The organism is Clostridium sp. Marseille-QA1073 (genome assembly GCF_054863625.1).
The window spans coordinates 115,343-173,013 of sequence record NZ_JBSVQM010000007.1 but is presented as its reverse complement, the minus strand read 5'-3'; the positions used below and the strand labels follow the sequence as shown (position 1 = coordinate 173,013).

Annotated in this window: 50 protein-coding genes, 2 tRNA genes, 3 rRNA genes and 1 other annotated feature (1 of these 56 cut by a window edge); of the genes, 34 read left to right on the top strand and 21 right to left on the bottom strand. The window is 29.8% G+C overall.

The genetic code is table 11. From position 1 onward, the window contains the following. Positions 1-281: 281 nt before the first annotated feature. The 7 genes from serS to hutG form a co-directional block, all read right to left on the bottom strand. Entirely contained in the window at positions 282-1,559 is a 1,278-nt protein-coding gene (serS, locus tag ACY1IQ_RS08740; protein WP_461613580.1) for a serine--tRNA ligase, read from the bottom strand. Positions 1,560-1,637: 78 nt separating this feature from the next. Beyond that, positions 1,638-1,845, bottom strand: a binding site (T-box leader). A gap of 58 nt (positions 1,846-1,903) precedes the next feature. Further along, positions 1,904-2,140, bottom strand: coding sequence for a DUF1667 domain-containing protein (locus tag ACY1IQ_RS08735; RefSeq protein WP_461613579.1), 237 nt, complete (start codon positions 2,138-2,140; stop codon positions 1,904-1,906). A 12-nt stretch (positions 2,141-2,152) separates the two neighbouring features. Continuing rightward, positions 2,153-3,547: an FAD-dependent oxidoreductase gene (locus tag ACY1IQ_RS08730; RefSeq protein ID WP_461613578.1), complete on the bottom strand. Its 1,395-nt coding sequence runs from the start codon at positions 3,545-3,547 to the stop codon at positions 2,153-2,155. Positions 3,548-3,571: 24 nt separating this feature from the next. Further along, positions 3,572-6,280: a UPF0182 family protein gene (locus ACY1IQ_RS08725; RefSeq protein WP_461613577.1), complete on the bottom strand. Its 2,709-nt coding sequence runs from the start codon at positions 6,278-6,280 to the stop codon at positions 3,572-3,574. A 235-nt stretch (positions 6,281-6,515) separates the two neighbouring features. After that, the gene (locus ACY1IQ_RS08720) at positions 6,516-7,034 is read right to left on the bottom strand and encodes a 3H domain-containing protein (protein WP_461613576.1); all 519 of its coding nucleotides are present in this window, start codon (positions 7,032-7,034) and stop codon (positions 6,516-6,518) included. A 952-nt stretch (positions 7,035-7,986) separates the two neighbouring features. Then, positions 7,987-8,310, bottom strand: a complete 324-nt coding sequence (locus tag ACY1IQ_RS08715) for a hypothetical protein (RefSeq protein WP_461613575.1) — start codon at positions 8,308-8,310, stop codon at positions 7,987-7,989. A gap of 144 nt (positions 8,311-8,454) precedes the next feature. Next, positions 8,455-9,471: a formimidoylglutamase gene (gene hutG, locus ACY1IQ_RS08710; protein ID WP_461613574.1), complete on the bottom strand. Its 1,017-nt coding sequence runs from the start codon at positions 9,469-9,471 to the stop codon at positions 8,455-8,457. A gap of 57 nt (positions 9,472-9,528) precedes the next feature. Here hutG and ACY1IQ_RS08705 point away from each other — a divergent pair, with 57 nt between their 5' ends. Beyond that, positions 9,529-9,816, top strand: a complete 288-nt coding sequence (locus ACY1IQ_RS08705) for a hypothetical protein (protein WP_461613573.1) — start codon at positions 9,529-9,531, stop codon at positions 9,814-9,816. A gap of 312 nt (positions 9,817-10,128) precedes the next feature. Here the strand turns inward: ACY1IQ_RS08705 and ACY1IQ_RS08700 are convergent. From ACY1IQ_RS08700 to dnaA, 12 genes are all read right to left on the bottom strand, one after another. Continuing rightward, positions 10,129-10,204 (bottom strand) — tRNA-Ala (locus ACY1IQ_RS08700). A gap of 5 nt (positions 10,205-10,209) precedes the next feature. Beyond that, positions 10,210-10,286: transfer RNA gene (locus ACY1IQ_RS08695), tRNA-Ile, on the bottom strand. Positions 10,287-10,318: 32 nt separating this feature from the next. Continuing rightward, a 5S ribosomal RNA gene (gene rrf, locus ACY1IQ_RS08690) occupies positions 10,319-10,436 on the bottom strand. Between the two features lie 120 nt (positions 10,437-10,556). Beyond that, positions 10,557-13,462 (bottom strand): 23S ribosomal RNA (locus tag ACY1IQ_RS08685). Between the two features lie 378 nt (positions 13,463-13,840). Continuing rightward, a 16S ribosomal RNA gene (locus ACY1IQ_RS08680) occupies positions 13,841-15,351 on the bottom strand. Together the 16S, 23S and 5S rRNA genes with 2 tRNA genes alongside form the textbook arrangement of a ribosomal RNA operon. A 646-nt stretch (positions 15,352-15,997) precedes the next feature. After that, positions 15,998-18,505, bottom strand: a complete 2,508-nt coding sequence (gyrA, locus tag ACY1IQ_RS08675) for a DNA gyrase subunit A (protein ID WP_461613572.1) — start codon at positions 18,503-18,505, stop codon at positions 15,998-16,000. A gap of 31 nt (positions 18,506-18,536) precedes the next feature. Beyond that, complete coding sequence (gene gyrB, locus ACY1IQ_RS08670; protein ID WP_461613571.1) at positions 18,537-20,444, bottom strand: DNA topoisomerase (ATP-hydrolyzing) subunit B; 1,908 nt, start codon at positions 20,442-20,444, stop codon at positions 18,537-18,539. A gap of 18 nt (positions 20,445-20,462) precedes the next feature. Continuing rightward, complete coding sequence (gene remB / locus ACY1IQ_RS08665) at positions 20,463-20,726, bottom strand: extracellular matrix regulator RemB (protein WP_039634431.1); 264 nt, start codon at positions 20,724-20,726, stop codon at positions 20,463-20,465. Between the two features lie 19 nt (positions 20,727-20,745). Continuing rightward, positions 20,746-21,837 carry a DNA replication/repair protein RecF gene (gene recF / locus ACY1IQ_RS08660; RefSeq protein WP_461613570.1) on the bottom strand — a complete coding sequence of 364 codons (1,092 nt, stop codon included), beginning with the start codon at positions 21,835-21,837 and terminating at the stop codon, positions 20,746-20,748. 111 nt (positions 21,838-21,948) lie between these two features. Beyond that, a complete protein-coding gene (gene yaaA, locus ACY1IQ_RS08655; protein ID WP_461613569.1) occupies positions 21,949-22,155 on the bottom strand; it encodes a S4 domain-containing protein YaaA in 207 nt (68 codons plus the stop codon). 17 nt (positions 22,156-22,172) lie between these two features. Continuing rightward, positions 22,173-23,273 (bottom strand): DNA polymerase III subunit beta, encoded by a 1,101-nt coding sequence (gene dnaN / locus ACY1IQ_RS08650; protein WP_461613568.1) that lies wholly within the window; start codon positions 23,271-23,273, stop codon positions 22,173-22,175. Positions 23,274-23,532: 259 nt separating this feature from the next. Beyond that, complete coding sequence (dnaA, locus tag ACY1IQ_RS08645; RefSeq protein ID WP_461613567.1) at positions 23,533-24,882, bottom strand: chromosomal replication initiator protein DnaA; 1,350 nt, start codon at positions 24,880-24,882, stop codon at positions 23,533-23,535. Between the two features lie 611 nt (positions 24,883-25,493). Between dnaA and rpmH the strand changes: the two genes are divergently transcribed. From rpmH to ACY1IQ_RS08585, 12 genes are all read left to right on the top strand, one after another. Next, positions 25,494-25,628 carry a 50S ribosomal protein L34 gene (gene rpmH, locus ACY1IQ_RS08640; RefSeq protein ID WP_039634440.1) on the top strand — a complete coding sequence of 45 codons (135 nt, stop codon included), beginning with the start codon at positions 25,494-25,496 and terminating at the stop codon, positions 25,626-25,628. A gap of 54 nt (positions 25,629-25,682) precedes the next feature. Continuing rightward, complete coding sequence (gene rnpA, locus ACY1IQ_RS08635; RefSeq protein WP_461613566.1) at positions 25,683-26,048, top strand: ribonuclease P protein component; 366 nt, start codon at positions 25,683-25,685, stop codon at positions 26,046-26,048. Continuing rightward, a complete protein-coding gene (yidD, locus tag ACY1IQ_RS08630) occupies positions 26,017-26,229 on the top strand; it encodes a membrane protein insertion efficiency factor YidD (protein ID WP_461613565.1) in 213 nt (70 codons plus the stop codon). The genes rnpA and yidD overlap by 32 nt, the downstream gene beginning before the upstream one ends. A 30-nt stretch (positions 26,230-26,259) precedes the next feature. Further along, positions 26,260-26,910, top strand: a complete 651-nt coding sequence (gene yidC, locus ACY1IQ_RS08625) for a membrane protein insertase YidC (RefSeq protein WP_461613564.1) — start codon at positions 26,260-26,262, stop codon at positions 26,908-26,910. Between the two features lie 67 nt (positions 26,911-26,977). After that, positions 26,978-27,604, top strand: a complete 627-nt coding sequence (jag, locus tag ACY1IQ_RS08620; protein ID WP_461613563.1) for an RNA-binding cell elongation regulator Jag/EloR — start codon at positions 26,978-26,980, stop codon at positions 27,602-27,604. Between the two features lie 358 nt (positions 27,605-27,962). Next, positions 27,963-29,339, top strand: a complete 1,377-nt coding sequence (gene mnmE, locus ACY1IQ_RS08615) for a tRNA uridine-5-carboxymethylaminomethyl(34) synthesis GTPase MnmE (protein WP_461613562.1) — start codon at positions 27,963-27,965, stop codon at positions 29,337-29,339. Between the two features lie 8 nt (positions 29,340-29,347). Continuing rightward, a complete protein-coding gene (gene mnmG, locus ACY1IQ_RS08610; RefSeq protein ID WP_461613561.1) occupies positions 29,348-31,249 on the top strand; it encodes a tRNA uridine-5-carboxymethylaminomethyl(34) synthesis enzyme MnmG in 1,902 nt (633 codons plus the stop codon). A gap of 20 nt (positions 31,250-31,269) precedes the next feature. Continuing rightward, the gene (rsmG, locus tag ACY1IQ_RS08605; protein WP_461613560.1) at positions 31,270-31,989 is read left to right on the top strand and encodes a 16S rRNA (guanine(527)-N(7))-methyltransferase RsmG; all 720 of its coding nucleotides are present in this window, start codon (positions 31,270-31,272) and stop codon (positions 31,987-31,989) included. 111 nt (positions 31,990-32,100) lie between these two features. After that, positions 32,101-32,880, top strand: a complete 780-nt coding sequence (locus ACY1IQ_RS08600; RefSeq protein WP_461613559.1) for a ParB/RepB/Spo0J family partition protein — start codon at positions 32,101-32,103, stop codon at positions 32,878-32,880. Between the two features lie 335 nt (positions 32,881-33,215). Beyond that, entirely contained in the window at positions 33,216-33,989 is a 774-nt protein-coding gene (locus ACY1IQ_RS08595) for a ParA family protein (RefSeq protein WP_461613558.1), read from the top strand. Then, entirely contained in the window at positions 33,989-34,840 is an 852-nt protein-coding gene (locus tag ACY1IQ_RS08590) for a ParB/RepB/Spo0J family partition protein (RefSeq protein WP_461613557.1), read from the top strand. Before ACY1IQ_RS08595 ends, ACY1IQ_RS08590 begins: the two co-directional genes overlap by 1 nt. A gap of 36 nt (positions 34,841-34,876) precedes the next feature. Beyond that, positions 34,877-35,380: a DUF4446 family protein gene (locus ACY1IQ_RS08585; RefSeq protein WP_461613556.1), complete on the top strand. Its 504-nt coding sequence runs from the start codon at positions 34,877-34,879 to the stop codon at positions 35,378-35,380. Positions 35,381-36,227: 847 nt separating this feature from the next. On the opposite strand, the gene yyaC is transcribed toward ACY1IQ_RS08585, so the two are convergent. Both yyaC and ACY1IQ_RS08575 read right to left on the bottom strand, forming a co-directional pair. After that, a complete protein-coding gene (gene yyaC / locus ACY1IQ_RS08580; protein WP_461613555.1) occupies positions 36,228-36,842 on the bottom strand; it encodes a spore protease YyaC in 615 nt (204 codons plus the stop codon). A gap of 217 nt (positions 36,843-37,059) precedes the next feature. Beyond that, positions 37,060-38,208, bottom strand: a complete 1,149-nt coding sequence (locus ACY1IQ_RS08575; protein WP_461613554.1) for an aminotransferase class V-fold PLP-dependent enzyme — start codon at positions 38,206-38,208, stop codon at positions 37,060-37,062. A gap of 232 nt (positions 38,209-38,440) precedes the next feature. Between ACY1IQ_RS08575 and yedF the strand changes: the two genes are divergently transcribed. The 21 genes from yedF to ACY1IQ_RS08470 all read left to right on the top strand — a co-directional run. Then, the gene (gene yedF, locus ACY1IQ_RS08570) at positions 38,441-39,034 is read left to right on the top strand and encodes a sulfurtransferase-like selenium metabolism protein YedF (RefSeq protein WP_461613553.1); all 594 of its coding nucleotides are present in this window, start codon (positions 38,441-38,443) and stop codon (positions 39,032-39,034) included. Positions 39,035-39,051: 17 nt separating this feature from the next. Then, positions 39,052-39,303: a DUF3343 domain-containing protein gene (locus ACY1IQ_RS08565; RefSeq protein WP_461613552.1), complete on the top strand. Its 252-nt coding sequence runs from the start codon at positions 39,052-39,054 to the stop codon at positions 39,301-39,303. Between the two features lie 291 nt (positions 39,304-39,594). Then, positions 39,595-40,200, top strand: a complete 606-nt coding sequence (locus ACY1IQ_RS08560) for a TraX family protein (RefSeq protein WP_461613551.1) — start codon at positions 39,595-39,597, stop codon at positions 40,198-40,200. Beyond that, complete coding sequence (locus tag ACY1IQ_RS08555; RefSeq protein ID WP_461613607.1) at positions 40,181-40,291, top strand: TraX family protein; 111 nt, start codon at positions 40,181-40,183, stop codon at positions 40,289-40,291. Before ACY1IQ_RS08560 ends, ACY1IQ_RS08555 begins: the two co-directional genes overlap by 20 nt. Positions 40,292-40,567: 276 nt before the next feature. Further along, positions 40,568-40,759, top strand: coding sequence for a DUF951 domain-containing protein (locus ACY1IQ_RS08550; RefSeq protein ID WP_291569096.1), 192 nt, complete (start codon positions 40,568-40,570; stop codon positions 40,757-40,759). Positions 40,760-40,936: 177 nt separating this feature from the next. Further along, positions 40,937-41,224, top strand: a complete 288-nt coding sequence (rpsF, locus tag ACY1IQ_RS08545) for a 30S ribosomal protein S6 (protein ID WP_039634468.1) — start codon at positions 40,937-40,939, stop codon at positions 41,222-41,224. A 14-nt stretch (positions 41,225-41,238) separates the two neighbouring features. Next, positions 41,239-41,673, top strand: a complete 435-nt coding sequence (locus ACY1IQ_RS08540) for a single-stranded DNA-binding protein (RefSeq protein ID WP_461613550.1) — start codon at positions 41,239-41,241, stop codon at positions 41,671-41,673. A gap of 20 nt (positions 41,674-41,693) precedes the next feature. Continuing rightward, positions 41,694-41,939, top strand: a complete 246-nt coding sequence (gene rpsR, locus ACY1IQ_RS08535) for a 30S ribosomal protein S18 (RefSeq protein WP_461613549.1) — start codon at positions 41,694-41,696, stop codon at positions 41,937-41,939. A gap of 277 nt (positions 41,940-42,216) precedes the next feature. Next, positions 42,217-42,534, top strand: a complete 318-nt coding sequence (locus ACY1IQ_RS08530; RefSeq protein ID WP_039634480.1) for a MazG-like family protein — start codon at positions 42,217-42,219, stop codon at positions 42,532-42,534. An 11-nt stretch (positions 42,535-42,545) separates the two neighbouring features. Beyond that, the gene (locus ACY1IQ_RS08525) at positions 42,546-43,544 is read left to right on the top strand and encodes a DUF2232 domain-containing protein (RefSeq protein ID WP_461613548.1); all 999 of its coding nucleotides are present in this window, start codon (positions 42,546-42,548) and stop codon (positions 43,542-43,544) included. Positions 43,545-43,555: 11 nt separating this feature from the next. Next, positions 43,556-45,556, top strand: a complete 2,001-nt coding sequence (locus ACY1IQ_RS08520; protein WP_461613547.1) for a DHH family phosphoesterase — start codon at positions 43,556-43,558, stop codon at positions 45,554-45,556. Continuing rightward, the gene (gene rplI / locus ACY1IQ_RS08515; protein ID WP_461613546.1) at positions 45,556-45,999 is read left to right on the top strand and encodes a 50S ribosomal protein L9; all 444 of its coding nucleotides are present in this window, start codon (positions 45,556-45,558) and stop codon (positions 45,997-45,999) included. Before ACY1IQ_RS08520 ends, rplI begins: the two co-directional genes overlap by 1 nt. 113 nt (positions 46,000-46,112) lie before the next feature. Further along, positions 46,113-47,969 carry a Lon family ATP-dependent protease gene (gene lonC, locus ACY1IQ_RS08510; protein ID WP_461613606.1) on the top strand — a complete coding sequence of 619 codons (1,857 nt, stop codon included), beginning with the start codon at positions 46,113-46,115 and terminating at the stop codon, positions 47,967-47,969. Positions 47,970-48,073: 104 nt separating this feature from the next. Continuing rightward, entirely contained in the window at positions 48,074-49,405 is a 1,332-nt protein-coding gene (locus tag ACY1IQ_RS08505) for a replicative DNA helicase (RefSeq protein ID WP_461613545.1), read from the top strand. A gap of 361 nt (positions 49,406-49,766) precedes the next feature. After that, the gene (locus ACY1IQ_RS08500; protein WP_461613544.1) at positions 49,767-50,681 is read left to right on the top strand and encodes a CAP domain-containing protein; all 915 of its coding nucleotides are present in this window, start codon (positions 49,767-49,769) and stop codon (positions 50,679-50,681) included. A gap of 290 nt (positions 50,682-50,971) precedes the next feature. Then, positions 50,972-51,304 carry a TM2 domain-containing protein gene (locus ACY1IQ_RS08495; RefSeq protein WP_461613543.1) on the top strand — a complete coding sequence of 111 codons (333 nt, stop codon included), beginning with the start codon at positions 50,972-50,974 and terminating at the stop codon, positions 51,302-51,304. 261 nt (positions 51,305-51,565) lie between these two features. After that, positions 51,566-52,696, top strand: a complete 1,131-nt coding sequence (locus ACY1IQ_RS08490; protein WP_461613542.1) for an SPFH domain-containing protein — start codon at positions 51,566-51,568, stop codon at positions 52,694-52,696. A gap of 16 nt (positions 52,697-52,712) precedes the next feature. Further along, positions 52,713-53,816 (top strand): TFIIB-type zinc ribbon-containing protein, encoded by a 1,104-nt coding sequence (locus tag ACY1IQ_RS08485; protein WP_461613541.1) that lies wholly within the window; start codon positions 52,713-52,715, stop codon positions 53,814-53,816. A gap of 210 nt (positions 53,817-54,026) precedes the next feature. Next, positions 54,027-55,016: a 3'-5' exoribonuclease YhaM family protein gene (locus ACY1IQ_RS08480; protein ID WP_461613540.1), complete on the top strand. Its 990-nt coding sequence runs from the start codon at positions 54,027-54,029 to the stop codon at positions 55,014-55,016. Between the two features lie 281 nt (positions 55,017-55,297). Further along, a complete protein-coding gene (locus tag ACY1IQ_RS08475) occupies positions 55,298-56,584 on the top strand; it encodes an adenylosuccinate synthase (RefSeq protein WP_461613539.1) in 1,287 nt (428 codons plus the stop codon). Between the two features lie 267 nt (positions 56,585-56,851). Beyond that, positions 56,852-57,671 carry the 5' portion of an ABC transporter ATP-binding protein gene (locus ACY1IQ_RS08470; RefSeq protein ID WP_461613538.1) on the top strand. It continues 95 nt past the right edge of the window, so only the first 820 of its 915 coding nucleotides appear in the window; the start codon lies at positions 56,852-56,854; its stop codon lies off the right edge, out of view.

Genomic DNA, 57,671 nt, shown 5'->3' with positions numbered 1-57,671 from the left:
TCAACTTATTTAGAAATATCGCATAGATAACATAGCATCTTAAGATTATAAGAATAATTTTAATTTTATTTTTTCAAATACATGTTTTTTTATTTCTTCTACATCTTCAACTATGTTTAATTTATCTTCTAGCTTAGAAAATTATCTCCTAATAATTTCTTTCATATTCTTCTTGCTTTAAATCTCTTTTTTCTTGCAATTTATAATAGAAATTTTTAAAAAACAAAATAAAGAATTAAAATAAAAGTATCTTAATTCTTTATTTTTAATTTTAAATTGCACTACATAACTTCTCTTCCAGCCATATATGGTCTTAAAACTTCTGGAATTGTAATTGTTCCATCGGCATTTTGATAGTTTTCAAGTATAGCAGCTACTGTTCTTCCTATAGCAACACCTGATCCATTTAATGTATGTACAAAATTAGGTTTACTTTTAGCATCGTCTTTATATTTAATATTTGCACGTCTTGCTTGGAAGTCTTCAAAATTACTACAGCTTGAAATTTCAACATATCTATTATAACTTGGCATCCAAACTTCTAAATCATACTTAAAAGCAGCAGTAAATCCTAAATCACCTTTACATATCTTAACTACTCTATAAGGAAGTCCTAATGCTTTTAAAACGCTTTCTGCATCGTTTACAAGACTTTCAAGTTCCTTATAAGAATCTTCCGGTTTAACAAATTTAACAAGCTCTACTTTATTAAATTGGTGTTGTCTTACAAGTCCTCTTGTATCTCTTCCTGCTGATCCTGCTTCAGATCTAAAACAAGCACTATAAGCAGCATATTTTATTGGAAGTTTATCTCCTTCTATTATTTCATCTCTAAAAAGATTTGTAACAGGTACTTCTGCTGTTGGTATTAAAAAGTAATCTGTATCAGCAACTTTAAAAGCATCTTCTTCAAACTTTGGAAGCTGTCCTGTTCCTGTCATACTATTTCTATTAACTATAAATGGCGGCAGTATTTCTGTATATCCATTTTCATCTATATGCTTATTTAAAAAGAAGTTTATTATAGCTCTTTCTAATCTAGCACCTAATCCTTTATATACTGTAAATCTTGAGCCAGTAACTTTTCCACCTGCTTCAAAATCTAATATTCCTTTTTCTGTTCCTAAAGTCCAATGCTCTTTTGGCTCAAATTCAAATTTTCTTGGTTCACCAAATTTTCTTACTTCCACATTATCTTCATCAGTATCTCCATTAGGAACTTCAGGATTTGGTATATTAGGTATTCTAAGCATTATATATTTTATTCTTTCATCTATTTCTGAAAGTTCTACATCAAAGTTTTTAATTTTATCAGCAAGCTCTTTCATTTGCGCCATTATATCGTCAACAGGTAGCCCTTCCTTTTTAAGTTTCGGAATTTGAGATGATTGAGTATTTCTTTTATTTTTTAATTCTTCAACTTCAACTAATATATCTCTTCTTCTTTTATCTAAATCTACAACCTCATCAATAACACTTATATCAAAATTTTCTCCTCTATCATTAAGTGCTTTTTTTATTTCTTCAACATTGTTACGAATTCTTTTTAAATCTAACATAATAAATTCCTCCTACAAGTTTATTTTTATATTTTATTATTTATAAATTTTTTCAAACAAAAAAGAGCCTTCAATCCCAAAAGGGACGAAAGACTCCGCGTTGCCACCCTAAATTGAATAATATTTTAAAAAATACTATTCCTCTTAATTATAATAACGGTAATTACCGTACTGCTCATCACAGTCCCTTCAAGTTGGATTCACAAAATTTAACATATCAGCTTACACCATGCACTAACTCTCTTTAATGTTAATAAATTGCTACTAGACTCTTCAACGGTTTAATCTAAATATTTATTTTGAAGATAATTCTATATGTTAATATATGTTTTGTCAATATAAAATTAATTATTCTTATATATATTTTTAGTGCATACAATATCTACACCGGTATTTAATATATTTTTGCATACCACATCTCCTATTTTTATAGGAGGTCCAATATGAATTCTACTTAAAGCCTTTGAACATTCAAGCCATAATGCTTTATTTATAGGCCTAGTACTTTTAACAGGAGCTATATCATGCTTATTAGAGCCTTTAACTCTAACAACAGTAGTTAATATTTCTTCATTGCACATATTTATCATTCCTTACATTGTATCAAATTCTTTAATTCTACTTAACACTACTTTAGAGTTTTTTGAGTTTTTAACTATTTCTGTTATATGTTTATCTGTTTCTCTAGCTAATATAGAAATTATAACTTGATTGCAATAAGAACCTCTACAATTTCCAAAACCCGCACCAGTTCTTCTTTTTACCCCTTCTAATGTACGAGCACCTAAAGGTCTCCTTATTGCATCTACAATTTCACCTTCTGTTATATTTTCACATCTACAAACTATTTTACCATATTTCTTATCTAGTTTTATTATTCTTTTTCTATCTTCATTACTTAAATCTCTAAATTTGTAGCATTCTCTTCTTCTATCTATAAAATCTTTTTTTAATATACAATTTAAATCATTAACTACCATTTTACATACCATATCAGCAATAGCTGGTGTCATGGTAACTTTTCCAAAATGCTTAACACTTACATTAATATACCCATTATCATTTAAATTATCATCAATAACTACAGGCTCATCATATAAGCTCCAGTCGAGAACCATTTTGATACTCTTTGCATCAACCTTCCCGGTTAAATGAGACAATTTATCTATAACTATATCATAGTTTACATTTTCATCTGTGCTTAATGCTCCAATTATTTCTCCATTCATTGTTGGACGTATATACCGTCTTTCTTTATTGTCTATATCAAAAATTATGTTTGAGTATAAATTATTATAGCTTTTATCTACTATAAAATATTTTAAATTGTTTTTATAAGGGTCTTTTATTTTATTTTTATTATAATCCCTTCCTAAATCCTTTTGAGAAGTTGTATTTATAACTATTTTACAAGTAAATTTATTTCTATTTGTTTCAACTTTAAATCCCTTTGATGTATTTTCAATATTTAAAACTTCTTCTTCTAATTTAAATTTTACCCCATTATCAAAGGCAATTTCTCCATAAGCTAATGCTAAGTCATAAGAGCATACTACACCTGTATTAGGAATATATAGTGCTTTTTTAAATCCTCTTTGTAAATTAGGCTCTACTTTGTAAATTTCTTCATCACAAAGTAATTTAATCTCTTTTATTTTCTTCTCTAAAGCTATTTTATACATCCTTTCAATTTGTATTTCTTGCTCCTTATTTTTAGCTACATATAATGAACCACATTTTTTAAAAGGGACATTAAATTTACTTACATAACTGTCAATCATTTTATTGCCTTTTCGAATTAATGAAGAGCTAAGTGTATCTTCACACTCAAGCCCATCATAAATTGTTGCTGTATTTATTAGTGCTGCATCTGAACCAATATCATAGTCTTTTTCTATTACAGCTATATTTAAATTATATTTTGATAATTCATAGGCAACTGCACAACCTATCATGCCGCCACCTAATACAAGCACATCGTAGTCCATAATTCCTCCATAAATTAACTTGTACTATTTAGAAACTTTCTCTATTTCTTTACCAAGTGAATTTATATATTCACCATATTTAGCCCAGTCTCCATTTTTTTGAGCTTCTATTGCTTTATCATACAATTCTTTAATCCTTTTAATATCAACCTTATCTGTGGTTGTATTTACTTTATTTTCATCTCCGGCTTTATCCTCATAACTAAACAATTTAGCTAATGCGCTTTCAATGTTATTAGCTAAAACTATTTGATCCCCATATCCTACAATTACATTTTTCATTTCTGGAATACTTTTTTCTCCTGCAGCTCTTAAATAAAGAGGCTCAACATATAGTAAAGATTTTTTTATTGGAATAATTAAAACTTCTCCAAATTGAACTTCTGAGCCTTTCGTATCCCAAAGTGATAATTCTTTAGATATTTCCGGATCTTGATGTAATTTTTGCTTAAATAACATAGGACTATATACAGTACCACCTGTAGGAAATTTATATAGGAACATTTGTCCATAATTTTCTCCATCCATTCTTACTCCATACATCGCTACCATATTATCTCTACCTTTAGTATTAAAATATTCTAATACTACCATTTCATCTTTTGTTTCATTAGGTAATCTCATAATAACATAGGAAGCTTCATTTAATTTTTCTTTTTCATTTTCATCTACTTTTTCTTTATCACTTGCTATGCTCCATACATCATCTCCATTATAAAATACTCCAGGATCTTTTACATGATATTTACCTAAAACTTGACACTGAATATTAAATAAATCTTCAGGGTATTTAAAATGATCTCTTAAAGATTTAGGTACCTCTTCAACATCTTTAAATAGTTGTGGAAATATTTTAGAGTAAGTAACGGCTATAGGATCATTTTTATCTACAACGTAAAAGTTTGTAGTACCATTAAACGCGTCTATTATAACTTTAATAGAGTTTCTCATATAGTTTACGTTATTGTCTAAAGGTTGAGAAAAAGGAAACTTATCTGTCACTGTATACGCATCCATAATCCAATATAATTGACCATTATCTACAACTATATAAGGATCTCTATCATATTGTAAAAATGGTGCTATTTTATTTACTCTTTCTCTTATATTTCTGTGTATAAGTATTTGACTATCTCTATTTATATCTTGAGATAAAATAAACTTAGGATTTTGATATTTAAATGAGAATAAAATTCTATTTAGCATAGACATTCTTATTCCAGCTTCTCCGTCATAGTTATTAGTTACATTTTCTCCGCTCATAGGATAATCAATTTCACCAAGATCAGTATTAACTATACTATAGTCATTTGTACTTTCTCCAAAGTATATTCTTGGATTATCTAGCTTTATATCGGTCTTATTCTCTATAGGTACATTACTAATAACAAAGTTAGGTTGTCCTTCACTTGTTACTGAATTAACTTTACTCATTACAATTCCATATCCATGAGTATAAGATAAATGCCTATTTTGCCATGTATTTGAGTTATCATCTAATTTATTTAAGTCTAACTCCCTAGGTGCAATAAATACTTGGCTGTACTTTCCATTAATATTATATCTATCTATATCAATATCATTAAAGCCATAATAATATCTTATATATTGAAATTGATTATTAAATTCTAACGCTGGTTTATATGCATTTATCTTTATATTATCAATTATATCCTTGTTATCTTTTATATCTTTTGAAGTTAAATTATTAATAACATTATAATTTTCTTCTTTAATTTCATCAATATTAAAAGCTTTCCTTGTATAATCAATATTATATTCAATAAAAGGTTGTTCTAAAGTCTTTTCATTGGATTGTACTATAAACTTTTGAACGAAAGTTGCAGATACCCCTTCCCCTATAATCAGTATAAACATTAAAACAATTGAATAAATTATAGGTTTTACTTTAGATGTAATTATACTAAAGAATACTACTACTGAAGCCACTATTCCTACTATTGAAATAGCTCTATAAAATTTCAAGCTAACTTTCATATCTGTATAACTTGCACCAAAAACTGCCCCCTGTGGTGAATAAACTAAATTCCATGCATTAATCATATATCCGAAAGCTATAAATAGCATAATTAATGCTGAAAGTACAGCTAACTGCTTACCCGCAAAATTTGTTATACCACTTTTAAAGCTTTTAAAACTTTTATTACTTATATTAGCAACTTTGTCCTGTATTTTATCTTTAGCACTAAAAGAAATATAAATTATAAAAGTGATTATTACTAAAATAACTAACAAAGAAATTATGCTGCTATACAATGATTGTATTAAAGGCAGCTTAAATACATAAAAAGAAATATCCTTATTAAATATAGGATCATTTAAATTAAAGGATGTTGAGTTTGTAAACTCTAATATTCTATACCAATAATTTGATGCAAAAATATAGGAAAAAAACATAGAAACTAAAGCATTTATAATTAAAAATACTTTAAATATCTTTTTCTCTTTATCTCTATTTCTTTCTATAACTTTTCTCATCTTCATAATACTAGGTTTTAAACTTATATAATATACTGTTATAGCAGTAAAAATAATAATAAATACAGGTATCATTAACTTTAACGTAGCTACAACTCTCTTAAAATATATAGATAAATAACCTAATTCTTTAAACCATTGATAATCAACTAATATATTTATACTAGAAGCTAAAACCAAAAGTATTAATATTATCATTATTATAAAAGAAAATACTATTCCTCTCTTCTTCACATTATCACCTCTTATCCTTTTTCGAACAAATATATATTAAGTTTTATATCTCCTCTCATAATTTTTTCTTAAAATATGTGAAATTAAATAATTAGTTAAAAATTTTAATTATACTTTCTTTTATATAAATATTGAAGATTTATTTTTTTAAAACACATAAATATCTATAATTATTACATACATCTTAATAATACTATTATTCAAAGATAAATCCTATATAGAATAGTATATTAGCTTATATATTATCTACCAAAAATCCTTTATTTTTTAATTCATTTATAATATTATCCATAACTTCTTCATTTTCTGCACTAATTGTATGAAGATGAATTCCATTGGTTAATAAAAATAATGGTTCTGCTTCATACTTATGAAGATTATCTATGAAATTTTCTACATCATATAAGTTTTTTACCATAAGCATTCCTTTTATTTCTCCATACAAAGGATGCTCAACAATAACATCTTCAATTATTCCGCCATACTTAACGATAGCTTTCATTTCTTCTTCTATATTTTCCTTATTATGTAAAGTAGCAATTACTTTTTTCACCTTCATAGTATCATTATTAGGCACAATATAACCTTCAGGAGTAGCAATTATATTAATACCTTTAGCTCTTAATATAGCTATATCTTTCACTATAATTTGTCTTGTAACACCAAAAATTTCTGCTAATTTTTGGCCTTTATAAGCATCATTACTTTTACATAATACTTCTTTAATTTTTTCTCTACGAATTTGTGAATTCATTTTTTCCTCCATCTTACATATATAAAATATATTTTTAAGGTATAAGTATATTTTAACATTATAAATATCTATTTATAATAAAAATAAATAGATATTTATAAACTATGCCTTTTTCTATAATTACTGTTATGAAATATATATATTATTATAATATTATTACCATTTAATGTAAATGAGTGATATAATATTTTTATATTTATTTTATAGAAATGAGAGGGTATTAAATGCGTATAAGAAATAATTTTATATCATATTGGTACAATTGGAGAAAGAAAGGTCAAATTCTTTACATCTTAAAAAATACTATTATCATATCCATATTTATATTAGCTTTTGGAATTATAAATATATTAAAACAAAACATATTTTAAATAAAAATTCTCTAATATTTACTATATTAATAGGATCTTATGGAATTATTTATAGCATTAACTCTTGGAAAAAATATAATAGGATATATTTGAATAATCTTAAAGAAAATAATTAATTAAAATTACTAGAATATTTTATATCCTAGAAAAATCTAGATTAGACATATAGTTATATTTTTATGATTCAACATACTATAAAATATATAAGAGCACTAAATCTCTTTATAATTACTTATTCTCTAAAATTTTTAAATAAAATCATTTGACTCTAATATATAAGTAATTATATAAGAAAAATCACTATTAAATATTACTTTTTAATAGTGGATTTTTCTTATGTACTATGAAGGTAATTTATATACTAATTTAATTTTACTCTTAGTAAATAAAATTAATTTTTATCATCACATCTTTTTAATATGTCCATGGAAATATTTTGGTAATTATTTGTATGATGATATCTTATTAAATTTAACAAATTATCATCATAATTATATTCTTTTAATATGTTATATCCTATTTCACCATGATTATAATAAACATTTATAAATTTTATATTATCAAATTTTTTTAATTTACCTTTAGTAATAAAATTTAAAACAACTACTATGGACTTTTCTTATAGGATTTAAACTTTTATATAATTTACCTATATCATGAAGAAAACCTGCTTTTATTAATGTATTTATTTCATTATGATTTAAATTATCTAATAATGATATTTCTTTAGTTTCATTTATAATATCCTTAGCTACATTTATACAATGCTTTTTATCATAAACCTTAAGTTTATTAAATAATTCAATTTCAAAAGGTTCTAAATATCTATTAATAAATTCTATATCTTTATCTGTAATTTTAGCTGTTACAGCCTTAAAAAATTGTTTTACTCTATAAATAAACATATATAACTCCTAAAATGCATGTTTTATATAATACCACTTCTACATTTAATATATATCTAAAGATCTTGTATTAAGCAATTTATCTATATGTCTATTATATACAAATATATTCAAAGAGCAAAATTTAAAACTATACTCTTTATCTTAATAGCTATATTCTAAGTTATATTGCTTACAAATAGTATTTACTAGAGCAAATATTATTACTGCTGCAGTATTTGAAGTTATATTATCTTTATCAAATCTTGGAGCTACTTCACATATATCAAAGTTCATAACCTTTCCTGACTTTAATATATGTTTTAAGACTTGAATTACCATTTCAGGGTCTAATCCAACAGTTTGAATTGCACTAACACCTGGAGCAAAAGCTGCTGAAAATACATCAGAACAAATGGTTACATATATGTAGTCTTGTTTTTTTATAAAATCTTTTAAGGCTTTAATAAGTGCCCAGCCATCACTAGATACTATGTCTTTTGCAAGGGCATATTTAACTCCTAATTTATTAGCAGTTTTAAAAAGCTCAATTGTATTACTATGTTCTTGAACACCAACACAGAAATAAGAAAAATCCATATCATTATTTTTACAGATATCTGATATTTGCCTAAACATAGTCCCAGAGCTTCCTTCTTTATCATAAGGTCGTAAATCAAAGTGAGCATCAAAATTTATTATGCCAATCTTTGGTTTATCACATATAGTTTGTACATTATTAAAGAGCCCTCTAAAGTTTCCTAAAGCAGTTTCATGTCCGCCGCCTAATACAATTGGGAATATATTTAAACTAAGAAGTCTAGCTACAGATTTAGATAAAAGTTCTTGTGCTTCACTTAAACTTAATCCTTCTGCAACTATGTCACCTGCATCAAATATATTTACACATTCATAAAAGTTGCAAGGGAAATTTGCCATTTGAGTTCTTATGGATATTGGACCATTTATTGCACCAACTCTGCCTTTATTTAATTTTATACCTATATCACAACAAAAACCTAATATGCCAAAGCTTAAGCTTTCTACAGGCTTTATATTTTCGTCCCATAAATTTAATGGTTTAACATGTTGGTGCCATCTAAAAGCATCATAGTTGGAAGTACTGTCTACTCTTCCACTCCAAATGCTCTCATCCATTTGTATATAATTCTTACTATACATAAATTCATCTCCCATTATAATTTTGTAACTATATAAAAAGTAACTCATATTATAACATTGAAAGCATTAATTAAAAAGGGAAATATGTCAATTTTTATATTAATGCCTTATGATCAAATATCTCAAGGTGTTTTAAAGACTTTATCCCAATTCAGTACTGATATACGATCAGCTAATGAAATGGTAAATACACTACTAACTAATGATAAACTTAATGTTGATGCTAACTTTTTAAACTTTGTGTCACATTTTGATCAAGGGAAATATTATCAATTTAGAAGTGAAGGATACATGGAGGCTTTAACATTTATAAAGACTTACAATGAAATGAGCTTATGCTATTAGATTAATAATCTACAAACTCCTGCTATCAAGCATTTTACAGAAGCTTTAAATTCACTAGATAGAGTTAGTCGTTCATTCTTATCTGATGATGACTTTAGGGATTTAATAATTGAAATAGGTGCGCTAAAAAAATACAGATGAAATTAATAGGAAATAATAAGAATGTATAATTTAAATTGTGGCTAATCAACTTTATAATTTGTAGTACCATATAGAAATATATCTGTAAAAAATTTAATAATTGATCTTAATAGGTTTTAAAATTTAATTTATTCTAAAAAAATAAAAAAGCAATCCTCTTGGATTGCTTTTTGGTGGAGATAAAGAGATTCGAACTCTTGACCCCCTGCGTGCAAGGCAGGTGCTCTCCCAACTGAGCTATACCCCCAAATATGGTGGACCTTCAGGGACTCGAACCCCGGACCTACCGGTTATGAGCCGGTTGCTCTAACCAACTGAGCTAAAGATCCATAGTGTTAACTAAGGAGACTTAGTTAACACTACCTGGCAACAACCTACCCTCCCACAGGGTCTCCCCTGCAGTACTCTCGGCGTCCTAAGGCTTAACCTGCCTGTTCGGAATGGAAAGGGGTGTTACCCTTAGGACCATCATCACCAGATTCAAAGGTCATTCATTAACCTTACTTTGTTATTATAATTTATTAAGTTATCTTTGTCAATAACTTTTTTTATAAATTTTCAAAGAAATTATTCTCTGAAAATTGCACAGTGAAATTAATTAGGTCAAGCCCTCGACTTATTAGTATGAGTCAGCTGAACATGTTGCCATGCTTACACCTCTCACCTATCAACCTGGTGTTCTTCCAGGAGTCTTACTAACTTATGTTATGGGAAATCTCATCTTAGGGGGGGCTTCACGCTTAGATGCTTTCAGCGTTTATCCCTTCCAGACATAGCTACCCAGCTGTGCCACTGGCGTGACAACTGGTGCACCAGAGGTCTGTCCATCCCGGTCCTCTCGTACTAAGGACAGCTCCCTTCAAATTTCCTACGCCCGCGACGGATAGGGACCGAACTGTCTCACGACGTTCTGAACCCAGCTCGCGTGCCGCTTTAATGGGCGAACAGCCCAACCCTTGGGACCTACTTCAGCCCCAGGATGCGACGAGCCGACATCGAGGTGCCAAACCTCCCCGTCGATGTGGACTCTTGGGGGAGATCAGCCTGTTATCCCCGAGGTAGCTTTTATCCGTTGAGCGATGGCCCTCCCACGAGGAACCACCGGATCACTAAGCCCGACTTTCGTCCCTGCTCCACTTGTCTGTGTCGCAGTCAGGCTCCCTTCTGCCTTTGCACTCTTCGAACGATTTCCGACCGTTCTGAGGGAACCTTTGGGCGCCTCCGTTACTTTTTTGGAGGCGACCGCCCCAGTCAAACTGCCCACCTAACAATGTCCCGTGACCTGATTCAAGGCCTCCGGTTAGAATTCCAGTACTATCAGGGTGGTATCCCAAGGATGACTCCACAAAGGCTGACGCCCTTGCTTCCAAGTCTCCCACCTATCCTGTACAGATAGTACCGAAACTCAATGCTAAATTGCAGTAAAGCTCTACGGGGTCTTTCCGTCCAATCGCGGGTAGCAAGCATCTTCACTTGCACTACAATTTCGCCGGATTTGCTGTTGAGACAGTGCCCAAATCATTACGCCATTCGTGCGGGTCGGAACTTACCCGACAAGGAATTTCGCTACCTTAGGACCGTTATAGTTACGGCCGCCGTTTACTGGGGCTTAAGTTCATGCCTTCGTTTGCACTAAGCAATCCCCTTAACCTTCCAGCACCGGGCAGGCGTCAGCCCCTATACATCAGCTTTCGCTTTAGCAGAGACCTGTGTTTTTGCTAAACAGTTGCTTGGGCCTATTCTCTGCGGCCTACTTGCGTAGGCACCCCTTCTCCCGAAGTTACGGGGTCAATTTGCCGAGTTCCTTAACAGCAATTCTTCCGATGGTCTTAGGATTCTCTCCTCACCTACCTGTGTCGGTTTGCGGTACGGGCACTAGCTTCCTCCATAGAGGCTTTTCTTGGCAGCGTGGAATCAGATACTTCACCCTAAAGGGCTTCCCCATCACGCCTCAGCTAATGTAGGTGGATTTGCCTATCCTACATACCTAAACGCTTAGACTAGCATCCAATAGCTAGCACATCTTATCCTCCTGCGTCACCCCATTTGTAATAACGTCTGCTAGTGGTACAGGAATATCAACCTGTTGTCCATCACCTACGCCTTTCGGCCTCGGCTTAGGTCCCGACTAACCCTGAGCGGACGAGCCTTCCTCAGGAAACCTTAGGTTTTCGACCGACAGGATTCTCACCTGTCTCTCGCTACTTATGCCAACATTCTCACTTCTGCATCGTCCACCGCTCCTTCCGGTACGACTTCAGCCAATGCAGAAAGCTCCTCTACCGCGTACACGTAGTGTACACCCATAGCTTCGGTGGTAAGTTTTAGCCCCGGACATCTTCGGCGCAGGATCTCTTGACTAGTGAGCTATTACGCACTCTTTGAATGAGTGGCTGCTTCTAAGCCAACATCCTAGTTGTCTTAGAAATCCCACATCCTTTACCACTTAACTTACACTTTGGGACCTTAGCTGATGGTCTGGGCTGTTTCCCTTTTGACTACGGATCTTATCATTCGCAGTCTGACTGCCGAAATAAAAGTATATGGCATTCGGAGTTTGATAAGGTTCGGTAAGCGATATGCCCCCTAGCCTATTCAGTGCTCTACCTCCATTACTCAATTAATCGACGCTAGCCCTAAAGCTATTTCGAGGAGAACCAGCTATCTCCGAGTTCGATTGGAATTTCTCCGCTATCCACAGCTCATCCCATGGTTTTTCAACACCAACGTGGTTCGGTCCTCCACGAGATTTTACTCTCGCTTCAACCTGGCCATGGATAGGTCACCCGGTTTCGGGTCTACGACATGCAACTTTGCGCCCTATTCAGACTCGGTTTCCCTTCGGCTCCGTACCTTAAGTACTTAACCTCGCTACATATCGTAACTCGTTGGCTCGTTCTACAAAAAGCACATCGTCACACATATAAAGTGCTTCGATCGGTTGTAGGCACAGGGTTTCAGGTTCTATTTCACTCCCCTCCCGGGGTTCTTTTCACCTTTCCCTCACGGTACTTCTCCACTATCGGTCACTAGGTAGTATTTAGCCTTGGGAGGTGGTCCTCCCTGCTTCCCACAAGGTTTCACGTGTCTCGTGGTACTCTGGATCAGAACTTAAGGTCTTCTCGTTTCACTTACAGGTCTATTACCTTCTACGGAGTAGCTTTCCAGCTATCTTCAGTTACAATAGCCACCTCTTTTATGTTCTGTCCTCAACCCCCAAGCCAAAGGCTTAGGTTTGGGCTCTTTCCCTTTCGCTCGCCGCTACTTAGGAAATCGATTTTTCTTTCTCTTCCTCCGGGTACTTAGATGTTTCAGTTCCCCGGGTTTACCTCTATATACCTATGTATTCAGCATATAGTACATGGCGTAGCCATGTAGGTTTCCCCATTCGGAAATCTTTGGATCACAGACTATTTGCGTCTACCCAAAGCTTATCGCAGCTTATCACGTCCTTCTTCGGCTCCTAGTGCCAAGGCATTCACCCTGCGCCCTTTGTAGCTTGACCTATCTAAAAATCAATATAAACTTTGTATTACTTCGTCAACTTCAGTCACTGCGGTGCTCATTTACATTAGTAAACTCTGCTCCTCGTTCCTTCGTTTCCTTGTACTACTCGTTTCTATTGCTTTTTTTAAAATTGTCTTATACAAATTCGCATAAATAGAATTCAAAAACTTTGTTTTTAAACTTATTTCTGTTTGTCTTGACGAAATTGTTTATTTATCTTTTAAATTTAAAGGATATTTAAACAAATATTTTCACTGTGCAATTTTCAAAGAACAATTGAGCTTCTCCTTTGTCCCGTAGGACCTTGGTCGCTCAAAATTAAACAGAGATAGTACCAGTTTTCGTAGTAGAGTTACCAACTACGTCGACTCCCTAGAAAGGAGGTGATCCAGCCGCAGGTTCTCCTACGGCTACCTTGTTACGACTTCACCCCAATCACTAATCCCACCTTCGGCCGCTGGCTCCTTGCGGTTACCTCACGGACTTCGGGTGTTACCAGCTCTCATGGTGTGACGGGCGGTGTGTACAAGGCCCGGGAACGTATTCACCGCGACATGCTGATTCGCGATTACTAGCAACTCCCGCTTCATGTAGGCGAGTTTCAGCCTACAATCCGAACTGGGATTGGTTTTTAAGTTTAGCTCCACCTCACGGTCTTGCATCTTGTTGTACCAACCATTGTAGCACGTGTGTAGCCCTAGACATAAGGGGCATGATGATTTGACGTCATCCCCACCTTCCTCCCGGTTAACCCGGGCAGTCTCACTAGAGTGCTCAACTTAATGGTAGCAACTAATGATAAGGGTTGCGCTCGTTGCGGGACTTAACCCAACATCTCACGACACGAGCTGACGACAACCATGCACCACCTGTCTCCCTGCCCCGAAGGGCTTCCCTCATTACAGGTAATTCAGGGGATGTCAAGTCTAGGTAAGGTTCTTCGCGTTGCTTCGAATTAAACCACATGCTCCGCTGCTTGTGCGGGCCCCCGTCAATTCCTTTGAGTTTTAATCTTGCGATCGTACTCCCCAGGCGGAATACTTATTGTGTTAACTGCGGCACAGAAGGGGTCGATACCTCCTACACCTAGTATTCATCGTTTACGGCGTGGACTACCAGGGTATCTAATCCTGTTTGCTCCCCACGCTTTCATGCCTCAGCGTCAGTTACAGTCCAGAAAGCCGCCTTCGCCACTGGTGTTCTTCCTAATCTCTACGCATTTCACCGCTACACTAGGAATTCCGCTTTCCTCTCCTGCACTCTAGACACCCAGTTTCAAATGCAGCACCCAAGTTGAGCCCGGGTATTTCACATCTGACTTAAATGTCCGCCTACGCATCCTTTACGCCCAGTAAATCCGGACAACGCTTGCCACCTACGTATTACCGCGGCTGCTGGCACGTAGTTAGCCGTGGCTTCCTCATATGGTACCGTCATTATCTTCCCATATGACAGAACTTTACAACCCTAAGGCCTTCTTCATTCACGCGGCGTTGCTGCGTCAGGGTTTCCCCCATTGCGCAATATTCCCCACTGCTGCCTCCCGTAGGAGTCTGGACCGTGTCTCAGTTCCAATGTGGCCGATCACCCTCTCAGGTCGGCTACGCATCGTCGCCTTGGTGAGCTGTTACCTCACCAACTAGCTAATGCGCCGCGGGTCCATCTCATAGCGGATTGCTCCTTTGGTACAAAAGTCATGCGACCTTCATACTTTATGCGGTATTAATCTCCCTTTCGGGAGGCTATTCCCCTCTATGAGGCAGGTTACCCACGTGTTACTCACCCGTCCGCCGCTAATCCACTCCCGAAGGAGCTTCATCGCTCGACTTGCATGTGTTAGGCACGCCGCCAGCGTTCGTCCTGAGCCAGGATCAAACTCTCAATTTAAAAGTTTGTATCTTGATTGCTCAAGTAAAGTTTGCTGACTATAATAGTCATTTTAAGTTTCTTTCGAAACTCAATGAATTAACTGGTTTTACCTATTTCTCTGTTTAATTTTCAAAGACCAAATTATTTAGTAATTTTTACCGCCATCACCTGACGACTCTTACTATTCTATCAGCTTTGCTTTTTCTTGTCAACAGTTTTTTAAAAGTTTTTTTAAACTTATTTAACTGTCTTTAGAAAAACCTAAACTTCATCACTAAGATTTGTTTTCGCATCTCTTAGGGACAAGGATTATTATATCTAAATAAAAGTTATTCGTTAAAACTAAAATACATCATTTTATCAAACTATATTAATTATTCTCCTTTATTCTTTTTATTTTGCTGTATTTCTTTTATTGATACACCAGGAAAAGTATACTTAAATAATTAGGAATTTAAGTATAATAATGTGATTTTATCACTATTCTTTATTACAGGTAAAAGTTAGTAGTCCGTTGATTTTTAAAGCATTGGATAAATTACTTTATAAAAAATTCATGAATTAGCTACTTATAAATTTACAAACAATTATTTAAATATTCTTAGGTCATTTTCTAAAATACTTTAATAGAAAAAGACTAAAGCATAAAGCCTCAGTCTTTTAATTATTCTTCATTTTCTATTTGTTCTAAGCTCTGATCTATTTCTTCTACACTTTCTTCTGATTCTTCATTAGAAGTATTTTCATCATTTGAATCAGTATAATTTATTTTTGCCATAGCAACAATATTTACATCTTCACCTGTCTTCATAAGAGTTACACCCATAGTATTTCTGCTTGTAGTAGATATATCTGCAACGTTTAATCTTATTATTATACCGTCACTATTAATTAACATTAATTCATCTGCGTCTTTAACTACTCTTGCACCTACTACGTAACCTGTTTTTTCAGTTACCCTATAAGTTTTTATACCTTTTCCACCTCTACGTTGTAATGTGTACTCTGATATATCTGTTCTCTTACCAAAACCTTTTTCACTTATAACTAAAAGCTCTTCATTTTCTTTAACAACTACCATTGAAACTGCTATATCTTCATCTCTTAAAGTTATTGCCTTAACCCCTGTAGTTGTTCTTCCCATTTCTCTAGCATCTTTTTCATTAAATCTTATAGAATAACCTTGTTTAGTAACAAAAATTATTTCACTATCTCCAGTTGTGATAGTAGCACCTATAAGTTCATCTTCTTCTCTTAAGTTTATAGCAATTAATCCATTTCTTCTTATGGATGCGTACTTATCAAGAGAGGTTTTCTTTACTAAACCTTCTTTAGTTCCCATAACAAGATAATTATCTGCTTCAAAAGTTTTTAATGATATAACTGCTTGAATTGTTTCATTATTTTCTAATGGAAGTATATTTACAAGGTTAGTACCTTTTGCTGTTCTACTACCCTCTGGTATTTCATAGGCTTTTAATTTATAAGCTTTACCTCTATTAGTGAAGAATATCAGGTTATTATGAGTTGGAGTTATAAAGATATGTTCTACGAAATCATCCTCTTTTGTAGTAACACCTTGAATTCCTCTTCCACCTCTTTTTTGAGCATTATAAGTGTCTATAGGAAGTCTCTTAATATATCCTGCATGAGTCAATGTTATTACAACATCTTCTTCTGCTATTAAATCCTCTTCATCTATGCTATATGGATTTTTTTCAATAGCTGTTCTTCTTTCATCTCCATACTTATTCCTAAGTTCTATAAGTTCTTCTTTTATTATTCCTAAAAGAATCTCTTCATTTTCAAGTATAGATTTTAAGTACTGTATTGTTTTCATAAGCTCATTATATTCTTCTTCAATCTTTTCACGTTCTAATCCTGTAAGTCTTTGAAGTCTCATATCTAATATAGCTTGAGATTGCTTATCAGAAAGTCCAAATTTAGCCATAAGACCTTCTTTAGCTTCTTGACCAGTTTTAGATGATCTAATTAGAGATATTACTTCATCTATATGATCTAATGCAATTCTTAGGCCTTCTAAGATATGAGCTCTAGCTTGAGCTTTATCTAAGTCAAATTCAGTTCTTCTTCTTATTACCATTTTTTGATGATTTAAATAATGAACTAAAATTTGTTTTAAATTTAATATCTGAGGCTGGCCATCTACTAAAGCAAGCATTATGATACCAAAAGTATCTTGCATCTTAGTATGCTTATAAAGTCTATTTAAAACAATATTAGCATTAGCATCTCTTTTTAATTCTATAACGATTCTCATACCTTCTCTATCTGATTCATCTCTAAGGTCTGAGATACCATCTATTTTTTTATCCTTAACTAATTCTGCTATACTCTCTATTAGATTTGCTTTATTTACTTGATAAGGAAGCTCTGAAACTATAATTCTATTACGTCCATTATGCTCCTCTATCTCTGATTTTGATCTAACTACTACTTTTCCTCTACCTGTTTCATAGGCATTTTTAATTCCAGCTCTTCCTAAAATTATACCTGCTGTAGGGAAATCCGGTCCCTTTATACTGCTCATAAGCTCAGTAATAGTAACATCTTCATTGTCTATTATCATTATAACTCCATCTATAACCTCTTTTAGATTATGAGGAGGTATATTAGTTGCCATACCAACAGCTATACCTGATGAACCATTAACTAAAAGATTAGGAAATCTTGATGGAAGTACAGATGGCTCTTGTTCTTCACCATCAAAGTTTGGAACAAAATCAACGGTATTCTTATTAATATCTCTAAGCATTTGAAGAGTAATTTTACTCATCCTTGCCTCTGTATATCTCATTGCTGCTGCTCTATCACCATCAACAGAACCAAAGTTACCGTGTCCATCAACTAATGTATACCTAATAGAGAAATCCTGTGCCATTCTAACTAAAGCATCATAAACAGAAGAGTCACCATGTGGGTGATATTTACCTAAAACATCTCCAACAATTCTTGCACATTTTCTATATCCTTTTTCTGGTGTTATACCAAGTTCATGCATAGAATAAAGTATTCTTCTATGTACTGGTTTTAGCCCATCTCTTACATCAGGAAGAGCACGACCAACAATAACACTCATGGCATAACTAATATAGGAATTTTTCATTTCGTGTCTTATATCAATGGGTAATATATTTTCTTCCCTATTCATATGTTTCACCTCACCTTATTTTTCTAAAATACTATATATCTAAATTGCTAACCATTTTAGCATTTTCTTGTATAAATTCTCTACGAGGTTCTACCTTATCTCCCATAAGAATAGTGAAGATTTCATCTGCAGCCATAGCATCTTCTACTGTAACTTTTAATAATGTTCTTTTTTCAGGATTCATAGTTGTATCCCAAAGCTGTTCTGCATTCATCTCTCCAAGACCTTTATATCTTTGAATATCTGTATTGCTGTCTTTTCCACCTATTTGATTTAGAATTTCTTCTAATTCTTCATCACTATAAGTATAATACTCGTTTTTACCCTTTTTGACTTTGTATAGAGGAGGCTGAGCTATATAAACGTGTCCTTGTTCTACTAACTCTCTCATATATCTATAAAAGAATGTAAGAAGTAATGTTCTTATATGAGCTCCGTCAACGTCAGCATCTGTCATTATTATAATTTTATGATATCTTAATTTAGAAACATCAAAGTCTTTAGCTATTCCTGCTCCAAAAGCAGTAACCATATTTCTTATTTCTTCAGAATTAAGAACTCTGTCAAGACGTTGCTTTTCTATGTTTATTATCTTTCCTCTTAAAGGTAAAATAGCTTGAAATCTTCTTTCTCTTCCTTGCTTAGCTGAACCACCGGCAGAATCTCCCTCAACTATATATATTTCACATTCTTCTGGATCCTTTGAAGAACAATCTGCAAGTTTACCAGGTAATGAAGTACTTTCAAGTGCAGTCTTTCTTCTTGTAAGTTCTCTTGCTTTTTTCGCTGCTTCTCTTGCTCTTGCAGCGTTTAACCCTTTATCTATAATACTTTTTCCTACAGCAGGATTTTCCTCCAGAAAATTACTTATAGCCTCAGAAACTATAGCTTCAACCACACCTCTAACTTCACTATTACCTAGTTTAGTTTTTGTTTGGCCCTCAAATTGAGGATCTACTACTTTAACAGATATAACCGCTGTAAGTCCTTCTCTTACATCTTCTCCACTTAAATTTTTATCATTTTCTTTTAAGAATCCAAATCTCTTAGCATAATCATTTAAAACTCTTGTTAATGCAGTTTTAAAGCCCACTAAGTGAGTTCCTCCTTCAACAGTATCTATATTGTTGGCAAAAGAAAATAAATTCTCATTATAGGTATCGTTATATTGAAGTGCAATCTCAACTATACATTCATCCTTATTACCCTCTACATAAATAGGTTCATTGTGTACCTTTCCTTTATTTCTATTTAAGTACTCAACAAAGGATTTAATTCCACCTTCATAGTGAAATTCATGGTTCTTATCTTCTCTTTCATCAGTTAAGGTTATTTTTATACCTTTATTTAAAAATGCTAATTCTCTTAATCTTTGAGATAAAGTTTCATAGTCAAAATCTACTTCATCAAAAATTTCCTTATCAGGTTTAAAATGAGTTTTAGTTCCATGTTCTTCAGTATCACCAATCTTTTCAAGCGGAGTTACAACCTTCCCCCTTGAAAATCTTTGCCTCCAAATATGCCCATCTCTTTTAACTTCAACCTCACATGTTTCTGATAAAGCATTAACTACAGAAGCTCCAACTCCATGTAATCCCCCAGATGCTTTATATCCGCCACCACCAAATTTACCTCCAGCATGAAGCACTGTCATTATAACTTCAACTGTTGGTATCTTTAACTTAGGATGCATACCTACAGGCATACCCCTACCATCATCTATTACAGTAATTGAGTTGTCATTGTGAATTGTAACATTTATATTGCTACAAGCCCCTACAGTTGCTTCATCAATACTATTATCAACTATTTCGTATACTAGATGATGAAGTCCTCTAGCGCTTGTGCTACCAATGTACATACCTGGTCTTTTTCTAACAGCTTCAAGTCCTTCTAACACTTGTATCTGATTTTCATCATAGTTTTGATTATTATTCATGTATATCCTCCTAACTAATTAAAGCTCACAATATACAATGTCTGTTCTTTTACATAAGGTGGCTGAAGAAATAGGAGATAAATAAACCTTACTTTTCTTATTAACTTCAGCTATAACAAAAGATTTAGGTTTTTCTTTGGTTATTCGCTCTACAAATCCGTCTTCCTCTGCCATCCTTATAAATTGAATTGTATCCGAACTATACATAGTGGCTTCCATATCGAAAATTGCTATTACGTCTTTTACAGGAACCACTACATTTTCTCCTAAATGTAGAAACATGGTTATCCTCCTTAACATGCTACAGCTTTGTTATTTCTCCACTTGAGACCTTAAATATTTTTACATTATCAGTTTTATTTAAATGTCTTTCAATATTACTTATTCCTGTACATGTGATTAAAGTTTGCACATTACTTATAGAGTTTAAAATGTATTCCTGTCTTTTAGTATCTAACTCTGATAACACATCGTCTAATAATAAAAGGGGATACTCTCCTGTTAACTCTTTAATTATGTGAAGTGATGCAAACTTAATGGAAAGTACAGAAGTTCTTTGTTGACCTTGTGAGCCATAGGTCTTAACATCCATATCATTTATTAAAACTAAAAAATCGTCTCTATGAGGGCCTACAGAGGTGGTTTTTCTTTCAAAATCTTTTTTTCTATTTTTGACTAATGAATCATAAAGTTCACTCTTTATATCATTACCTTTTAATTGCATTAAATATTTAAACTCTATGATTTCTTTATCTAGAGTTATTTCTTTATGTATAATTTTACCTTTTTCATTTAATTTTTCAATATACTGTAATCTTTTTTTTACGATGTATTCTCCATACTCACTAAGCTTATAATCATATATATCTAATATGTCCGTATTACTACTAAATTTTTTAAGAACTGAATTTCGCTCATTAAGAATCTTTTTATAAGCTAATAAGTTATAATAATATTTTCCATCAAGCTTACAAAGCTCTATGTCCATAAATTTTCGTCTATAAGATGGTGAATCTTTTATTATGTTTAAATCTTCTGGAGAAAACATAACTATATTTAGTATACCCATAAGCTCTGATAATTTGTTAATTTTTATAGAATTAATATTAATTCCTTTTTTACCCTCTTTAAAGATTTTTATTTCAATCTTTTTATCAAGTCTAATTTTTCCGATATCAACCTTTATGTAAGCCTCATTTTCATTCCATCTTATAAGCTCTTTATCTTTGTTTGTTCTATGAGACTTACCTATACTTGCATAATAAAGGGCTTCTAAAACGTTGGTTTTACCTTGTGCATTATCTCCTATAAATACATTCGTACCATTTGCAAAATCTAAATTTAGTTCATCATAATTTCTAAAATTTTTTAAGAGTAAACTTTTTACGTACATATAAACACCCATCTTAAATTATAACATACTATAAGCTAATAGTGTAAATTTTACTTTAAACAGCTAAAATTTAAAAATATGCACCGGATTTTTTCGGTGCATATACGTTAGCTAAACTACTTTATATTGTTCACCTTGAAACTCAACTATATAGCCCTTATAAAGTTTCTTTCCTCTTTGAACCTCTACTTTATCATTGACTTTAACTTCTCCATTTTGTATGAAGAATTTAGCTTCCGATCCTAGTGAACAGGCACCAGTAAATTTTAAAAATGAATCAAGTTTTATGAATTCAGTATTTATTTTAACTTCTACCATTTCGCACCTTACCTTAATTAATATTTAACTCTAACTGGAAGTAATAAATATGTGCAATTATCTTTATCCTTGTTTTTTACAATACATGGACTTACTGCACTAGATAATTCCATTATAATTTCCTCTTCATCCATATTTTTAAATATATCAATAAGATATTTTGAGTTAAATGCAGTTTTTAAAGTTTCTCCTTGCAATAAAATAGAAACTTCTTCTCTAGCTTTTCCCAATTGAGAATTAGAGGTCACTATTAAGGTGTCTTCTTGAATATCTAATTTTACTAAATTTGTGTTTCCATCTTTAGCCATTAGAGAAGCTCTTTCTATACAACTTAAAATTTCATCTTTCTTAACAGTAACTCTCAACTTATATTCTTGAGGAATTATTGAACTATACTTTATAAATTCTCCCTCTAAAAGTCTTGATATAACTTTAGTATTGCCAAAATTAAATAAAATATGGTTTGGGGTAAATGTTATTTTTACAGGTTCTTCACTGTCTTCTAGTATTTTTGAAACCTCATTTAATGTTTTTCCTGGTATTACAGCTTCTTTATTATAGTCATAGTCTATATTTTCACTTCTAAAGGCAACTCTAAAACCATCAAGAGCTACTAAGTTTAGCTTATTTTCTTTAAGCTCAAACAAAACTCCTGTTAATATTGGTCGTGTCTCATCTTGAGCTGCAGCAAAAATAGTACCCTTTATCATATTTTTAAGAGTTTTTTGAGGTATTGTAAAGATCATATCTTCATCTATAGATGGCAGCAATGGGTAGTCAGTAGCATTCATATGTATTAAATTAACACAAGACTTTTCACAATTTATTTCTATGGTATTGTCATCTATAGAAGTAATTTCAATTTCTGCATTTGGAAGTTTTCTTATTATTTCTCCAAAAAGTCTAGAATCAATAACTATAGAACCTTCTTCTATAACTTCGACATCTATTTTTGTTTCTATACAAACATCTATGTCTGAACCAATAAGTGTTAATGTATTTTTATACGCACTAATGTATATTCCTTGTAATATTTGCATTGTGGATTTTCCAGTTATAGCTTTTTGTACATTTGATATTGCTTCTTGAAGCAGATTTTTTTCAGTTATAAATTTCATTATTTAGTAACCTCCTTATTAACAACTTACGTTGTGTATAGAATAGCTTAGATAATATAAAAAAACTAGTAGTAATAGTAGTAGGGGCTGTGAGTATGTGGATAACCCCTATGAACCTATAAAACAACTCAAAAATAAGATAAAAATAATTGTGGATAAATTCATTGAAAAAAATATATTTATCCACAATGTTAACAAATTTATTATATTATATTTTTTATCCACATAGTTAATTAATTTTATTAATAACAGATGTTAATTATTTTTGATTAATCTTTTTAGTTAGCTCAGTTACTGTATTTTGTAGGTTTTCATCCTTTTTTAAGCTTTGAGATATTTTTTCATAAGCATGGATAACAGTAGTATGATCTCTACCACCAAACTCTTCTCCTATTTTAGGAAGAGAAGTGTCAGTAAGCTTTCTACAGAGATACATAGCAATTTGTCTCGGAAAAGCAACATTTCTAGTTCTTCTAGAAGATTTAAAATCTTCTATCTTTAAATTATAATAACTTGAAACTATATCTTGAATTAGTTCTATTGTAATTTGCCTAGTATTTCTGCTAGAGATTATATCCTTTAAAGCTTCTGCTGCTAAATCTACGTTTATTTCTCTATTAGTTAATGAAGAGTAGGCCACTATTCTTATAAGTGCTCCTTCAAGTTCTCTAATATTTGACTTTATTTGAGTTGCAATATATACCATTACTTCATTAGGTATGTTTAAATTTTCTACATCAGCTTTTTTCTTTAAAATAGCAATTCTTGTTTCAAAATCTGGTGCTTGTATATCTGCAATAAGTCCCCATTCAAATCTTGAGCGCAATCTGTCCTCTAACGTAGGAATTTCCTTTGGCGGTCTATCGCTGGATAATATAATTTGTTTATTTGCTTCGTAAAGAGCATTAAAAGTATGGAAGAATTCTTCTTGTGTACGCTCTTTCCCAGCTATAAATTGAATATCGTCAATTAAAAGTACATCTACATTTCTATATTTATTTCTAAAATCTACGTTTTTATCATCTTTAATAGAATTTATAAGTTCATTAGTAAATTTTTCAGAGGATACATATACGACTTTAGATTTTGAATTTACATTTTGTATGTAATGGCCAATAGCGTGCATTAAGTGAGTTTTACCAAGTCCAACTCCTCCATATATAAACAATGGATTATATGCTTTCGCAGGAGATTCTGCAACCGCTAGTGAAGCTGCATGAGCAAATCTATTGCTATTTCCAATAACGAAAGAATCAAAAGTGTACTTAGGATTTAATATAGCCGACATTTCATCATTTACTACTAATGTAGGTTTTTGCTCTTCTTGTTTCTTAGAAGCATCTTTTTCAATTGCTTCTTCAGATATAATAAAAAAATCGATATTATATGTTTTGCTAGAAACAGATTTAACAGAATTTATAATTAAATCCTTATATCTATTTTCTAATATATCCTTTGTGAAATTATTAGGAACACCTAATCTTAAATTACTATCTTCTAGCGATATAGGTTCAATACTCTTTATCCAAGTATTAAAACTAACTTCTGTAAGTTCCCCTTTGAGAGTGTTCAAGGTTTTTTCCCATAATTCCTTCACTTGGGTGTTCATCTCCTATTCCTATCCTCCAGTCTAATGAATTTATTTTTATATATTTAACAGAAAAATTAATTAATAGAAAAATTAATTTTCACATATATTTAACAAAAAATAAACAACTTTATTAACAGGTGAATATTATTATTTAAAGTTGTTGACAATTTTAGATAAAATTATTCACCTGTTAATAACTTATTATAAAAATAAAAAATATGAAAAGTTATTAACAGTGTTAGTAAAATAACTATTCACAATAAGTAAAATTGTATAAAATAAGATAAAAAGTCAAAAATATAATAGTAAATACCACTATTTTATAAAAAAGAAACAAGTTATGCACAAAGTTATCAACAGGCTGTGTATAACTTTTACTATTCAGAAGTTATTAACAGGTCTTATTACATGATATCAAAATCTAATATTGTATTCAAGAAGTTATCCACAAAAAGTAAATTATATAATTGAAAAATATCAACAATAAAGTAGAAGAAACTCGGATTTTTTGTGATTATAGTCATCTTGACATTAGAAGGTTGTAAATATATAATCTAATAGTAAAACCATAAAATAGTGATACTATAATTGCTATAAATTATTTAATCGAAAGAAGGGGGTGTACGCACATGTTCATGACATACCAACCTAAAAAAAGACAAAGAAAAAAAGAACATGGATTCAGAAAAAGAATGAAAACTAAGTCTGGAAGAAACGTTTTACAAAGAAGAAGACTTAAAGGAAGAAAAAGATTGACAGCATAAGGGCCGCTAATGTGGCCTTTTTCTGCAATTGCAGGAAAAAAGGAGCAGTTGATAATGAAGTTAGATAGAATACGAAAGAATCCTGAATTTAGGTTAGTATATAGAAGAGGAAAGTCTTACTCGAACTCAATACTAGTATTATACGTTTTTAAAAACTATAAAAACAATAATATTAATAGGATAGGAATTTCGGTTAGTAAAAAAGTAGGTAAGAGTGTAATTAGAAGTAGAGTTAAGAGACTTATAAGCGAAAGTTACAGATTGAATAAAGATAATTTAAAGCAGGGATATGATTTTGTTTTTGTCGCTAGAGCTGCTTCAAAAGATAAAAGTTATAAAGATGTAGAAAAAGCTGTAAAAGATTTATTCAGAAAAAGTGGTTTATATAATGTTGAAAAAAATATTAATAAATCTAATTAGATTTTATAGAAAATACATATCTCCTTTAAAAAGACCTTGTTGTATATATACGCCTACTTGTTCTCAGTATGCTATAGAGGCTATAGAAAAATATGGTGCTTTAAGAGGTGGATATATGGCGATAAAGAGAATATTACGATGCCATCCTTTTCATGAGGGTGGATATGACCCAGTTAAATAATAACTACACTATAATTAGGAGGGTACTATTTTGAAAGAATGGTTAGCAGGAATTTTAGGAAAATTCTTTTATTTTCTATATGATATAATTTCGGCAGGTATAACTGATAAAAATATATCTGTTGGGTTAACTATTATATTATTTACTATTGTAGTTAAATTGTTTTTACTTCCACTTAGTATTAAGCAAACTAAGTCCTCAGTAAAAATGACTGAGATACAACCAAAGGCTAAAGAAATACAAGACAAATATAAAAATGATCCGCAAAGAGCTCAGCAAGAAGTTATGAAGCTTTATAAAGAAGAAGGGGTAAACCCTATGGGAGGATGTTTACCATTACTTATTCAATTCCCTATATTAATTGCGTTATTCTATGTATTTAGTACATTAAATTATCAGGGAGCTTCATTTTTATGGGTGCCAGCTCTAGATAAGCCAGATCCATATTATATATTACCAATATTATCAACTATAACTACATATTTATCATCTAAGGCTATGCAGCCAGCAGGAAATAGCGAAGCTGCAAAGAAGACTTCTTCAATGAATATTGGTATGGCGATTTTCTTTGGAATTATGAGTTTGAATTTTCAGGCAGCCTTAGTTTTATATTGGGTAGTAAATAACTTACTTCAGTTAGCACAAACCTTAGCATTAAAGCCTAAGAAAAATGTTACGTAATATGTTTATAACTAGAAAATAGTTAATATATATGCCTATTAAATTTAGAAAGGCGGTGTCATAGGGAATGAAATGTATTGAGATGACGGGGAAAACCACAGATGATGCTATTAAAAATGCACTACAAGAATTAAACTTAACAGAGGATAAAGTAACAGTAGAAATATTAGAAGAAGGAAGCAAAGGTTTTTTAAATATAATAGGAGTTAAACCTGCAAGAGTTAGAGTAACTATTAAGAGAGATCGTATTTATGAAGCTAAAAACTTTTTAAGAGAAGTTTTAGAATCAATGAATATGAAAGCTGAAATTAGAGTAAAAGAAGAAAATGATGAGATTAGAATTAACTTAATTGGACCTAATATGGGAATTTTAATAGGTTATAGAGGAGAAACTCTAGATTCTCTTCAATATTTAGTTAGCTTAGTTGTAAATAAAGATCATGATGAAGAGTATAAGAGAGTTATACTAGATACTGAAAATTACAGATATAACAGACAAGAAACTTTAAAAAGACTTGCTGGAAAAATGGCTAACAAAGTTAAGTTAAGTGGAAAAACGTTAAAACTTGAGCCTATGAACCCATATGAAAGAAGAGTAATACATTCAGCTCTTCAAAATGACCCAAACGTAAAGACTTATAGTGAGGGCGAAGAGCCTAAAAGAAGAGTAGTAATTGAGTTAAAGAAAGCCTAAGGGCTTTCTTTTTAGTTCTATAAGAAAAATAAAGATTAATGTATATTCAATAAATTAGAGAAGTTTACATAACATCTTTTATTGATCTTTAAGTAAAAATTAATATAAGATTTATATATTTAAAATTTTAGAGTTTAAGATTACAATAAGATAATTATTAATAATATCATAGAATTAATTTAGAAATATTCATTGTCTAACTTTTAATTTGTAATTAGAGCATGACTTTGTCATGCTTTTTATAATATAGTATAATGTTTTTATTTTATTTGTATTTTAGGATAAAATAAGAAATAGTAGTTTGATAATATTACGTATGTATTAAAGATAGATTTAAATCAAAGGAGGTATAGAATAGATGAAAGAGTTTGATACAATAGCTGCGGTAGCTACTACTGTTGGAGAAGGCGGAGTATCTATAATTAGAGTTTCAGGTGATAATTCGCTTAAAATAGTTAGCTCTATTTTTGAGGGAAAAAATAAAAGGGGATTAGATGATATAAAATCTTATACTATGAGATATGGTCACATCGTTGATAAGGATAAAAATCATATAGATGAAGTTATTGTAAGTTATATGAAAGGACCTAGGAGTTTTACAGCGGAAGATGTTGTAGAAATAAATTGTCATGGTGGTATAATTGCTACTAATAGGGTTATGCAAGAAGTTTTAAAAGCTGGAGCTAGAATGGCTGAACCAGGCGAATTTTCTAAAAGGGCCTTCTTAAATGGAAGGATAGATTTAAGTCAAGCAGAAGCTATAGTTGATATTATAAATGCTAAAACTGAACTTAGTATGAAATCTGCTCTTATGCAAAGTGAGGGTGGAATTTCCAAGGAAATAGAAGTATTAAGAAATGATCTATTATCTACGATTGCCCACATAGAGGCTACTGTAGATTATCCTGAAGATGATTTAGAGGAAGTTACTGCAGATATGGCAGTTGTGAAATTAAATGAAGTATTATTAACTATAAATAATCTTTTAGATACAGCTGATGAAGGAAAAATTTTGAGAGAAGGCTTAAATACGGTAATAGTAGGAAAGCCTAATGTAGGTAAATCATCATTATTAAATGCACTAACAAAGGAAAATAGAGCAATAGTTACAGATATACCAGGAACTACTAGAGATGTTATAGAGGAATATATAAACATTAGTGGAGTACCTATTAAAATAATTGATACAGCTGGAATAAGAGAAACAGAAGATTTGGTAGAAAAAATAGGTGTTGAAAAATCTAAAGAAAAAATAAATGAAGCAGACCTTATAATATTAATATTAGATAATAGTAGAGCTATAGAGGAAGAAGATAAGGAAATTATAGAATATATAAAAGATAAAAAATACATTGTACTATTAAATAAAATTGATTTAGATGGTAAAATAAATAAAGATGATTTAATAGGCTTAAATTCTGATTATATATTTAATGTTTCCATAAAAACTGGAGAAAATATTGAAAAGATAAAAGAGTGTATAAAGGAGCTTTTCTTTAAGGGTGAAATAGCTACTAATGATATAATAATAACTAATACTAGGCATAAGGAAGCATTATTTAGAGCTAAAGAAAATATTGAGAGCGCTATTGATGCACTTAAGAATACCTTTGCAATTGATTTAGCGTCTATAGATATTAGAAATGCCTGGACAATTTTAGGTCAAATAACAGGAAATACTTTAGAGGAAAACATAATTGATAAGATATTTTCAGAATTTTGTTTAGGAAAGTAGGTGACTTTATGAAATATTTGGCTGGAGATTTTGATGTTATAGTAATTGGAGCTGGTCATGCAGGCTGTGAAGCAGCACTTGCTACAGCAAGAATGGGATGCAAAACTTTAATGTGTACTATGAATTTAGAAAGTGTTGCTTTTATGCCATGTAATCCTAATATTGGTGGTACAGCTAAAGGACACTTAGTTAGAGAAATTGATGCATTAGGCGGAGAAATGGGTATAAATATAGATTATACTTATATTCAATCAAGAATGTTGAATACCTCTAAAGGTCCAGCAGTTCATTCTTTAAGGGCTCAAGCGGATAAAAAAAGATACTCTGAAAGAATGAAAAATGTTGTAGAAAATCAAGATAATTTATATTTAAAACAACTTGAAGTTATAAGTATAGATGTAGAGAATAACAAGGTTAAAGGTGTCTTAACAAAATTTGGAGCGTATTTTACTTGTAAGGCGTTAATTTTGACTACAGGAACCTATTTAAAATCTACTGTAATTGTAGGTGATATAAGTTATAATGAAGGACCAAGTGGTCTTTATCCATCAAATCATCTTTCACAATGTCTATTAGATTTAGGCATTTCTTTAAGGAGATTTAAAACAGGAACTCCTGCTAGAATAAATAGACGTTCAGTAGATTTTTCTAAGATGGAAGAACAAAAAGGAGATGAGAAGGTTGTACCTTTCTCTTTCATGAGCGAAAATATAGAAAGAGAGCAAGTAGATTGTTATTTGACATATACAAATAATAAAACTCATGAAGTAATAATGAAAAATATACATAGATCTCCATTATATAATGGTTCAATTCATAGTACAGGACCTAGATATTGTCCATCAATTGAAGATAAAGTTATGAGGTTCCGGGATAAGGAGAGGCATCAAATTTTTATTGAACCTGAAGGAGAAAGTACAGAGGAGATGTACGTTCAAGGTATGAGTAGTTCATTACCAGAAGATGTACAAATAGAAATGCTTAAGACTATTCCAGGTCTTGAAAATGTTGAAATGATGAGAACAGCTTATGCTATAGAATATGATTGTATAGATCCTACTCAGTTAAAACTTTCATTAGAGTTTAAACATTTAGATGGATTTTTTTCAGCAGGTCAAGTTAATGGAAGTTCAGGATATGAAGAGGCAGCAGGACAAGGTATTATAGCTGGTATCAATGCTGTGTTGAAGATAAGAGGAGAAGAGCCATTAATATTAAAACGTTCAGATGCATATATAGGTGTATTAATAGATGATTTAATTACAAAAGGTACTAATGAACCATATAGAATGATGACTTCACGCTCAGAGTATAGACTTTTATTAAGACAAGATAATGCAGATTTAAGACTTACAGAGATGGGATATAAAGTAGGGCTTGTAACAGACGATAGGTATAATAAGTTCATAACAAAAAAAGAACAAATTGAAAATGAGGTTGAAAGATTAAAAAATCTTCAAATTACTAATAAAAAAGAAGTAATAGAGTTTTTAGATACTAAAGGATCAGCTCCACTTAAAAAGCCTATAAGTTTTTATGAGTTAATTAAACGTTCAGAACTTGATTATTATATAGTTGCTGAATTAGATCCTGAAAGACCTAAGCTTTCCTATGCAGTTACAGAGCAAGTAAATATAATTTCAAAATATGAGGGTTATATTGAAAAACAACTTGAACAAATAGCTCAATTTAAAAAATTTGAAAATAAGTTTTTACCTGAAGATATAGACTATGATAAAGTAAAAGGTCTTAGAATTGAAGCAATGCAAAAGTTAAATAAAATAAGACCTGTAAATATAGGGCAGGCGTCAAGAATTTCAGGAGTATCACCAGCAGATATTTCAGTTTTAATGATTTATCTTGAACAAAGAAATAGATTAAAGAACCAAGAAGAAAATAAAACTGAATAGCTATATATGGAGGGATAATCATGAAATATTACAATATATTAGAAGAAGCAAGTAATAATGAACATTTAAGTTTTGACGAAGATAAATATAATAAATTTATGCTCTACAAAGACATGATTAAGGAATGGAATGAAAAAATAAATTTAACTGCCATTACAGAGGATGATGAAATAATAAAAAAGCATTTTATTGACTCTATAAAGGTATTTAAAATAGATGAATTAAAAGATGCTAAACGAATAATAGATATAGGCACAGGTGGAGGATTTCCAGGAATACCTATGAAAATTATAAATCCTAAATGTGAAATGGTTCTTTTAGATTCATTAAATAAAAGAATTAACTTTTTAAATGAGGTTATAAGAGAACTAAAGCTTGAAAATATAGAAGCAATACATGGAAGGGCAGAAGACTTTGTAAAACAGAATAATTACAGAGAAAGTTTTGATGCCGTAGTTTCTAGGGCAGTGGCTAACCTTACTGTTTTAAGTGAATTTTGTCTTCCATATGTAAAAATAGGAGGGTATTTTGTAGCATTAAAAGGGCCAGCTATTGAAGAAGAGATGAATGATGCTAAAAATGCTTTAAAAATATTAGGGGGAGAAGTCGAAAGAATAGAGGAAGTAACAATAGAAGGTAGCGATTTAAATCATAATTTAGTAGTAATAAAGAAATTTAAGGAGACTCCTAAAAAATATCCTCGAAAAGCAGGTATGGTAACAAAGAATCCACTAAGATAATGTAAAAATATGGTATAAACTTCTTTGTAAAAATACACAAAAAAAGAAGGGTTTTTTAAAATAAAAAGAGAATTGTAAATATGAGGAAAAAAATAGAGGGATGGGTTTACTATGGAAAAAAATGTAACTTATATTTCTACGGAACTAATTTCACCAAATAAATATCAACCAAGACAAGTGTTTAATGATGAGACTATAGAAGAATTAGCTCAATCTATTAAAGCATACGGAATTATACAGCCATTATCAGTTAGAAAAAACCATGACAATACATATGAGTTGGTAGCAGGTGAAAGAAGATTAAGAGCTGCTAAAAAAATAGGGTTAACAGAAGTACCAGCAATAATAATTGAAATAAGTGATGAGGACTCTGCAGCTATTGCCCTTTTAGAAAATCTACAAAGAGAAGATCTAAATTTCTATGAGGAAGCAGTTGCATATTACAACTTAATTCAAGACCATTCTTATACTCAAGATCAATTAGCTCAAATAATAGGTAAAAAGCAATCAACGATTGCTAATAAACTTAGAATACTTAAGTTAGATAAAGAACTAATTGATAAAATTATAAAAAATAAATTAACGGAGCGTCATGCTAGAGCATTACTTAAATTGCCAGATTTAGATCTTCAGAAAGCTGTACTAGATATGGTTATAGAAAAAGGTTTAAATGTAAGTAAAACAGAGCAGTTGATAGATAGAGAATTATTAAAGTTATCACAGCAAGAAATAGCGGCTGATGGAAAGAAGAGAATAAAAGGTATATTTAATGCTAAGATATATGTAAATACTATTAAACAAGTATTTGATAAATATGGAATAGATGCTAAATATAGATCAAAGGAATTAGATGATAGTATTCAAGTAACAATTACTATACAAAAAAAATAATAGTAAAAGAATGTTTCATGTGAAACATTCTTTTTTGCTTTTAAATTTATTAATGTAATTAAAGTACTCTATCAAAGTTTTATAATAGCTTATTAATAAAAATTATTAAGATTATTTTCATTATACATTGATAATAAGTGTAAGTTTTTATATAGCATTTTTCAAAGAATAAGTTTTATAAAGTAAAGTTATGGAAAAAACAATTACAAATATCTATTTATATAAGAAATTTATATAAAAATTTTAAATAAGACTTTTATTGTATTTTATATACATATATAATTACATATATAAAGTCAAATTACATAGCGGCTTTTAGAATGGGGGTATTAGCTATGAAAGTTATATGTGTATTTAATCAAAAGGGTGGCGTTGGAAAAACAACTACTAATATTAATCTTTGTTCTTACTTAGCGATGCATGGCAATAAAATACTAGCAATAGATATAGACCCTCAAGGGAATACTACAAGTGGATTAGGTTTTGATAAAAGGAAATTAGAATTATCTATGCATGATGTATTAACTACTGATATTTCATTAAATAAAATAATTAAAAAATGTGATTTGGTAGATAATTTTTATATAGCACCATCAACTATGACTTTAGCAGGTGCAGAGGTTGAGTTGATTAACAAGACTAGTAGAGAAACGATTTTAAAGAAAAAAATAAAAGAGTTAGAAGAAGATTTTGATTATGTATTTATAGACTGTCCACCATCATTAGGATTATTAACTATAAATGCACTAACTGCATCTGATAGTGTGTTAATTCCTATTCAATGTGAATTTTATGCTTTAGAAGGTGTAGGACAACTTATGAATACTGTTGAACTGATAAAAAAATCTTTAAACAAAAAACTCCAAATAGAAGGAGTTATTTTAAGCATGTATGATAGCAGAACAAAGTTAAGTAATGAAGTTGTTGCTGAAGTAAAAAAATATTTTGGAGATAAGGTTTATGAAACTTCAATTCCTAGAAATATTAGATTAGCTGAATCACCAAGTTTTGGATTACCAATAATGCTATATGATGACAAGTGCAAAGGAGCTGAAGCATTCGAAAAATTGGCAAAAGAATTTTTGTCAAAGCAAAGGAGTGATAAATAGTGGCAAAAAAATCTGCTTTAGGAAAGGGGCTCAGTGCACTTATTCCAGAAAACATTGAAGAAGAAGTTTTTGATGAAAAAGCTATTACTACAATTTCTATGAATCTTATAAGACCTGATAAAGAACAACCAAGGAAAAATTTTGATCCTGATAAAATTCTAGAGCTTTCAGAATCTATAAAACAGCATGGAGTAATACAACCTATTATATTAAGAAAAGAAAATGATACTTATGTTATAGTAGCAGGAGAAAGAAGATGGAGAGCTGCAAAAACTCTAGGATTAAAAGAAATTCCATCTATAATTATGGATTTAACTTCTAAAGAAGTTGTGGAAATATCTCTTATAGAAAATATAGTTAGAGAAGATTTAAATCCTATTGAAGAAGCATTAGCTTATAAAAGATTAATAAAAGAATATAATCTAACACAAGAAGAAATAAGTAAAAAAATATCTAAATCGAGAAGTGCAATTGCTAACTGTATGAGATTATTAAATTTAGATAATAGAGTTCAACAATATATAATTGAAGGAGTAATTTCAGAAGGGCATGGAAGGGCTATACTTGCTATTGAGGATAAAAATCTTCAATATGAAATTTCACAAAAAGTTATAGATGAAGAACTTAATGTAAGACAAACTGAAAAGTATATAAAAAATTATTCAATAGAAAAGAAAAAAAGAGTTGATAAAAATTTAAATCCTTATTATAAGGATCTAGCAAGTAAATTAGAAAATTATTTTGATACAAAAGTAAGTATAAACTCTAAAAATAAGAATAAAGGCAAGATAGAAATTGAATATTATTCTGAAGAGGATCTACAACGGATTTTGGATTTGTTAAAGTTATAATGTTTCACATGAAACAATTAAGGAAGGATGAAGATAATGGACAGAATTATAAACTTTATCAGTGAGTATCAGTTATATATTACTCTAGGATTAATGGCATTAGTTACACTATTGATTATCTTATTAATTAATGCATTTATATCATTAAATAAGGTAGAAAAAAAATATAGAAGAATGATGAGAGGTGTTAATAATAAAAACCTTGAAGAACTATTATTAAGTTATCTTGATTCTATTGACGATATTAAAGAAAAGAATGACGAAGTAATAAAAATTTGCAATACAACTAAAGCATTAACTGAATCATGTATTCAAAAGGTAGCTATTATAAGATATAAAGCTTTTGAAAATATAGGTAGTGATTTAAGTTATTCAGTTGCTTTTTTAGATGCAAATAATAATGGAGTACTATTAACAAGTATTTATGGAAGAAATGAGAGCACTACATATGCAAAACCTATCGACAAAGGCATTTCAAGGTATGATTTATCAGAGGAAGAAGAGAGAGTATTACATCAAGCTATGAATACTAAAATTTAATAATAAGATGTCTTTAAGAATAATTAGTGATTAGTATTGTATCACATCATAAGATTAGAAATATAAACAATTATTATAGGCTTAGGATTTTATTTAATATAAAATATATTTATTATGTTGACTAATTATTTTCTATTATATGACTAAAAGGTTATTAGTTTTTTATCTAATAACCTTTTTATATATTATTGTTTCACATGAAACATAGTATATGGGTTATATAAATATACCACTTCTAAATTTAATCTATCTTTGAAAATAGTTAACACTTATTGGTATCGCCCCTAAAAGCACTAAATTCAAAATTCACAGTTCAAAATTTACAATTTCGGATATTTCTCAGTGGTAACTGAGAAATTTAGAATTAATTAACCGTAGCGACGAACAGTGTTCGCCATATATTATTGAATAAATATTAAACTGCAAGAAGTATTAAAAAGAACTGACGAACACTGTTCGCACCCACAATAAAACACTAGCAATTGTATTGCTAGTTAAAAATCCGTTAAAGAAGCTATTTCGATCAAAAATAACTTCCATATTAATTGTGTATTTTATATTGTAAATTAAAATACCATAGAGATAACATTAAGTTTTAAGGTAATTTATCTATAGTATGGTTTAGTTTATATAAGTATTGGATTACTGTTAATTTTAAATAAAATTAACAGTTTTTTAAATTATGGATAAATTTAATTTATAATAGAATGCAGAATTATTATATTGACAAGTTTTTAATAAAAATATAATTTCAAAAATATAAAATAAAAGAGTATGCAGCAGATGGAAATTAGGAGTTTCTTAGTATTAAGAAAATTTTATGGAATGCTACATACCCTTGATTTAACTATAGTTCAATCTTTTTTAAAACATCATTTATTTTATTTTTATCTTCTATACTAGAAAACTTTTTGCCGCCTATAGCTTTAAGAATGCAATGATAGATCCCGCTAGCTATAACATCAGCCAATTTCATAACTATATATAACCTTGTATTTTGAAGCACCATAAATTCAAGTGCTCCAGAAATATTTACTATTCCAGTTATACTTAAATCTCCTACTGCAGGTAAATCTTTATTAAGTGCAGAGCCAGGATTTAGAGGCTTTGATTCAATGATTACTTTACCTACATTAGATAGTGAACCAAGAGAGGCATCTACAGCTATAATAAAAGCATTTGGATATAATATATTAATATTTTCTATTGTTTCTACAAGATTTTTGGCATGAACAGGATTTTCTAAATTGCCATATATATGAACTTTATTTCTTACTAAAAATTTTAATTTTTCTCCTACTAGAGGTCCGAGGCTATCACCGGTTGATCTATCAGTACCAATACATAAAACTACAATATCTCTATTTAATTTAATTATTGGAATAATTTCTTTTATTAATGTTTCACGTATATTATATATACAATCATGAGATAAAGAATCAAATATCATTTTATTTACCATATACAACCCTCCTATTGTAATTATTACCAAAATAGGAATGTTATATACTTCAAATTCATATATATTTTTATTTAGGTATTTATTATGCTAGTCTATTTTATTGTAGATTTTTTATAAATAGTTGTTACAATTTATAAAAAGCAAAAGGAAGCTTTAGCTTCCCTTATTTGTATTAAAGTATTAAATTTTAATGCTCTATTTAAATTTGTTATAGAAATCATTTGATTATCTTATTAATACAATCTAAAGTATAATTTACGTCCTTTAAATCATTAAAATATCCAAAACTAAATCGAATAGAGCCATTAGGATAAGAACCTACTGCTTGATGTGCTAATGGAGCACAGTGAAGCCCTGTACGAGTTATAATGCCATATTCAGAATCTAATATAAATCCTAGTTCACTATTATCAATTTTTTTAGAGTTTAATGATATAGTTGAAGTCCTATTTTCTATATTTGGCTGACCATATATTGTTATGTCTTTCATACTTAATAAACCATCAATAAACTTATTTGTTAAATATTCCTCATGTTCTTTTATGGTGTTTAATCCTTCACTATTTATAAATTTAATACCTGCTAATAATCCAGCAATAGCTGGTGCATTCATAGTACCGCTTTCAAATTTATCTGGCATAAATTGAGGTTGATTAACACTTGAGGAAAGGCTTCCTGTACCGCCTTCAATTATTGAAATACATTCTGAGTTAAATTCATCATCAATTAAAAAGCCACCAATACCTTGAGGACCTAATAAACTTTTATGACCTGTAAAGGCTAATGCACTACAATATAAATTTTCAAAATTAACATCTATAGCTCCTGCACTTTGTGCGGAATCTACTATAAAGTAAATATTCTTTTCTTTACAGAGCTTTCCAATTTCATCTAAAGGTTGAATACTTCCTACTACATTGGAGGCATGAGATAAGATAATTAGTTTTGTGTTATTTTTAATTTTATTTTTTAGCTCTTCAATATTTATAAAACCATTTTGCGAAGCACCTATTATATCTAGTTCTATAATATTGTTTTCTTTTAATGTATGTAATGATCTTAAAGTACTATTATGATCCATAACAGAAGATATAACATGCCATCCTTTTTTTACAGAGCCCTTTATTAGCATATTAAGTGAGTATGTAATATTTGGTGTAAAAATGACATTTTCTATTTTATTAAAATTAAAAAATTCCATTAAAGCTTCTCTTGCTTCATAGATTATTTTATTTCCCATAAGTGATGAACTTGAAGCTCCTCTACCTACGTTAGAACCAATTTTAGTCATATAATTAAGCATAGCATTATATACGTTTTGTGGTTTAGGATGAGATGTTGCACCATTATCTAAATAAACTTTCATTCTATGACCTCCTAAAGAATAAGATATATTCATTATTTAAAAAGTTAATTAAAATATTTTATCTATTTACATTTTAAATATTACATTAGTTCCTTTGTTTGATATAATAAATTTAGCTTTTATAAGCTTTATATTAATATAACATAAAATTAATTAAAATTGGAAATGTATAAATTAATATTTAAAGAGTAATAATTTCTATGAAACTAAAAAATAAATAGGGGGAGTTATGATGAGTCATATAATAGATTGCAAAGGACTTAATTGTCCTTTACCTGTAGTAAATACTAAAAAATATTTTGACACTATTGAAAATGGGGTTGCAACAACTATAGTCGACAATGAAATTGCTAAGAATAATGTTGTTAAATTTGCAGAAAATGCAAACTTACAGGTTAATGTGTCAGAAAAGGATAGTTTATATCATATAACAATTATAAAGGGTGAAGGTCAGTTAGAAAATTTCAAAAATGAGGAAAGCTTTGAGGCTAATGAAAAATTTACAATTGTTGTTTCAAGTGATAAATTAGGAAATGGAGATGAAGCTTTAGGTGAAGCTTTAATGAAAAGTTACTTATTTGCTCTTTCAGAGGCAGATATAATTCCTAATAATTTAGTATTTTTAAACAGTGGTGTAAAATTAGTAGTTGAAGGTTCTTTAGTTTTAGAAAGTATTGATAAACTAAAAGAAAGAGGCGCTAGTATATATAGTTGTGGACTATGTTTAGATTTTTATAAAATAAAAGATAAAGTTCAAGTTGGGGAAATAACAAATATGTATGCTATTATAGAAATGATGAATAGTAGCAAAACAATAAAGCTATAAGTTTAGGAGGTAAGCTATTGGATAGTTATTATATCTTAGTATTTAATAACACCCATGAAGCTATGAAAGCAGAAAGTGGATGTGTTGAAGCTAAAATTAAGGCAACAATGATGCCAACACCTTCTTATATAACTAAAAGTTGTGGAATAAGCTTAAGAGTTGACGAGAATGGATTTAGCGGTATTAAAGAACTGATAAATGAAAAAAAAATTAATGTTAAAAGTATATTTAAAAAGGAAGATAGTTTTTATACGGAAGTTCAACTTTAATATAACATGTCTTCCAAATAATTAATCATTAAAATATATTTTATAACATACTATATCATTATAACCTAAAAATAGTATTAATATCTGTAAGCTATAGATATACAATATGCAAATACTATAATATTTAAAATCACTATCTAAATTTTATGATTTAGGTGGTGATTTTTATTTTTACAATAAAATTAATTTAGTTATTTAAAGATAAATTATAGTTTTTAATAAATCTTTATAAATTCCTTAAAAACTGAGCTTATATTTATACTGAGAAATAAATTTATGGAGGTAATAAAAATGAATTCAACTCAACTAAAGATCTTTGCTATGATAACAATGCTTTTAGATCATATAGGTACTGTTCTTTATCCGCAAATTGTAATTTTCAAAATTATAGGTAGACTGGCTTTCCCTATATTTTGCTATTTTATTGCTGAGGGCTATATAAAAACAAGAAATAGAAAAAAATATGCTTTAAGATTATTAATAATTGCTTTAATATCTCAACTACCATTTATTACTGTATTTAGACAAGCTTTTGGAGAAAACTTTTTAGCACTAAACACTATTTTTGATTTATTTTTAGGGCTCATAGCTATATGGTTATATGATACTTTAAAGCTAAAACATAATATTATCATTATTTGGGGCATTGCAATTTTAGCATTTCTCCTACGTATAGATGGAGATTTTATGGGAATATTTATGATATACTTTTTCTTTAAATATCATGATAATTTTAATAAAATGGCTAAAAAGCAGATACTTCTTCTGGGTATATCTCAAATAATTTATATGTTGTATATGATAGCTTATGGTGTTCCATTAATAGCACTTTTAAATTTTCAAATGTGGGAAGGACTTTTTTCTATAGTAGTGTCTTATACCAATAAAATATTATAATGGTAAAAAGGGTAAGAATATAAAATATGCATTTTATGTATTCTATCCTCTTCATCTTTTAGTTATTTATCTTATAAAGATAAATCTATAAATAAAGAAATTGCATAATTTTTATGCAATTTCTTTGTTTATGTACGATTTTTAATTTGTTATAAAGTTCAAAAGTAATATTTCATATTGTAATTTCTAATAAATTAATTATAGTTTATATAGAAAAACCAATAATATTTATATAAAGATTATTGATTTTTTATTTATTTTGTATAGTATAATAAATTTAGAAAAGAAATTTTAGCAGTGTAATTTAATTTGTGTTTCTATATGAAAAACTATTAAAAATTAAGACAATAGAAGGGATGATAATTTTATGAAAGATTTTGATATAAATGATATTGTTGAAACTAAAAAAACTCACCCTTGTGGAAGTAAGAGATGGAAAATTATAAGAATGGGTGCTGATATAAAGATAAAATGTCTAGGATGTGAAAGAATAATTATGCTTCCTAGGAGTAAATTTGAAAGTTCTATAAAAAAGGTAATAAAGGAAGGCGAAGAATAAATAAGTTTATTTATGGGCTATAATTAAATAAGTTCTTAAATTATGTAGAAAATTCTATATAAAATATTTATTATTTATATTTTGCTTGATTTTTTAATTTTAAACTGGTAAAATGTATTGATGTAATCCCTGCTGTGTATAGCACAGCCGTTAGTCCGAGGGGAGGAGGTGAAACTAATGAGAGCATATGAAACTATATTCATATTACACCCATCATTAGACGAGGAAGCTGTTAAAGCTAATATCGAAAAATTCAAAGGTGTAATAGAGAACAATGGTGGAGAGATCGAAAATGTTGACGTTTGGGGTAAGAGAAAGCTTGCTTACGAAATCGCAAAAGTTAATGAAGGTCACTACACTCTAATCAACTTCAAATCAGAAGCTGACTTACCTAAAGAGTTAGATAGAGTATTCAGAATTACTGACACTGTTATAAGACATATCATAATCAATCCAGAAAACTAGTAGGTGGTGTTTTTATGAATAAAGTTGTTTTAATCGGAAGATTAACAAAAGACCCAGAGTTAAAATTTACTCCAGGTACAGGAACAGCTGTAACCACTTTTACTGTTGCCGTTAATAGAAGATTTAAGAAAGAAGGTCAACCAGAAGCAGACTTCATTCCAGTAGTGGTTTGGGGAAAGCAAGCTGAGAGCACTGCTAATTACATGAGTAAGGGTAAACTTATAAGTGTAGCTGGTAGAATAGAAACTCGTTCTTATGAAGCAAAAGACGGCACAAGAAGATATGTAACTGAAGTTATTGCTGATGAAGTTCATTTCCTTGAATGGGGAGAAAAATCATCAGATATGAATACAAGAACTAACAATTATGACCACGGCGGATTCCCACAGGATGATCTTGTATCAACTGATATAACTCCTATGGATGATGGCGAGGACATTCCATTTTAATAGGTAAGGAGGAGAGCGTAATGGCAATGGATCGCAAAAAAGGCGGAAACAGAAAAAGAGCTAAAAGAAAAGTTTGCTCATTCTGTATAGATAAAGCTACAGCTATTGACTATAAAGATATAAATAAATTAAGAAAGTACGTTACAGAAAGAGGTAAAATATTACCAAGAAGAATTTCTGGAAACTGTGCTAAACACCAAAGAATGTTAACTGTAGCTATTAAGAGAGCTAGAAACATAGCTTTATTACCATTCACAACAGAATAGTAAATAAAGTAAAGCAGCAACCGAAAGGAAGCTGCTTTTATTTTATATAGAAATTAATTTTAAATAAATGTTAAATATAGAGTTGTAGGTTTAATTTGAATTTTATAGTATAATATAAACCATAATATGTAAATAGCTATAATATAATAATTAATTTATAAAATATATTTATATAACTTTATAAATTATAATAAAATGCTCCTAATGTCAATATCTTATTGCATAAATATTGAAAAAAAACTAAAATAGATTTATAGCTTAGGAAAGGATTGGGGATATGAGAAAAGAAGATTTTAATATCATGTCTAGTGTAAAAATTATTGAAAATTTAAAAGCTGAGCTGTTATGTGTTATAGGGGATTTTTTTAAATTGCTAAGTAAAGGTAGCAATGTAGCTCAAGATGCTATTTTAGATTGCATTTCAGGTGCAATAATAATATTGTATATGTTAGCAGAAAGGCTAGGATATTCTCATTTAGCAGTAGATGAGAGTATGAAAAGAAAGCTTAAATTAGGAATAGTTGAAGAAGATAGCTTAGAAAGAGAAGGCAAAGATTTAAGCAAGCTTTATAATCATTTAAAAGAGAGAAACTAACGGAGGAAAGAATGAAAGATCAAAAATATAGCACTAAATCTATAATGGAAGCAGCATTTATGTCCGTATTTATAATTATTCTAATTATTATTACAGCATATGTTCCAGTATTGTCTATAGTAGGAACAGCACTTCTTCCAATACCAATTACCGTACTTTATTTAAGGCAAGATTTTAAGACTACTATTAGTTGCATCATAGTTAGTATCATTTTAACCTGTTTTGTGATAAATCCTATAACAGCAATTACAGCTGCATTAGATTACGCTATTGTAGGTTTGACTTTAGGATATTGTATTAAGTCAGAAAAAAGTTCATATTTTACTCTAATAGCGTTGATTTTATCAGGAATTTTATCTACTGTACTAACTTTATTATTTACAATATGGCTAGTTGAAAAGAAAAGTATAATGGATTTCTTGAATAGCTTTTTCATAACTACATCCCAATATATGAAGGAATCTTTAGAACTTACTAAAAAAGCTTATCTAGATATGGGAATTTCTGAAGAAAAACTTATATTTATTGATCAAATGGAAAAGTTTTTAACTAAGGATGTTCTTATAGGATATATTCCTATAGGTATAGCATTTTATAATTTTATTTCTGCCTATATTAATATGACTATTAGTAGGCTAGTTTTAAGCAGATTAAAAGAAAAATCAGTTAATGTTCTTTCTTTTACGCATTTTTATATAACTAATTTATTTGGAGCATTGTTAATAGCTTTAGTTTGCTTATCAATTATTCTTCAATCTAAGGGAATAATAAGTGGTAACTATTTATTTATAGCAACATCCGGATTAGCTATAATGACTTTTATGATAAATGGTGTAGCAACAATTAGCTATTATTTAATTCATAAAAAGAAGTTTTCCAAGACTTTAACCTTTATTATAATAATATTTACTTTTTTCTTAAAATTAACGAATGTATATATTTTAGTAGGAATAGGAGAAATGATTCTAGATTTTAGGAAGCTAGACCCATATAGAATGTTAAGAAGGTAAAGGAGCTTTATATGAAAATTAAAGAAGAAAATTACAGTTATTTTACTAATAATAATAAGCTTTATATGGTTGTAATAGCTTTGTTTATACTACTATTGTTTTGGTTAAAACATTATGAAATAGCTTTGATTTCATTAGTGTTTTATTTAATATTAGTTGTATATAATGTAAAAAATTCAAAGGTTAAAAACTATGAATGGAAAAAATTTATAGAAAACATATCTTCTAAGATGGATGTAGCTACTACAAGTACACTTTCAAACCTACCATTTCCATTAATAATGATAAGTGGAAAAGGAAATATACTTTGGTATAACCAAAATATTTCTGTAAAACTTGATGGAAAACAAATAATAGGTGAAAACATAAAAGACATTGTAAAAGAATTTAATGTAAAGCAAATATTAGAAGGTAAAAAAAATTCTTATAAGGCAGTAAATATAGGAAATGATTATTATGATATTCATACCAATGTAGTAGATACTGAAATTTCTCAAAGTGAAAATGATAAAATAATACTTTTATATTTTTATGATGTAACTGAAAAAGTTAAGTTAATAAAAGATATTAGTGATAATAAAGAAAGCGTCATATTAATTGAGGTAGATAATTTAGATGATGTGATAAAAAATACAGCAGAAGATAGTGCTCCTCAACTTAGAGCGGATATTGAAAGAACAATAAATAGCTATGGTCAAAATCTTAATGCTATGATTAAAAAATATCAATCTAATAAATATGTACTTACTGTTCAAGATAAGTATATTGAAAAAGAATTAGAAAAAAAATTTGATATTTTAGATAATATTAGAGAAATAAATGTTGGAAATAGATTAGCAGTAACATTAAGTATGGGTATTGGTAGAGGAGGAAGTACTCCAGCCCAAAATCTAGAATTTGCAGAAGCTGCAAAAGATCTAGCATTAGGCCGTGGTGGAGATCAAGCAGTTGTAAAAAGTTTTGAAAAATTATCTTTCTATGGAGGAAAAACTAAGGAGATAGAGAAGAGAACTAAAGTAAGAGCTAGAGTAATAGCTCATGCATTACTTGAACTTATAAATGAAAGTAGTAATGTTTATATTATGGGACATAAAAATCCTGATTTTGATTCTATAGGAGCTGCTATAGGACTATACAGTACTGTAAAGTCTATAGGGAAAGAATGTAATATTGTATTAGACGAACACAATAATTCAATTAAAGAATTATTAATAAGACTAGAAAAAGATGGTGATTATAAAGAAACTTTTGTTAATATTGAACAATGCTTAGATTATAAGGATGATAAAAGTATATTAATTTTAGTTGACGTTCATAACGAAAGTCATGTACTATCAATGGATATAGTAAATAATTTTGAAAGAATAGTAATCATAGATCATCATAGAAAGGCTAAAGATTATATTCAAAATACTTTACTAAGCTATATAGAGACTTATGCATCTTCAACTTCTGAATTAGTTACAGAAATTCTACAATATATGGTTGAAAAACCATCGTTAAAACCAGTAGAAGCAGTAGGACTTCTTGCAGGAATTTGTTTAGATACTAAAAATTTTCACTTCAAGACTGGAGTTAGAACCTTTGAAGCAGCGGCTTTTTTAAGGAGGTTAGGTGCTGATACTACTGAAGTTAAAAAGATTTTTAGTGAGGATTTAAATCATTATATCTTAAGAACAGAGATAATGAAAAATGCTAAAATTAATAATGGATTAGCAATTGTACAGTGTCCGCCAGATATAGAAAATACTGTATTAACTGCACAAGCAGCGGATGAACTGCTAAATATTACAGGTATCCAAGCGTCCTTTGTTATTGTTAAAATGGGATTAGATGCATATATTAGTGCAAGATCTCTTGGGGATATAAATGTGCAAGTTATACTTGAGTCCTTAGGTGGTGGTGGTCATTTAACAATGGCTGGTGCTAGGATAAAATCTGTAACTTTAGATGAAGCTGAGGAAATGCTAAAAGAAGCTATAGATAAATACTTAAGGGAAGGTGAAAAATAATGAAAGTTATATTATTACAAGATGTTAAGGGAGTAGGTAAAAAGGGAGAGGTAATAAATGCATCAGATGGATATGCAAGAAACTTTTTATTCCCTAAAAAATTAGCTCAAGAGGCAAATGATGTCAATATGCATATTTTAAATAAAAAGAATGAAGCTGAAAGAAAGAAAAAATTAGCTGAAATAGAGGCAGCTCAAAAATTAGCAGCAGATCTTAAAGATAAGGAAGTTAAAATAACAGCTAAATCTGGAGACAATGGAAGATTATTTGGAGCTATAACAAGCAAGGATATAGCTACAGCCTTAAATAAACAATATAATGTAGATATTGATAAGAAGAAAATAGTAACAGATACAATAAAAACTATGGGAGCTTTTGAGATAGAAGTAAAATTATATCCTGAGGTATCTACTAAAATTAAGGTTGTTGTTAGTGAACAGTAGTAATTTTATAAACTGAAGGGAGGAAACGCTTTAGTAGGTGCAGTGCTTGGTGCACTTACTAAAGCGGATTAAATTTGAATATATTATCAGTTAATGACCTGTACAGTAACGATATGGATAAGATATTACCAGTTGATATGCAGGTAGATGTATTATACGAATTGATGTATAAGGTGATAGAAGAAGGCACTATAAAGTCAAGAATAGTTAAATTTAAGCTTCAAAAGCACATAGATAGTCATGATGTTAATAGAAGATTATATGCAGCAAATAAGATTATAAGTAATGGGAAAGGAATAGATATTGTTCCTAATAGCACTAATATATCAGAGGTGTTAGAAGAGACAAGCAAATTGTTAGCAGATATAGTTGCTAAAAGATATGTTCAAAATAAAATAGAAAAAGATGTTGAACAATATTTAATAGAAAAACAAGATAAGTATGTAGATGAGGTAAGGCTTTCGATAATTAAAAAACAAAAGGGACCTGAAAATGGAAAAACTCTTAGAAAGTATGCAGAACTTGAGATTTTAGACTCTAAGAAACTTACTAAAAATATAATGTCTATGCTAAGACCTGAAAGTTTTTCAGAAATTATCGGACAAGAAAGAGCAATAAAATCATTAATATCAAAAATGGCTTCTCCATATCCTCAGCATATTATACTTTATGGGCCACCTGGAGTAGGAAAAACTACTGCTGCAAGATTAGCCTTAGAAGAAGCTAAAAAGCTTAAGCATACTCCTTATGATGAAGATGCTAAATTTGTTGAAGTAGACGGAACAACATTAAGATGGGATCCTAGAGAAATTGCAAATCCTCTTTTAGGCTCTGTTCATGATCCAATTTATCAAGGAAGTAAAAGGGATTTAGCAGAAGTGGGAATTCCTGAACCAAAGCCAGGCTTAGTTACAGATGCTCATGGTGGGGTATTATTTATTGATGAAATTGGAGAATTAGATAGTATTCTTCAAAACAAATTATTAAAGGTTTTAGAAGACAAGAGAGTTGAATTTTCATCTTCTTATTATGATCCTGATGATGAACAAACTCCAAAGTATATAAAATATTTATTCGATAATGGTGCACCAGCAGATTTTGTACTTATAGGGGCTACTACTAGAGAACCTAGTGAGATAAATCCAGCATTAAGATCAAGATGCACTGAAGTATATTTTGAACCATTATCACCAAGAGATATAGAGAATATAGTTAAAAATGCAGCTAATAAGCTTAATGTTAATCTTGAGGAAAATGTAGCTAAAGAAATTAGTAGGTATACTATTGAAGGAAGAAAAGCTGTAAATATATTAGCTGATGTTTATGGTTATGTATTATATAATAATGATGATGATAGCAGTTATAGAACTACAATAACCATGAAAGCTTTACAGGAAGTTATATCTATTAGTAGATTAAAACCTTATGAAGAAGTAGTTCTTGCTAATGATAAGGAAATAGGTCAAATTTATGGTTTAGGAGTAGCTGGATATTTAGGTTCAACCTTAGAAATTGAGGCTTCAGTTTTTGAAGCTAAAACTAAGGGGGCAGGAGTAGTTAGGTTTAACGAAACAGCTGGAAGCATGGCAAAAGACTCAGTGTTTAACGCAGCATCAGTAATAAGAAAAATTACAAATAAAGATATTAAGGATTATGACATACATGTTAACGTAGTTGGAGGAGGAAATATAGATGGTCCTTCAGCTGGGGTAGCTATAACTGTATGTATTATAAGTGCGTTACTAGATAAACCATTAAGACAGGATATAGCAATTACAGGAGAGATATCACTGAGAGGAAAGGTTAAACCAGTAGGGGGAATATTTGAAAAAGTATATGGTGCTAGGAGAAAAGGTATTAAAACAGTTATCATTCCTAAGGATAATATAAATGAAGTGCCTCTAGGTCTTTCTGATATACAAGTTATAGCTGTATCAACTATAGAAGAACTATTAGAAATTGTATTTTAATATAAATTCGAATATAATTTAAATTAAAAAATAAATTATAACCCTGCTATAACTTTTATTAGCAGGGTTATAATTAGTATAAGAGTATTTAAGGAGATGATGTCATGAACGCACCTCTTAGAAGTATGCCTCATAATCTTGAAGCAGAACAATCTGTTCTAGGGTCAATGCTTATAGATAAAGCTGCCATTGCTGAAGCTGCTGAGACTTTAGAAAGTGAAGATTTTTATAGAGATTCACATAAAATTATATTTAAGTCTATAAAAGAGTTATATCAGAAGGATATACCTGTAGATATGATAACTTTAATAGAGCATTTAAGATCCACAGAAAAGCTAGATGAGGCAGGAGGGATATCTTATATTACAGAAATAAGTGGTTCTGTACCTTCCACTGCTAATCTTACTTCTTACATACAAATTGTTGAGGATAAGGCAATCTTAAGAAGACTTATTAGAAGTGCAACAGAGATTATAGAAACAAGTTATAATAAGCAAGATGATGTTGATGCAGTAGTAGATTTAGCAGAAAAGAATGTATTTAACATATCAGAAAAGAAAAATACAAGTGATTTTGAGCCTATGAGTACTGTACTTGAAAGAGGCTTTGAAGAAATAGAAAGAATTTATAACAATAAAGGAGAAACTACAGGTGTACCATCTGGATTTAAAGATCTAGATGAAAAGACATCAGGATTTCAAAGTGGTGACATGGTTCTTATAGCAGCTAGACCTTCTATGGGAAAAACTACTTTTGCACTAAACTTAGCTCAACATGCTGCACTTAGAGCAGGAAAAAGTGTTGCTATATTTTCTTTAGAGATGAGTAAAGAACAATTAGCCTATAAACTTTTATGTGCTGAAGCAAATGTAGATATGCTTAAATTAAGAACAGGAGACCTTGATGAAAGGGACTGGGAAAATATCGCAAGAGCTTCTGGACCACTGGCGGATGCAAAAATATTTATAGATGATACAGCAGGTGTATCTATAATGGAAATGCGATCTAAATGTAGAAGATTAAAGATGGAGCATGGAATAGATATGATTTTAATAGACTATCTTCAGCTTATGAGTGGAAGTGGTGGAGAAAGTAGACAACAGGAGGTTTCAGAAATATCAAGAAGTATAAAAGCTATTGCTAAGGAAATGAAGTGTCCAGTAATAGCATTATCACAGCTTTCTCGTGCACCTGAACAACGTGCTGATCATAGGCCTATGCTTTCAGACCTTAGAGAATCAGGCTCTATTGAGCAGGATGCTGACCTTGTTATGTTTTTATATAGAGATGAGTACTACAATAAAGAAAGTGAAGATAAAAATGTAGCTGAATGTATAATTGCTAAACAAAGAAATGGTCCTGTAGGTACAGTAAAATTAGCATGGCTTGGACAATATAGTAAGTTTGGATCATTAGATATAATTCATAGGGAGTAGGAAACTACTTCCTTTTTATATGGCTAAAATCATAAAAAAACTAAACTTATGAATAATTTAAAAAAATAATGTCAAGAAGTTTATGGAAATTAAGATTATTATTGGATAAATGTTATTGTATAAATAAAAATTTAATACTCCATATCAGGAAGAAATGAGGGGTTAGGCTATTATTCTTATAAGGTGTGGATTTTTATATAAGAATTGTAAAATTTGTTCTTATATTCTGATTTATGTATTTATTCTGGTTATATATGGTCATATAGGAAAGGATTTAATAATGAATTTTAAGATAAATACAATTATACTTAAAACCAAACATTAAATTTCTTTATAAAAAATACATAGGGGGGAAATTTTTATGCTAAGAAGAAAAAATAATGTAGTAGTAATACTTATAGCTTTAGCTGCTGTATTAGGTGGGTGCAGTAACGCTAAACAAGATACGGAGACATCTATTAAGGATGAAATTCAACAAGAATCAAAAATTGTAGAAAGTAAAATAAAAAGTGATGATAAAAAAGAGGTTAATAATAAAACTTTAAGTAAACAAGTATCAGATAATAAGGTTGAATCTAATAAAGTAGATGATAATAAAAACTCAACTAGTGAAGTACAAGAGTATACAGTAGCTATTAATAAAACTGTAGAACAAAGCAAGCCAGTAACAGATAATAAAAAAGTTGAAGAAAGTAAAAAGCCGGCAGCTTCACCAGTGAAAAAAGAGACTGTAAGTTCAAATAAAAATGCTGCTAAATCAAATGTTAAATCAACTCCTAAATCAACTCCAAAGCAAACTTCAAAACCAGCTTCTAAGCCGGAAACGGAAACTACAAATAATACTGTAAAATCAGGTAACTATGAATATCTAAACGCAGTTGAAGATGAAGTTTTAAGATTATGTAATATAGAGAGAGAAAAACAGGGACTAGCTCCACTTGTTATGGAAGAAAAACTAAGAGGAATAGCTAGAATTAAATCCGCTGAAATGTTAGAGAATAACTTCTTTGATCACAATTCTCCTATCTCTGGAAGTCCTTCTAATTTGATGAAAATTAATGGGTATACAAATTGGACAGCCTCTGGTGAAAATATTCAAATGAGTCAAGGTAGAGATAAAGCTAGTGTTACAGCTAGTTACATAGTTGGACAGTGGATGAATTCACCTGGTCACAGAGCTAATATATTAAATAAAGAATTTAAGAAAATAGGTGTAGGTATAGTATTTAGAGATTCAGATTTAAAGGCATATGAAACTCAACTATTTTCTAACTAGGCCATATGAAAGAAAATAACTAGTCAAAAATGGATAGTATATTTTGCATTAGATAGTCGATAGATTCTATATATAATGGAATTCTGACGGCGCAGTATGACGAAAATACTTATTTTGAAAATGAGACTAAAATAAATATAAGGTAGACCTTTAAGTAGGTCTACCTTTTTATGAAAGAATTATAATTACTTTTAAGTTTCTATTAGATAAATTTTAAGGATTTTCAGTTATATACATTATGAACATATCATAAATTATATTAATGAAGCTTATATAGAGGAGATAGTTTTATGATATGTTCAAAGTGTAATTATAGCAATGAAGAAAATTTAAGTAGATGTAAAAATTGCGGCCAAATTTTATATGAAGAAGTTAGTATTAAAAGTTGGTATATTACTTTAATATTATGTATTTTATTTGGATTTCTAGGTGTTCATAGATTTTATGTAGGAAAAGCAGGAACTGCTATTATTATGCTTTTGACTTTAGGTGGATTTGGTATTTGGATATTAGTTGATATTGTTACACTCATACTAGAAGAGTTCAAAGATGAAGATAATAAAAGATTAGTTAGAAATGCTGAACTAGAATTAGTAGCTAGTGATAAAGAAGAAAACATTTAAATAATTTCCTAAGAAATAAATATATAGATATATTACTTTAAGGCTTAATCCATGGCTAAATGTAATCTATAAAAACACATAGCTAAAATGCTATGTATTTTTATTTCATAATATAATGACTTTTGAACAATTATTTTACTTATATAGATAACAGGAAAGTCATATGATAGAATTGAATTAATTATATAAATTTTAAGTTAATGCAAGTCTTTAATTTATAAGCTTAAACATTGACAACTATAGTTAAAAGGAGGATTTATTATGGGATTATTTAATTTCTTAAAAAGTCAATTCATAGAGGTAATAGAATGGACAAATAGTAATTTAGATACTATTGTATATCGATTTCCAGTAATGAACAAAGAAATAAAAATGGGTGCAAAGTTAACAGTTAGGGAATCACAAGTAGCTATATTTGTAAATGAAGGGCAGATTGCAGATGTATTTACTCCCGGATTATATGAGCTTACTACACAGAATTTACCTATATTAACAAAACTAAAATCATGGAAATATGGTTTTAATTCTCCTTTTAAAGCAGAAGTATATTTTGTAAATACTAGGCAATTTACGGATCAAAAATGGGGTACTACAAATCCAGTGATGATGAGAGATGCTGAATTTGGAATGCTTAGACTTAGAGCTTTTGGAATTTATTCTTTTAAAGTTTTAGATCCAGTAATATTTATGAAAGAAATATTTGGTACTAGTGAAATTTTTGATACAGAACATATAAATGGACAGTTAAAAAGACTAATTGTTTCTGGAATTTCAGATTTACTTGCAGAAACCAATATAGCAGCGTTAGATATTGCCAGATATTATGATGAGCTTGGAGAACAATCTACCATTAAATTAAAGTCTCGTTTTGAAGCTATTGGACTTAGTCTTACAAATATTATTATAGAAAACATATCTCTTCCAGAAGAAGTTGAAAAAGTTATAGATAAGAGAACTTCTATGGGAGTTATAGGCAATATTGATCAATATGCTAAATATCAAGCATCTGAAGCAATAAGAGATGCAGCACAAAATCAAGGTAATGGATTTGCAGGAATGGGTGCAGGATTAGGAGCAGGCTCTGCTATAGGAACTATGATGAATAGTGCTCTTAATACTTTAAATTCTAATCAAGCTGTGAGTGCTAGAGAGACAGTAAAATGTAAAAAATGCAATACAGAAATTGATAAAAACTCTAAGTTCTGTCCTGAGTGTGGAGAAACTATAAACTCAAAAATTAAATGTATAAAATGCAATGCTGATATACAAGAGGGAGCTAAGTTTTGTTCTGAATGTGGTGCATCTCAAAATACAAATAAATTATGTTCAAATTGTAATGCAGAACTTGATCTAAATGCTAAGTTTTGTCCAGAATGTGGAACTAAATCTTAGATATTAGGGGGATACTATGAATAGCCAAATTGATGATGAGGTAAAGTCAAAAAAAGATACTGATAAATTTACTTGCAGTGGTTGTGGTGCTAACATGATTTATGATCCTAATATAAAGATGTTAACATGTCCTTATTGTTCAAATAATAAAGAGATTGAAGTTGAAGGTGGAAATATAGAGGAGCATGATTTTTATAGTACTGTCGATAAACAAGACACTGATTGGGGTACAGAAACTAGGGTTATACATTGTGATAGCTGTGGTGCAGAAACTATTTTGGGAAAAAATAACACCGCTCAATTTTGTGCCTTTTGTGGCTCTTCACATATAGTTAAAAGAGAAGAAAGTAATATAGCACCAGAATCACTTATACCATTTAAAATGGGAGATAAAGAAGCTAAAGATAAGTTTAATCAATGGATAGTAAAACATTTTTTTGCTCCTAGAGCATTAAAATATGGATATCAAAGTGATAAGCTTAAAGGAATATATATTCCATTTTGGACATATGATACAGAAACGTACTCTACATACACAGCGGAAGCAGGAACATATTATTATGTTACAGTAACTTATTATGAAAATGAAAATGGTAAACAAGTTGCTAAGACAAGACAAGAAAGACGAATCAAATGGGAATATACTGAAGGAAACTATAATAAATTTTTTGATGATATACTTATAGAAGCTTCTACCCAGCTTGATGGAGTTTTAATGAACAAAATTAAATCATATGATTTAAAAGAATTAATTCATTATAATCCTGAGTTTATATCTGGCTTTTATGCTGAGCGTTATGGAATAGACCATGTTACTGGATTTAATAGTGCTAAAGAGCAGATAAACGATATAATATATTCAGATGTAGTTGATAAAATAGATGCTAATGAAGTTAGAGAGGTAAATATAAAGACTTCTTTTAAAGATGTAAAATTTAAACATATATTACTTCCTATATGGATTTCAAGTTATAGTTTTAAGAATAAAGTTTATAAATATTATATAAATGGTCAAACAGGAGAAATACAAGGAGAAACTCCTATAAGTGGCTGGAAGGTACTCTTTACTATAGCATTAATAGCAGCAATATTATTTATAATATATAAACTTATGCAATAGTTAATTTAGACATTTTATTCTTTAGAAGAAACATCTAAAGATAAAATGTTTTTTTAAGTATGTGAAATTGTGATTTAATTTAGATAAGTATAATAAAGAATTTGAAACAATTAATTATAATATATTTTCATGTAGAAGGTTATATAATATATTATAATATTAATAATAGACGTGAATAATTATTATTGATTAATTTTAAGGAGATATAGTATGGAATATAAGAGAAATGGAGATTTTATGATTAAGAAAATAAACGAATTTGAAAAGAGCGATAAAATAGAGAATTATTATTTAATAAAATCGGTAGAATGTAAGTTAACTAACAATAGCACTACTAATAAATACTTAGATGTTAATTTAACTGATAGTACAGGTGAAATAAATGCAAAGCTTTGGGAAGTTTCGCCTGAACTTGAAACATTATTTAGTGAAAATATGTTAGTAAAAGTTAGAGGTATAGTAAATGAATATAGAGGAAAGCTTCAGTTAAAAATAGATAAGATAAGAACAATAAATGATAGTGATGATATTAATATAGAAGAGTTTGTTCCTACTGCACCACACAAATCTGAAGATATGTATGAAGTTGTTTTAGATTATATTTGTAAAATAGAAAATAAAGATATTAGAAATATAACAGAAAAAATTATAGATAGTTGTGGAGATAAGTTATTTCATTATCCTGCTGCAAAATCTAATCATCATGCAGTAAAAGGTGGACTTTTATATCACATTACTACAATGTTAAAAGCAGGTGAAAAATTATTAGAAATATACACTCATTTAAATAAAGATTTATTATATGCAGGTGTAATACTTCATGATATTGCTAAGATATATGAAATGAGTGCTAGTAATTTAGGAATAGTGTCTCAGTATACAATAGAAGGACAGCTTTTAGGGCATATTATATTAGGTATTAACTTGGTAGAAAAAGCTGGTATAGAAGTAAAGGCTGATAAAGAAGTAGTGATGCTTTTACAACATATGATTTTAACACATCACTATGAACCTGAGTATGGAAGTCCCAAAAAACCTATGATACCAGAGGCTGAACTTTTACATCACTTAGATATAATTGATGCTAGAATGTACGATATGAATAAAGCATTAAAAGAGACTGAAATAGGTAGCTTTTCTGAGCGAATATGGAGTTTAGATAATCTTAATATATATAAAAGCTTCATAAGTAACTCATAATAATAGATTCTAATCTAAGTAATTTTTATTAATATATTACGTATGTTGATTCAAAATATAAAAAGATGTTCGCAATTATATTAACTGAATTCTATCACTTTGATAATATAAATTTTAGGTAAATAGTACGGAGAATTTAAATAATATTTTATAGTTGGGTATACTAAAGATTGACATTTAACCTTTTAACATTATAAACCAATTGGATTAATAGGATTATTTTAAGATATAACAATGAAAATTATGATAAGAAAATAAATTTACGAAAGAGAGGAATTAGAATGTCATCATTTGTGGTTTTAGGAGCTCAATGGGGAGATGAAGGTAAGGGTAAAATGACAGACTACCTTGCAGAAAAAGCAGATGTAGTTGTTAGATTCCAAGGAGGAAATAACGCAGGTCATACTGTTGAGGTAGGGGATAAGCAATATAAGCTTCATCTAATTCCTTCAGGAATATTATATAAAGAAAAATTAAATATAATTGCCAATGGAGTAGTTGTAGATCCTGAAGCATTATTTAAAGAGATAGAATACTTAGAAGGATTAGGAGAGAACATAACTCCAGATAGATTAATAGTGAGTGATAGAGCACAAGTTATAATGCCATATCATAAGGTATTAGATAAATTAAAAGAAGAAGCTAGGGGTAAAAATGATATAGGGACTACTCGTAAGGGAATAGGACCTTGTTATAGTGATAAAGTTGATAGAAATGGAATAAGAGTTTGTGACCTTGTAAAGCCTGAAGTTTTAAGAACTAAATTAGAAGAATATTTACCTACTAAAAATAAAGCTATAACTAAGCTTTATGGTGGAGAAGCTTTAAATTTAGATGAAGTTTATGCTAAATATTTAGATTATGGTAAAAGATTAAAATCTTATGTGCAAGATACATCAGTTAGAATATTTGATGCTATAAAATCAAATAAAAAAGTTTTATTTGAAGGAGCACAGGGTACATTACTTGATATAGATTTTGGTTCATATCCATATGTAACTTCATCGAATACTACTGCTGGAGGAGTATGTGTTGGTACAGGAATTGGACCAACAATGATAAATAGTGCCGTTGGTGTAGTTAAGGCATATACTACAAGAGTTGGTAAAGGACCATTTCCAACAGAGTTAAATGATAAAGTTGGCGATTGGATAAGAGAAAAAGGTCATGAGTATGGGACAACAACAGGAAGAAGCAGAAGATGTGGTTGGCTAGACCTTGTAATATTAAAAACAGCAGCAAGAGTGTCAGGACTTACAAGTTTTGCAGTAACTAAAATAGATACATTAGCAGGACTTGAAAAATTAAAGGTTTGTGTTGGATATAAATTTGAGGATAAAATTATAGATTATTTTCCAGCAAGCTTAGAAGATCTTGCTAAGTGTGAACCAATATACGAAGAGTTTGATGGTTGGGATGATAGTATTGCAAATGCCAGGACTTATGAAGAATTACCAGAGAATGCAAAAATATATTTAAAAAGATTAGAAGAATTCACTGGTGTTAAAACATCAATAGTATCTGTAGGACCAAGAAGAGATCAAACAATGATTGTAAGTGAATTATAATAAAAAGCACATAATTTTTATGTGCTTTTTATTATTTTTTGAAAAATTATATATTATCAATAAAACTAAAAAAATATTATGATTTAATTCTAAAGATTATGTTATATTAAAATAATTTAATATTATTGTAATTTTATATTAATGGTATGTATTAAGCAAAAGTTATAAAATGGACATGGACTTAAAGTATAAGGTATTTTAGACACAAAGATATAAGTTTTAAGACAAATAGTTTTTTACAAAACAAGGAAATGGATGTGAGACAATATGTCAGATAAGGTAGTTGAGGTTAAAAATGTCTATAAGTCTTTTGGAAAGAAAAAAATAATTAAAGACCTTTCCTTTTCTGTGGAGAGAGGAGAAATTTATGGGTTTTTAGGGCCTAATGGCTCAGGTAAAACAACAACAATCCGTATGATGGTTGGGCTTATAGGAATAGATAAAGGTGATATTTTTATTGAAGGATATGATGTTAAAAAAGATAAAATTAAAGCTTTAGAGCATATAGGTGCAATTATTGAAAATCCTGAATTATATAAATATATGAGTGGAATGAAAAACTTGATTCACTTTGCAAGAATGAGAAAAACTTCAGTGTCACAAGAGAGAATAAATGAAATTGTTAAACTTGTTAAGTTAGAAGATGCAATAAATAAAAAAGTAAAAACTTATTCTCTAGGAATGAGGCAAAGATTAGGAGTAGCACAGGCACTTTTACATAAACCATCAATTCTTATATTAGATGAACCAACTAATGGACTTGATCCTGAGGGAATACATGAGCTTCGTGAATATTTAAGATATTTAGCTAAAAAAGAAAATATATCTATAATAATTTCAAGTCATTTATTATCAGAAGTAGAACTTATTTGTGATAATATAATAGTTATTCAAGAAGGTAAATTAATAGGAGAACGTACTATTAAAAATGAAAATAATAGTTTAGAAGAAAAGTTAGATGTAGAAATTGAAGTTGATAATATAGATTTAGCTAAAAAATTAATAAATTCTGTTGGTGTTGTCAAAGTAGAAAAAAATAGAATTGTAATTAATTTAAAAAGAGATGAAATTCCATTAATTATAAATA

Coding starts and splice junctions, on each gene's coding strand:
- serS (WP_461613580.1), bottom strand. CDS start 1,559: ATGTTAGATTTAAAAAGAATTCGTAACAATGTTGAAGAAATAAAAAAA.
- ACY1IQ_RS08735 (WP_461613579.1), bottom strand. CDS start 2,140: ATGTGCAATGAAGAAATATTAACTACTGTTGTTAGAGTTAAAGGCTCT.
- ACY1IQ_RS08730 (WP_461613578.1), bottom strand. CDS start 3,547: ATGGACTACGATGTGCTTGTATTAGGTGGCGGCATGATAGGTTGTGCA.
- ACY1IQ_RS08720 (WP_461613576.1), bottom strand. CDS start 7,034: ATGAATTCACAAATTCGTAGAGAAAAAATTAAAGAAGTATTATGTAAA.
- ACY1IQ_RS08715 (WP_461613575.1), bottom strand. CDS start 8,310: ATGTTTATTTATAGAGTAAAACAATTTTTTAAGGCTGTAACAGCTAAA.
- hutG (WP_461613574.1), bottom strand. CDS start 9,471: ATGTATAGTAAGAATTATATACAAATGGATGAGAGCATTTGGAGTGGA.
- gyrA (WP_461613572.1), bottom strand. CDS start 18,505: ATGAATAGGGAAGAAAATATATTACCCATTGATATAAGACACGAAATG.
- gyrB (WP_461613571.1), bottom strand. CDS start 20,444: ATGAATAATAATCAAAACTATGATGAAAATCAGATACAAGTGTTAGAA.
- remB (WP_039634431.1), bottom strand. CDS start 20,726: ATGTTTCTACATTTAGGAGAAAATGTAGTGGTTCCTGTAAAAGACGTA.
- recF (WP_461613570.1), bottom strand. CDS start 21,837: ATGTACGTAAAAAGTTTACTCTTAAAAAATTTTAGAAATTATGATGAA.
- yaaA (WP_461613569.1), bottom strand. CDS start 22,155: ATGGTAGAAGTTAAAATAAATACTGAATTCATAAAACTTGATTCATTT.
- dnaN (WP_461613568.1), bottom strand. CDS start 23,273: ATGAAATTTATAACTGAAAAAAATCTGCTTCAAGAAGCAATATCAAAT.
- dnaA (WP_461613567.1), bottom strand. CDS start 24,882: ATGAACACCCAAGTGAAGGAATTATGGGAAAAAACCTTGAACACTCTC.
- rpmH (WP_039634440.1), top strand. CDS start 25,494: ATGTTCATGACATACCAACCTAAAAAAAGACAAAGAAAAAAAGAACAT.
- rnpA (WP_461613566.1), top strand. CDS start 25,683: ATGAAGTTAGATAGAATACGAAAGAATCCTGAATTTAGGTTAGTATAT.
- yidD (WP_461613565.1), top strand. CDS start 26,017: ATGTTGAAAAAAATATTAATAAATCTAATTAGATTTTATAGAAAATAC.
- jag (WP_461613563.1), top strand. CDS start 26,978: ATGAAATGTATTGAGATGACGGGGAAAACCACAGATGATGCTATTAAA.
- mnmE (WP_461613562.1), top strand. CDS start 27,963: ATGAAAGAGTTTGATACAATAGCTGCGGTAGCTACTACTGTTGGAGAA.
- mnmG (WP_461613561.1), top strand. CDS start 29,348: ATGAAATATTTGGCTGGAGATTTTGATGTTATAGTAATTGGAGCTGGT.
- rsmG (WP_461613560.1), top strand. CDS start 31,270: ATGAAATATTACAATATATTAGAAGAAGCAAGTAATAATGAACATTTA.
- ACY1IQ_RS08600 (WP_461613559.1), top strand. CDS start 32,101: ATGGAAAAAAATGTAACTTATATTTCTACGGAACTAATTTCACCAAAT.
- ACY1IQ_RS08595 (WP_461613558.1), top strand. CDS start 33,216: ATGAAAGTTATATGTGTATTTAATCAAAAGGGTGGCGTTGGAAAAACA.
- ACY1IQ_RS08585 (WP_461613556.1), top strand. CDS start 34,877: ATGGACAGAATTATAAACTTTATCAGTGAGTATCAGTTATATATTACT.
- yyaC (WP_461613555.1), bottom strand. CDS start 36,842: ATGGTAAATAAAATGATATTTGATTCTTTATCTCATGATTGTATATAT.
- ACY1IQ_RS08575 (WP_461613554.1), bottom strand. CDS start 38,208: ATGAAAGTTTATTTAGATAATGGTGCAACATCTCATCCTAAACCACAA.
- yedF (WP_461613553.1), top strand. CDS start 38,441: ATGAGTCATATAATAGATTGCAAAGGACTTAATTGTCCTTTACCTGTA.
- ACY1IQ_RS08560 (WP_461613551.1), top strand. CDS start 39,595: ATGAATTCAACTCAACTAAAGATCTTTGCTATGATAACAATGCTTTTA.
- ACY1IQ_RS08550 (WP_291569096.1), top strand. CDS start 40,568: ATGAAAGATTTTGATATAAATGATATTGTTGAAACTAAAAAAACTCAC.
- rpsF (WP_039634468.1), top strand. CDS start 40,937: ATGAGAGCATATGAAACTATATTCATATTACACCCATCATTAGACGAG.
- ACY1IQ_RS08540 (WP_461613550.1), top strand. CDS start 41,239: ATGAATAAAGTTGTTTTAATCGGAAGATTAACAAAAGACCCAGAGTTA.
- rpsR (WP_461613549.1), top strand. CDS start 41,694: ATGGCAATGGATCGCAAAAAAGGCGGAAACAGAAAAAGAGCTAAAAGA.
- ACY1IQ_RS08530 (WP_039634480.1), top strand. CDS start 42,217: ATGAGAAAAGAAGATTTTAATATCATGTCTAGTGTAAAAATTATTGAA.
- ACY1IQ_RS08525 (WP_461613548.1), top strand. CDS start 42,546: ATGAAAGATCAAAAATATAGCACTAAATCTATAATGGAAGCAGCATTT.
- ACY1IQ_RS08520 (WP_461613547.1), top strand. CDS start 43,556: ATGAAAATTAAAGAAGAAAATTACAGTTATTTTACTAATAATAATAAG.
- rplI (WP_461613546.1), top strand. CDS start 45,556: ATGAAAGTTATATTATTACAAGATGTTAAGGGAGTAGGTAAAAAGGGA.
- lonC (WP_461613606.1), top strand. CDS start 46,113: ATGGATAAGATATTACCAGTTGATATGCAGGTAGATGTATTATACGAA.
- ACY1IQ_RS08505 (WP_461613545.1), top strand. CDS start 48,074: ATGAACGCACCTCTTAGAAGTATGCCTCATAATCTTGAAGCAGAACAA.
- ACY1IQ_RS08500 (WP_461613544.1), top strand. CDS start 49,767: ATGCTAAGAAGAAAAAATAATGTAGTAGTAATACTTATAGCTTTAGCT.
- ACY1IQ_RS08495 (WP_461613543.1), top strand. CDS start 50,972: ATGATATGTTCAAAGTGTAATTATAGCAATGAAGAAAATTTAAGTAGA.
- ACY1IQ_RS08490 (WP_461613542.1), top strand. CDS start 51,566: ATGGGATTATTTAATTTCTTAAAAAGTCAATTCATAGAGGTAATAGAA.
- ACY1IQ_RS08485 (WP_461613541.1), top strand. CDS start 52,713: ATGAATAGCCAAATTGATGATGAGGTAAAGTCAAAAAAAGATACTGAT.
- ACY1IQ_RS08480 (WP_461613540.1), top strand. CDS start 54,027: ATGGAATATAAGAGAAATGGAGATTTTATGATTAAGAAAATAAACGAA.
- ACY1IQ_RS08475 (WP_461613539.1), top strand. CDS start 55,298: ATGTCATCATTTGTGGTTTTAGGAGCTCAATGGGGAGATGAAGGTAAG.